The 53151-nt window shown below is 54.7% G+C and carries 72 protein-coding genes (2 of these 72 running past the window's edge); 13 read left to right on the top strand and 59 right to left on the bottom strand.

All coding sequences use genetic code 11. The features are described 5' to 3' along the window. The 30 genes from zntR to rpsJ form a co-directional block, all read right to left on the bottom strand. Positions 1 to 156 carry the 5' end (the start) of a Zn(2+)-responsive transcriptional regulator gene (gene zntR / locus K7B04_RS07520; RefSeq protein WP_163446629.1) on the bottom strand. The gene continues 258 nt to the left of window position 1, outside the view, so 156 of the gene's 414 nt are visible here — the first part of the coding sequence; the start codon lies at positions 154 to 156; its stop codon lies off the left edge, out of view. Positions 157 to 158: 2 nt separating this feature from the next. Continuing rightward, complete coding sequence (locus tag K7B04_RS07515) at positions 159 to 527, bottom strand: DUF1992 domain-containing protein (protein WP_163446631.1); 369 nt, start codon at positions 525 to 527, stop codon at positions 159 to 161. Between the two features lie 110 nt (positions 528 to 637). Further along, positions 638 to 1024: a 50S ribosomal protein L17 gene (gene rplQ, locus K7B04_RS07510; RefSeq protein WP_064541646.1), complete on the bottom strand. Its 387-nt coding sequence runs from the start codon at positions 1022 to 1024 to the stop codon at positions 638 to 640. Between the two features lie 40 nt (positions 1025 to 1064). Beyond that, on the bottom strand, positions 1065 to 2054 hold the full coding sequence (rpoA, locus tag K7B04_RS07505; protein ID WP_002919219.1) for a DNA-directed RNA polymerase subunit alpha: 990 nt from the start codon (positions 2052 to 2054) through the stop codon (positions 1065 to 1067). A 25-nt stretch (positions 2055 to 2079) separates the two neighbouring features. Next, complete coding sequence (gene rpsD / locus K7B04_RS07500; protein ID WP_038158499.1) at positions 2080 to 2700, bottom strand: 30S ribosomal protein S4; 621 nt, start codon at positions 2698 to 2700, stop codon at positions 2080 to 2082. 33 nt (positions 2701 to 2733) lie between these two features. Further along, positions 2734 to 3123, bottom strand: a complete 390-nt coding sequence (rpsK, locus tag K7B04_RS07495; RefSeq protein ID WP_001029684.1) for a 30S ribosomal protein S11 — start codon at positions 3121 to 3123, stop codon at positions 2734 to 2736. Between the two features lie 16 nt (positions 3124 to 3139). After that, the gene (gene rpsM, locus K7B04_RS07490) at positions 3140 to 3496 is read right to left on the bottom strand and encodes a 30S ribosomal protein S13 (RefSeq protein WP_013364454.1); all 357 of its coding nucleotides are present in this window, start codon (positions 3494 to 3496) and stop codon (positions 3140 to 3142) included. 146 nt (positions 3497 to 3642) lie between these two features. Further along, positions 3643 to 3759 carry a 50S ribosomal protein L36 gene (gene rpmJ, locus K7B04_RS07485; RefSeq protein WP_000868187.1) on the bottom strand — a complete coding sequence of 39 codons (117 nt, stop codon included), beginning with the start codon at positions 3757 to 3759 and terminating at the stop codon, positions 3643 to 3645. Between the two features lie 31 nt (positions 3760 to 3790). Further along, positions 3791 to 5122, bottom strand: a complete 1332-nt coding sequence (gene secY, locus K7B04_RS07480; protein WP_015962746.1) for a preprotein translocase subunit SecY — start codon at positions 5120 to 5122, stop codon at positions 3791 to 3793. A gap of 7 nt (positions 5123 to 5129) precedes the next feature. After that, complete coding sequence (gene rplO / locus K7B04_RS07475) at positions 5130 to 5564, bottom strand: 50S ribosomal protein L15 (protein WP_065358279.1); 435 nt, start codon at positions 5562 to 5564, stop codon at positions 5130 to 5132. 3 nt (positions 5565 to 5567) lie between these two features. After that, on the bottom strand, positions 5568 to 5747 hold the full coding sequence (gene rpmD, locus K7B04_RS07470) for a 50S ribosomal protein L30 (protein WP_003863301.1): 180 nt from the start codon (positions 5745 to 5747) through the stop codon (positions 5568 to 5570). A 3-nt stretch (positions 5748 to 5750) separates the two neighbouring features. Further along, positions 5751 to 6254 (bottom strand): 30S ribosomal protein S5, encoded by a 504-nt coding sequence (rpsE, locus tag K7B04_RS07465; protein WP_015962744.1) that lies wholly within the window; start codon positions 6252 to 6254, stop codon positions 5751 to 5753. A gap of 14 nt (positions 6255 to 6268) precedes the next feature. Beyond that, complete coding sequence (gene rplR, locus K7B04_RS07460; RefSeq protein ID WP_000358960.1) at positions 6269 to 6622, bottom strand: 50S ribosomal protein L18; 354 nt, start codon at positions 6620 to 6622, stop codon at positions 6269 to 6271. 9 nt (positions 6623 to 6631) lie between these two features. Then, positions 6632 to 7165 carry a 50S ribosomal protein L6 gene (gene rplF / locus K7B04_RS07455; RefSeq protein WP_064541640.1) on the bottom strand — a complete coding sequence of 178 codons (534 nt, stop codon included), beginning with the start codon at positions 7163 to 7165 and terminating at the stop codon, positions 6632 to 6634. A 12-nt stretch (positions 7166 to 7177) separates the two neighbouring features. After that, a complete protein-coding gene (gene rpsH / locus K7B04_RS07450) occupies positions 7178 to 7570 on the bottom strand; it encodes a 30S ribosomal protein S8 (RefSeq protein ID WP_003031127.1) in 393 nt (130 codons plus the stop codon). 30 nt (positions 7571 to 7600) lie between these two features. Next, positions 7601 to 7906 carry a 30S ribosomal protein S14 gene (gene rpsN, locus K7B04_RS07445; RefSeq protein ID WP_064541637.1) on the bottom strand — a complete coding sequence of 102 codons (306 nt, stop codon included), beginning with the start codon at positions 7904 to 7906 and terminating at the stop codon, positions 7601 to 7603. 14 nt (positions 7907 to 7920) lie between these two features. Further along, positions 7921 to 8460 carry a 50S ribosomal protein L5 gene (rplE, locus tag K7B04_RS07440; RefSeq protein ID WP_064541635.1) on the bottom strand — a complete coding sequence of 180 codons (540 nt, stop codon included), beginning with the start codon at positions 8458 to 8460 and terminating at the stop codon, positions 7921 to 7923. 14 nt (positions 8461 to 8474) lie between these two features. Further along, positions 8475 to 8789, bottom strand: coding sequence for a 50S ribosomal protein L24 (gene rplX, locus K7B04_RS07435; protein WP_035894981.1), 315 nt, complete (start codon positions 8787 to 8789; stop codon positions 8475 to 8477). Between the two features lie 10 nt (positions 8790 to 8799). Beyond that, the gene (rplN, locus tag K7B04_RS07430) at positions 8800 to 9171 is read right to left on the bottom strand and encodes a 50S ribosomal protein L14 (protein WP_000613954.1); all 372 of its coding nucleotides are present in this window, start codon (positions 9169 to 9171) and stop codon (positions 8800 to 8802) included. 163 nt (positions 9172 to 9334) lie between these two features. After that, complete coding sequence (gene rpsQ / locus K7B04_RS07425) at positions 9335 to 9589, bottom strand: 30S ribosomal protein S17 (protein WP_035894980.1); 255 nt, start codon at positions 9587 to 9589, stop codon at positions 9335 to 9337. After that, positions 9589 to 9780, bottom strand: a complete 192-nt coding sequence (gene rpmC, locus K7B04_RS07420) for a 50S ribosomal protein L29 (RefSeq protein ID WP_002919754.1) — start codon at positions 9778 to 9780, stop codon at positions 9589 to 9591. Before rpmC ends, rpsQ begins: the two co-directional genes overlap by 1 nt. Beyond that, the gene (rplP, locus tag K7B04_RS07415; RefSeq protein WP_064541633.1) at positions 9780 to 10190 is read right to left on the bottom strand and encodes a 50S ribosomal protein L16; all 411 of its coding nucleotides are present in this window, start codon (positions 10188 to 10190) and stop codon (positions 9780 to 9782) included. Before rplP ends, rpmC begins: the two co-directional genes overlap by 1 nt. 12 nt (positions 10191 to 10202) lie before the next feature. Then, the gene (gene rpsC, locus K7B04_RS07410) at positions 10203 to 10901 is read right to left on the bottom strand and encodes a 30S ribosomal protein S3 (RefSeq protein WP_006817277.1); all 699 of its coding nucleotides are present in this window, start codon (positions 10899 to 10901) and stop codon (positions 10203 to 10205) included. Between the two features lie 17 nt (positions 10902 to 10918). Continuing rightward, entirely contained in the window at positions 10919 to 11251 is a 333-nt protein-coding gene (gene rplV / locus K7B04_RS07405; RefSeq protein ID WP_035894978.1) for a 50S ribosomal protein L22, read from the bottom strand. 14 nt (positions 11252 to 11265) lie between these two features. After that, the gene (rpsS, locus tag K7B04_RS07400) at positions 11266 to 11544 is read right to left on the bottom strand and encodes a 30S ribosomal protein S19 (RefSeq protein WP_001138117.1); all 279 of its coding nucleotides are present in this window, start codon (positions 11542 to 11544) and stop codon (positions 11266 to 11268) included. 16 nt (positions 11545 to 11560) lie between these two features. Beyond that, the gene (rplB, locus tag K7B04_RS07395; protein ID WP_000301859.1) at positions 11561 to 12382 is read right to left on the bottom strand and encodes a 50S ribosomal protein L2; all 822 of its coding nucleotides are present in this window, start codon (positions 12380 to 12382) and stop codon (positions 11561 to 11563) included. A 17-nt stretch (positions 12383 to 12399) separates the two neighbouring features. Then, the gene (rplW, locus tag K7B04_RS07390) at positions 12400 to 12702 is read right to left on the bottom strand and encodes a 50S ribosomal protein L23 (RefSeq protein ID WP_000617546.1); all 303 of its coding nucleotides are present in this window, start codon (positions 12700 to 12702) and stop codon (positions 12400 to 12402) included. After that, positions 12699 to 13304: a 50S ribosomal protein L4 gene (rplD, locus tag K7B04_RS07385; RefSeq protein ID WP_000424395.1), complete on the bottom strand. Its 606-nt coding sequence runs from the start codon at positions 13302 to 13304 to the stop codon at positions 12699 to 12701. The genes rplW and rplD overlap by 4 nt, the downstream gene beginning before the upstream one ends. 10 nt (positions 13305 to 13314) lie before the next feature. Continuing rightward, positions 13315 to 13944, bottom strand: a complete 630-nt coding sequence (gene rplC / locus K7B04_RS07380) for a 50S ribosomal protein L3 (RefSeq protein ID WP_064541630.1) — start codon at positions 13942 to 13944, stop codon at positions 13315 to 13317. A 32-nt stretch (positions 13945 to 13976) separates the two neighbouring features. Then, positions 13977 to 14288 (bottom strand): 30S ribosomal protein S10, encoded by a 312-nt coding sequence (gene rpsJ / locus K7B04_RS07375; protein WP_001181005.1) that lies wholly within the window; start codon positions 14286 to 14288, stop codon positions 13977 to 13979. A gap of 375 nt (positions 14289 to 14663) precedes the next feature. Here rpsJ and K7B04_RS07370 point away from each other — a divergent pair, with 375 nt between their 5' ends. After that, a complete protein-coding gene (locus K7B04_RS07370; RefSeq protein WP_167574925.1) occupies positions 14664 to 15143 on the top strand; it encodes an A24 family peptidase in 480 nt (159 codons plus the stop codon). Here the strand turns inward: K7B04_RS07370 and bfr are convergent. The 11 genes from bfr to fkpA all read right to left on the bottom strand — a co-directional run bounded on the left by bfr (position 15127) and on the right by fkpA (position 23331). Further along, positions 15127 to 15603 (bottom strand): bacterioferritin, encoded by a 477-nt coding sequence (gene bfr / locus K7B04_RS07365; protein WP_163446635.1) that lies wholly within the window; start codon positions 15601 to 15603, stop codon positions 15127 to 15129. The genes K7B04_RS07370 and bfr overlap by 17 nt on opposite strands. Positions 15604 to 15675: 72 nt before the next feature. Then, positions 15676 to 15870 (bottom strand): bacterioferritin-associated ferredoxin, encoded by a 195-nt coding sequence (gene bfd / locus K7B04_RS07360; RefSeq protein WP_035894970.1) that lies wholly within the window; start codon positions 15868 to 15870, stop codon positions 15676 to 15678. Positions 15871 to 16052: 182 nt separating this feature from the next. Further along, a complete protein-coding gene (gene tuf / locus K7B04_RS07355) occupies positions 16053 to 17237 on the bottom strand; it encodes an elongation factor Tu (RefSeq protein WP_003031109.1) in 1185 nt (394 codons plus the stop codon). 69 nt (positions 17238 to 17306) lie between these two features. Next, entirely contained in the window at positions 17307 to 19421 is a 2115-nt protein-coding gene (gene fusA, locus K7B04_RS07350) for an elongation factor G (protein ID WP_064541605.1), read from the bottom strand. Between the two features lie 96 nt (positions 19422 to 19517). Next, positions 19518 to 19988 carry a 30S ribosomal protein S7 gene (gene rpsG / locus K7B04_RS07345; RefSeq protein WP_035894363.1) on the bottom strand — a complete coding sequence of 157 codons (471 nt, stop codon included), beginning with the start codon at positions 19986 to 19988 and terminating at the stop codon, positions 19518 to 19520. Between the two features lie 95 nt (positions 19989 to 20083). Continuing rightward, on the bottom strand, positions 20084 to 20458 hold the full coding sequence (gene rpsL / locus K7B04_RS07340; protein ID WP_000246815.1) for a 30S ribosomal protein S12: 375 nt from the start codon (positions 20456 to 20458) through the stop codon (positions 20084 to 20086). 123 nt (positions 20459 to 20581) lie between these two features. Next, positions 20582 to 20869: a sulfurtransferase complex subunit TusB gene (tusB, locus tag K7B04_RS07335; RefSeq protein ID WP_065356483.1), complete on the bottom strand. Its 288-nt coding sequence runs from the start codon at positions 20867 to 20869 to the stop codon at positions 20582 to 20584. A 7-nt stretch (positions 20870 to 20876) separates the two neighbouring features. Continuing rightward, entirely contained in the window at positions 20877 to 21236 is a 360-nt protein-coding gene (gene tusC, locus K7B04_RS07330) for a sulfurtransferase complex subunit TusC (RefSeq protein ID WP_223803770.1), read from the bottom strand. Further along, positions 21236 to 21622: a sulfurtransferase complex subunit TusD gene (gene tusD / locus K7B04_RS07325; protein ID WP_163446640.1), complete on the bottom strand. Its 387-nt coding sequence runs from the start codon at positions 21620 to 21622 to the stop codon at positions 21236 to 21238. The genes tusC and tusD overlap by 1 nt, the downstream gene beginning before the upstream one ends. Further along, positions 21622 to 22344: a transcriptional regulator gene (locus K7B04_RS07320; RefSeq protein ID WP_163446642.1), complete on the bottom strand. Its 723-nt coding sequence runs from the start codon at positions 22342 to 22344 to the stop codon at positions 21622 to 21624. Before K7B04_RS07320 ends, tusD begins: the two co-directional genes overlap by 1 nt. A 165-nt stretch (positions 22345 to 22509) precedes the next feature. Further along, on the bottom strand, positions 22510 to 23331 hold the full coding sequence (gene fkpA / locus K7B04_RS07315) for an FKBP-type peptidyl-prolyl cis-trans isomerase (protein WP_223803769.1): 822 nt from the start codon (positions 23329 to 23331) through the stop codon (positions 22510 to 22512). Between the two features lie 235 nt (positions 23332 to 23566). On the opposite strand from fkpA, the gene K7B04_RS07310 reads away from it, so the two are divergent. After that, a complete protein-coding gene (locus tag K7B04_RS07310; RefSeq protein WP_163446646.1) occupies positions 23567 to 23785 on the top strand; it encodes a protein SlyX in 219 nt (72 codons plus the stop codon). Positions 23786 to 23847: 62 nt separating this feature from the next. Here K7B04_RS07310 and slyD read toward each other — a convergent pair whose 3' ends face one another. The 4 genes from slyD to kefG form a co-directional block, all read right to left on the bottom strand. Further along, complete coding sequence (slyD, locus tag K7B04_RS07305) at positions 23848 to 24444, bottom strand: peptidylprolyl isomerase (protein WP_064541588.1); 597 nt, start codon at positions 24442 to 24444, stop codon at positions 23848 to 23850. Between the two features lie 96 nt (positions 24445 to 24540). Beyond that, entirely contained in the window at positions 24541 to 24741 is a 201-nt protein-coding gene (locus tag K7B04_RS07300; protein ID WP_106925165.1) for a YheV family putative zinc ribbon protein, read from the bottom strand. 9 nt (positions 24742 to 24750) lie between these two features. Further along, positions 24751 to 26556, bottom strand: coding sequence for a glutathione-regulated potassium-efflux system protein KefB (gene kefB, locus K7B04_RS07295; protein WP_223804135.1), 1806 nt, complete (start codon positions 26554 to 26556; stop codon positions 24751 to 24753). Beyond that, complete coding sequence (kefG, locus tag K7B04_RS07290; RefSeq protein WP_223804134.1) at positions 26556 to 27110, bottom strand: glutathione-regulated potassium-efflux system ancillary protein KefG; 555 nt, start codon at positions 27108 to 27110, stop codon at positions 26556 to 26558. The genes kefB and kefG overlap by 1 nt, the downstream gene beginning before the upstream one ends. Positions 27111 to 27281: 171 nt before the next feature. On the opposite strand from kefG, the gene K7B04_RS07285 reads away from it, so the two are divergent. Next, positions 27282 to 29189 (top strand): ABC transporter ATP-binding protein, encoded by a 1908-nt coding sequence (locus K7B04_RS07285; protein WP_223803768.1) that lies wholly within the window; start codon positions 27282 to 27284, stop codon positions 29187 to 29189. 15 nt (positions 29190 to 29204) lie between these two features. Further along, positions 29205 to 30137, top strand: coding sequence for a LysR family transcriptional regulator (locus K7B04_RS07280; RefSeq protein ID WP_223803767.1), 933 nt, complete (start codon positions 29205 to 29207; stop codon positions 30135 to 30137). Positions 30138 to 30218: 81 nt separating this feature from the next. Here K7B04_RS07280 and mdcH read toward each other — a convergent pair whose 3' ends face one another. From mdcH to mdcA, 8 genes are all read right to left on the bottom strand, one after another. Continuing rightward, positions 30219 to 31115: a malonate decarboxylase subunit epsilon gene (gene mdcH / locus K7B04_RS07275; RefSeq protein WP_223803766.1), complete on the bottom strand. Its 897-nt coding sequence runs from the start codon at positions 31113 to 31115 to the stop codon at positions 30219 to 30221. Continuing rightward, on the bottom strand, positions 31112 to 31732 hold the full coding sequence (locus K7B04_RS07270) for a malonate decarboxylase holo-ACP synthase (protein ID WP_223803765.1): 621 nt from the start codon (positions 31730 to 31732) through the stop codon (positions 31112 to 31114). The genes mdcH and K7B04_RS07270 overlap by 4 nt, the downstream gene beginning before the upstream one ends. Positions 31733 to 31735: 3 nt before the next feature. Further along, the gene (locus K7B04_RS07265; protein ID WP_137397991.1) at positions 31736 to 32695 is read right to left on the bottom strand and encodes an AEC family transporter; all 960 of its coding nucleotides are present in this window, start codon (positions 32693 to 32695) and stop codon (positions 31736 to 31738) included. A gap of 123 nt (positions 32696 to 32818) precedes the next feature. Then, entirely contained in the window at positions 32819 to 33619 is an 801-nt protein-coding gene (gene mdcE, locus K7B04_RS07260) for a biotin-independent malonate decarboxylase subunit gamma (protein WP_167577236.1), read from the bottom strand. Beyond that, a complete protein-coding gene (locus K7B04_RS07255) occupies positions 33619 to 34452 on the bottom strand; it encodes a biotin-independent malonate decarboxylase subunit beta (protein ID WP_223803764.1) in 834 nt (277 codons plus the stop codon). Before K7B04_RS07255 ends, mdcE begins: the two co-directional genes overlap by 1 nt. Further along, positions 34445 to 34744, bottom strand: coding sequence for a malonate decarboxylase acyl carrier protein (mdcC, locus tag K7B04_RS07250; protein ID WP_065356471.1), 300 nt, complete (start codon positions 34742 to 34744; stop codon positions 34445 to 34447). Before mdcC ends, K7B04_RS07255 begins: the two co-directional genes overlap by 8 nt. A gap of 9 nt (positions 34745 to 34753) precedes the next feature. Continuing rightward, entirely contained in the window at positions 34754 to 35611 is an 858-nt protein-coding gene (locus tag K7B04_RS07245) for a triphosphoribosyl-dephospho-CoA synthase (RefSeq protein WP_223803763.1), read from the bottom strand. Beyond that, a complete protein-coding gene (gene mdcA, locus K7B04_RS07240) occupies positions 35611 to 37266 on the bottom strand; it encodes a malonate decarboxylase subunit alpha (protein WP_038634792.1) in 1656 nt (551 codons plus the stop codon). Before mdcA ends, K7B04_RS07245 begins: the two co-directional genes overlap by 1 nt. A gap of 250 nt (positions 37267 to 37516) precedes the next feature. On the opposite strand from mdcA, the gene K7B04_RS07235 reads away from it, so the two are divergent. From K7B04_RS07235 to K7B04_RS07225, 3 genes are all read left to right on the top strand, one after another. After that, positions 37517 to 38539 (top strand): hydrolase, encoded by a 1023-nt coding sequence (locus K7B04_RS07235; RefSeq protein ID WP_163446666.1) that lies wholly within the window; start codon positions 37517 to 37519, stop codon positions 38537 to 38539. Further along, entirely contained in the window at positions 38536 to 38754 is a 219-nt protein-coding gene (locus K7B04_RS07230; protein ID WP_035894385.1) for a YheU family protein, read from the top strand. Before K7B04_RS07235 ends, K7B04_RS07230 begins: the two co-directional genes overlap by 4 nt. Positions 38755 to 38819: 65 nt before the next feature. Further along, positions 38820 to 39683, top strand: a complete 864-nt coding sequence (locus K7B04_RS07225; protein ID WP_163446668.1) for a phosphoribulokinase — start codon at positions 38820 to 38822, stop codon at positions 39681 to 39683. 50 nt (positions 39684 to 39733) lie between these two features. Here the strand turns inward: K7B04_RS07225 and K7B04_RS07220 are convergent, their stop codons facing one another. Next, positions 39734 to 40138, bottom strand: coding sequence for an OsmC family protein (locus K7B04_RS07220; RefSeq protein ID WP_064541617.1), 405 nt, complete (start codon positions 40136 to 40138; stop codon positions 39734 to 39736). A gap of 304 nt (positions 40139 to 40442) precedes the next feature. Between K7B04_RS07220 and crp the strand changes: the two genes are divergently transcribed. Next, a complete protein-coding gene (gene crp / locus K7B04_RS07215; protein ID WP_000242758.1) occupies positions 40443 to 41075 on the top strand; it encodes a cAMP-activated global transcriptional regulator CRP in 633 nt (210 codons plus the stop codon). Positions 41076 to 41129: 54 nt separating this feature from the next. Then, positions 41130 to 43205, top strand: coding sequence for a YccS/YhfK family putative transporter (locus K7B04_RS07210; protein ID WP_163446670.1), 2076 nt, complete (start codon positions 41130 to 41132; stop codon positions 43203 to 43205). On the opposite strand, the gene K7B04_RS07205 is transcribed toward K7B04_RS07210, so the two are convergent. The 3 genes from K7B04_RS07205 to ppiA form a co-directional block, all read right to left on the bottom strand. Further along, the gene (locus tag K7B04_RS07205; RefSeq protein WP_223803762.1) at positions 43198 to 44415 is read right to left on the bottom strand and encodes an aspartate aminotransferase family protein; all 1218 of its coding nucleotides are present in this window, start codon (positions 44413 to 44415) and stop codon (positions 43198 to 43200) included. The genes K7B04_RS07210 and K7B04_RS07205 overlap by 8 nt on opposite strands. Positions 44416 to 44499: 84 nt before the next feature. Then, positions 44500 to 45063, bottom strand: coding sequence for an aminodeoxychorismate synthase component 2 (gene pabA, locus K7B04_RS07200; protein ID WP_167577235.1), 564 nt, complete (start codon positions 45061 to 45063; stop codon positions 44500 to 44502). A 96-nt stretch (positions 45064 to 45159) separates the two neighbouring features. Next, complete coding sequence (ppiA, locus tag K7B04_RS07195) at positions 45160 to 45732, bottom strand: peptidylprolyl isomerase A (protein ID WP_163446674.1); 573 nt, start codon at positions 45730 to 45732, stop codon at positions 45160 to 45162. A 278-nt stretch (positions 45733 to 46010) separates the two neighbouring features. Between ppiA and tsgA the strand changes: the two genes are divergently transcribed. The 4 genes from tsgA (at position 46011) to cysG (ending at position 51841) form a co-directional block, all read left to right on the top strand. Further along, entirely contained in the window at positions 46011 to 47192 is a 1182-nt protein-coding gene (gene tsgA, locus K7B04_RS07190; protein ID WP_223803761.1) for an MFS transporter TsgA, read from the top strand. A gap of 260 nt (positions 47193 to 47452) precedes the next feature. Beyond that, positions 47453 to 49996 (top strand): nitrite reductase large subunit NirB, encoded by a 2544-nt coding sequence (gene nirB, locus K7B04_RS07185; protein ID WP_223803760.1) that lies wholly within the window; start codon positions 47453 to 47455, stop codon positions 49994 to 49996. Next, positions 49993 to 50319 carry a nitrite reductase small subunit NirD gene (gene nirD / locus K7B04_RS07180; protein ID WP_163446680.1) on the top strand — a complete coding sequence of 109 codons (327 nt, stop codon included), beginning with the start codon at positions 49993 to 49995 and terminating at the stop codon, positions 50317 to 50319. The genes nirB and nirD overlap by 4 nt, the downstream gene beginning before the upstream one ends. 148 nt (positions 50320 to 50467) lie before the next feature. After that, positions 50468 to 51841 (top strand): siroheme synthase CysG, encoded by a 1374-nt coding sequence (cysG, locus tag K7B04_RS07175; RefSeq protein WP_163446682.1) that lies wholly within the window; start codon positions 50468 to 50470, stop codon positions 51839 to 51841. Between the two features lie 78 nt (positions 51842 to 51919). On the opposite strand, the gene trpS is transcribed toward cysG, so the two are convergent. Together trpS and gph are read right to left on the bottom strand one after the other, a co-directional pair. Then, positions 51920 to 52924 carry a tryptophan--tRNA ligase gene (gene trpS, locus K7B04_RS07170; protein WP_163446684.1) on the bottom strand — a complete coding sequence of 335 codons (1005 nt, stop codon included), beginning with the start codon at positions 52922 to 52924 and terminating at the stop codon, positions 51920 to 51922. Then, a protein-coding gene (gene gph, locus K7B04_RS07165; protein WP_223803759.1) for a phosphoglycolate phosphatase crosses the window boundary here: on the bottom strand, positions 52917 to 53151 show its final stretch. 527 nt of this gene lie beyond the right edge of the window; the window shows 235 of its 762 coding nt (coding positions 528–762); its start codon lies off the right edge, out of view; the stop codon is at positions 52917 to 52919. The genes trpS and gph overlap by 8 nt, the downstream gene beginning before the upstream one ends.

Here is a 53151-nt window from a genome sequence, read left to right as displayed (position 1 = left end):
GCGAATAAACTTCAGGCGCTGAAGATCGTCCACCGTGTACAGACGAAAGCCGCCTTCGGTACGCACGTCGTGACTCATCATCTGCTGCTTTTCATAATAACGGACGGTGTCAGGGGTGACGCCAGCCAGTTTAGACAGTTCACCAATCCGGTACATCGCTACTCCTCATTGATTTTTTGCATCAGCTTTTCAGCATAATCGCCGCGCAGAAAGTCCGTATTGATACCGGCCTGTTGGAGTTTGAGCTCTAACAGCGTTAATCGACGACTTAGTTCCTGGTAGCGAACATCCTCACGGCGAATACCTTTCAGGATATCCGCCAGCGCTATCGCCTCTTTACGTTGTTCAAGCTCTGGCGGCAGGCATCCAGCGTTCTTTAAGAGCCGGTAACCAGAGCGTAACTCTTCAGGAACAGCAGAGTCATCATCAAGCACCAGTGCCTCACCCTGTCCCGGAAGATTGTCAAACTCACCTCGACGCTGTGCGTCTGTAATATGACGCTCAGCCCACTGGTCCAGTAACCACATGACAACACTCCGCTGAGTTGAACAGAAAGAATACGGCTATTGTAGATAGGATGGGGGGAGAGGGGATATAAAAAAACCCGCCGAGGCGGGTTTTTTTACTTTACTGCAAATTACTCTGCAGCTGCTTCTGCTTTCGGCTCAGCACGATCAACCAGCTCGATGTATGCCATCGGCGCGTTGTCGCCTGCACGGAAGCCACACTTCAGAATGCGAGTGTAACCACCGGTACGGCTCGCGAAACGCGGGCCCAGCTCGTTAAACAGTTTTGCCACGATCTCGTTATCACGAGTACGGGCGAATGCCAGACGACGATTAGCAACGCTATCAGTCTTGGCAAGAGTAATCAGCGGCTCAACTACGCGACGCAGTTCTTTCGCTTTAGGCAGGGTCGTCTTGATGATTTCATGACGAACCAGAGAACCTGCCATGTTGCGGAACATAGCCTGGCGATGGCTGCTGTTGCGGTTCAGTTGACGACCACTCTTACGATGGCGCATGACCTTATCCTTCTCAGTAAAACCTTAACCTGTGATCCGGTTACTCGTCAGCAATGCTTGCCGGCGGCCAGTTTTCCAGGCGCATGCCCAGAGACAGACCACGTGAGGCCAGCACGTCTTTAATCTCAGTAAGAGATTTTTTACCCAGGTTCGGCGTTTTCAGCAACTCAACCTCGGTACGCTGTACCAGATCACCGATATAGTGGATAGCTTCTGCCTTGAGGCAGTTAGCAGAGCGGACAGTCAATTCCAGATCGTCAACAGGGCGCAGCAGGATCGGATCGAATTCTGGTTTCTCTTCTTTCACTTCCGGCTGACGTACATCACGTAAGTCAACGAAAGCTTCCAGTTGTTCTGCCAGGATGGTTGCCGCACGACGAATCGCCTCTTCAGGATCGATTGTGCCATTGGTTTCCATTTCGATGACCAGCTTGTCCAGGTCGGTACGCTGTTCTACACGCGCTGCTTCAACATTGTAGGCAATACGCTCTACAGGGCTGTAGCAGGCGTCGACCAACAGACGGCCGATCGGGCGCTCATCTTCTTCCGAATGAATTCGGGCAGAAGCCGGCACATAACCGCGACCGCGCTGAACTTTGATACGCATGCTGATAGCTGCGTTCTCATCGGTCAGGTGGCAGATCACGTGCTGCGGCTTGACGATTTCGACATCCCCGTCATGGGTGATATCGGCTGCGGTCACAGGGCCAATGCCAGATTTATTCAAGGTAAGAATAACTTCATCTTTACCCTGAACTCTCACCGCCAGCCCTTTCAGGTTGAGCAGGATTTCAAGGATATCTTCCTGAACGCCTTCTTTGGTGCTGTACTCATGAAGTACACCATCAATCTCAACCTCGGTCACCGCGCAACCCGGCATCGATGAGAGCAGAATACGGCGCAGTGCGTTACCCAGAGTATGGCCAAAGCCACGCTCTAAAGGCTCAAGGGTCACCTTGGCGTGCGTCGAACTCACTTGCTCGATATCTACCAGGCGCGGTTTTAGAAACTCTGTCACAGAACCCTGCATTGTGTCCTCTCTTTGGTACTAAGCTTTACTTGGAGTAAAGCTCGACGATCAGGTGTTCGTTAATGTCCGCAGACAGATCAGAACGCTCAGGCTGACGCTTGAACGTGCCTTCCATCTTGCCAGCATCAACTTCCAGCCAGGTTGGCTTTTCACGCTGTTCAGCCAGCTCCAGAGCGGCTTTAACGCGAGATTGCTTTTTCGCTTTCTCACGGATGCTAACAACGTCATTCGCTTTAACCTGATAAGAAGCGATGTTAACAACACGACCGTTTACCATGATTGCTTTATGGCTAACCAGCTGGCGTGCTTCAGCACGAGTGGCGCCAAAGCCCATACGGTATACTACGTTGTCCAGACGACCTTCCAGCAGAGCCAACAGGTTTTCACCGGTGTTGCCTTTCAGACGTGCTGCTTCTTTGTAATAGTTACGGAACTGACGCTCCAGCACGCCGTAGATACGACGAACTTTCTGCTTTTCACGCAACTGCACACCATAGTCAGACAGACGCGGTTTACGCGCACCGTGCTGGCCAGGAGCTTGTTCAATTTTACACTTGGTATCGATCGCGCGAACGCCAGACTTAAGGAATAAGTCGGTGCCCTCACGACGGCTCAGCTTGAGCTTAGGACCCAAATATCTTGCCATTTTCTTTCTCCAACAAACCTGGAAAACGAAGCGTTATACGCGACGTTTCTTCGGCGGACGACAACCGTTATGAGGGATCGGAGTCACATCAGTAATGTTAGTGATGCGGAAACCAGCGGCGTTCAGAGCACGAATAGTAGATTCGCGGCCTGGACCCGGACCTTTAACCATAACTTCCAGATTCTTGATGCCGTATTCTTTAACGGCGTCAGCGCAACGCTCTGCTGCAACCTGAGCTGCAAACGGAGTGGATTTACGCGAACCACGGAAACCGGAACCACCGGCTGTTGCCCAACCCAGCGCGTTACCCTGACGATCAGTAATGGTAACGATGGTGTTGTTGAAAGAAGCATGGATATGAGCCACGCCGTCAGAGACTTGCTTTCTTACACGTTTACGTGCACGAATTGGTGCCTTTGCCATTATTCAATCACCCCGATTATTTCTTGATCGGTTTGCGCGGACCCTTACGGGTACGTGCGTTGGTCTTAGTACGCTGACCGCGCACTGGCAGACCACGACGATGACGCAAACCGCGATAGCAACCAAGATCCATCAGGCGCTTGATGCTCATGCTAATTTCACGGCGCAGATCACCTTCAACGACAAATTTGGCAACTTCGTCACGCAGCGTGTCGATTTGTCCTTCAGACAGCTCACTGATCTTAACATTTTCAGCGATACCCGCAGCAGCCAGGATGGCTTTAGAACGGGTCTTGCCGACGCCGTAGATCGAGGTTAACGCGATCACAGCATGTTTCTGATCAGGAATGTTAATGCCTGCTATACGGGCCACTATGCACTCCTACTATTTAATATGTACGCACCATGCTGAAAAGCCCGTTTTCAGGATACTCAAATGGAAACGTACAGACATACAAAAGATTGGCTGGCTAATCTAGCCAGCTCAACCCAACTTTGCAAGAAAAATATGCGAAAAAATCAGCCTTGGCGCTGTTTATGCTTCGGCTCGGCACTGCAAATCACACGGATGACACCATCACGCTTAACGATTTTGCAGTTACGGCATAATTTCTTGACGGAAGCACGAACTTTCATTTTTACTCTCCGTAACTTCTCAGACGACCATTTAGCGGCCGTAGCCTTTCAGGTTCGCCTTCTTCAATGCAGACTCGTACTGACTTGACATCATCAGAGTTTGCACTTGAGCCATAAAGTCCATAATCACGACAACAACGATCAGTAGCGATGTCCCACCGAAGTAGAACGGCACTTTCATTGCATCACGCATGAACTCCGGGATCAGGCAGATAAAAGTAATATACAGTGCACCAACGAGTGTCAGGCGAGTCATTACTTTATCGATATACTTCGCCGTTTGCTCTCCCGGACGAATTCCTGGTACAAATGCACCGGACTTCTTCAGGTTATCTGCTGTTTCACGCGGGTTGAAGACCAACGCCGTGTAGAAGAAACAGAAGAAGATGATTGCAGACGCATAGAGTAACACATAAAGCGGTTGCCCAGGCTGCAAATACAGCGAAATTGTTGTCAGCCAGTTCCAACCGGTACCGCCCCCGAACCATGACGCGATGGTCGCAGGGAACAGAATAATACTGGAAGCGAAGATTGCCGGGATTACCCCCGCCATATTCACTTTCAGCGGTAAATGTGTGCTCTGTGCAGCATAGACACGACGACCTTGCTGACGTTTCGCGTAGTTTACCACAATGCGGCGTTGACCACGTTCAACAAATACAACAAAGAACGTCACTGCAAACACTAATACTGCAACCAACAGCAACAGGAGGAAGTGCAGGTCGCCTTGACGCGCTTGCTCGATAGTATGGGCAATGGCTGGCGGGAGTCCCGCAACGATACCAGCGAAGATGATGATCGAAATACCGTTACCGATACCACGTTCAGTGATCTGTTCGCCGAGCCACATCAGGAACATTGTTCCTGTAACCAGACTTACAACAGCGGTGAAATAGAATGCAAAGCCTGGATTGATTACCAGGCCCTGCATACCAGGCATATTCGGCAGACCGGTAGCAATACCGATCGACTGGAATATCGCCAGCACCAGAGTACCGTAGCGGGTGTACTGGCTGATCTTACGACGACCAGACTCCCCTTCTTTCTTAATTTCTGCCAGCGTTGGATGAACCACCGTCAGCAGCTGGATAATGATCGACGCCGAAATATACGGCATGATCCCCAGAGCAAAGATAGAAGCACGGCTGAGAGCACCACCAGAGAACATGTTGAACATTTCAATGATGGTGCCTCGCTGTTGCTCAAGCAGTTTGGCAAGTACAGCGGCATCAATACCAGGGATCGGAATAAAAGAGCCAATACGGAACACAATAAGCGCACCGATTACAAACAGCAGTCTGCGTTTCAGCTCGCCTAAGCCACCTTTGGCACTTTGAAAATCTAATCCCGGTTGTTTAGCCATCTGCTACTTATTCCTCGATTTTACCGCCAGCAGCTTCGATAGCAGCACGAGCGCCTTTAGTAACACGCAGGCCACGAACAGTTACCGGAGTAGAAACTTCGCCAGCCAGGATCACTTTCGCGAACTCGATCTGGACACCGATAATGTTAGCTGCTTTCAGCGTGCTCAGGTCAACAATACCGCCTTCCACTTTCGCCAGGTCAGACAGACGGATTTCCGCTGTGATCGCTGCTTTGCGAGAAGTGAAGCCGAATTTCGGCAGACGACGGTACAGAGGCATCTGACCACCCTCGAAACCACGACGTACGCCACCGCCAGAACGAGACTTCTGACCTTTGTGACCACGACCGCCGGTTTTACCGAGGCCAGAACCGATACCACGACCCAGACGGCGACCCGCCTTTTTAGAGCCTTCGGCCGGAGACAGAGTATTTAAACGCATCTCTTACTCCTCAACTTTAACCATGAAGTAAACCGCGTTGACCATACCACGAACAGCAGGAGTATCCTCGCGCTCTACGGTGTGACCAATACGACGCAGACCCAGGCCAAGCAGCGTTGCCTTGTGTTTCGGCAGACGACCGATTGCACTGCGGGTTTGAGTAATTTTAATAGTCTTTGCCATGGTTTATTTCCCCAGAATTTCTTCAACGGATTTACCACGCTTGGCAGCGACCATTTCCGGAGATTTCATATTTTCCAGACCATCGATAGTTGCACGAACCACGTTAATCGGGTTGGTGGAACCATACGCTTTAGCCAGAACGTTACGAACCCCAGCGACTTCCAGAACGGCGCGCATTGCACCACCGGCGATGATACCGGTACCTTCGGAAGCCGGCTGCATGAATACACGAGAACCCGTGTGAGTACCCTTAACCGGGTGCTGCAGGGTGCCAGTATTCAGCGCGACGTTAATCATATTGCGACGGGCTTTTTCCATCGCTTTCTGGATCGCTGCTGGAACTTCACGCGCTTTACCGTAACCAAAACCAACGCGACCGTTACCATCGCCTACTACAGTCAGAGCTGTGAAGGAGAAAATACGACCACCTTTAACGGTTTTAGATACGCGGTTTACCGCGATCAGCTTTTCCTGCAGTTCGCCAGCTTGTTTTTCGATGTGAGCCATCTTACACCTCTACCTTAGAACTGAAGGCCAGCTTCACGGGCAGCATCTGCCAGTGCCTGGACACGACCATGATATTGGAACCCGGAACGGTCAAAGGACACATCTTTGATGCCTTTTTCCAGAGCGCGTTCAGCGACAGCTTTACCCACAGCTGCTGCAGCGTCTTTGTTACCGGTGTACTTCAGTTGTTCAGCGATAGCTTTTTCTACAGTAGAAGCAGCTACCAGAACTTCGGAACCGTTCGGTGCAATGACCTGTGCGTAAATGTGACGCGGGGTACGATGTACCACCAGGCGAGTTGCACCCAGCTCCTGGAGCTTGCGGCGTGCGCGGGTCGCACGACGGATACGAGCAGATTTCTTATCCATAGTGTTACCTTACTTCTTCTTAGCCTCTTTGGTACGCACGACTTCGTCGGCGTAACGAACACCCTTGCCTTTGTAAGGCTCAGGACGACGGTAGGCGCGCAGATCCGCTGCTACCTGGCCGATCACCTGCTTATCAGCGCCTTTCAGCACGATTTCAGTTTGAGTCGGACATTCAGCAGTAATACCTGCCGGCAGCTGATGCTCAACCGGGTGAGAGAAACCTAAAGACAGGTTTACCACGTTCCCTTTGACCGCTGCACGATAACCTACACCAACCAGCTGTAACTTCTTAGTGAAGCCTTCGGTAACACCGATAACCATTGCGTTCAGCAGGGCACGCGCGGTACCAGCCTGAGCCCAACCGTCTACGTAACCATCACGCGGACCGAAAGTCAGAGCATTATCTGCATGTTTAACGTCAACAGCATCGTTGAGAGTACGAGTCAGCTCGCCGTTTTTACCTTTGATCGTAATAACCTGACCGTTGATTTTTACATCAACGCCGGCAGGAACAACGACCGGTGCTTTAGCAACACGAGACATTTTTTCCTCCGATTAGGCTACGTAGCAGATAATTTCGCCACCAAGACCAGCCTGGCGCGCTGCACGATCAGTCATAACACCTTTAGAGGTAGAAACAACCGCGATACCCATGCCAGCCATAACCTTCGGCAGCTCGTCTTTACGCTTATAAATGCGCAGACCTGGGCGACTAACACGCTGAATGCTTTCTACAACAGCTTTACCCTGGAAATACTTAAGAGTCAGTTCCAGTTCCGGCTTGGTGTCGCCTTCAACTTTAAAATCTTCAATAAAACCTTCTTCCTTCAGCACGTTGGCAATTGCCACTTTCAGCTTGGAGGAAGGCATGGTGACCGCAGCTTTATTCGCGGCCTGACCGTTACGGATACGGGTCAGCATATCCGCGATCGGATCTTGCATGCTCATCTGTCTTTACTCCCGTGATTCAATTGGTAATTACCAGCTAGCCTTTTTCAAGCCCGGTACTTCACCGCGCATAGCGGCTTCACGAAGCTTAATACGGCTCAACCCGAACTTGCCCACATAGCCATGCGGACGACCTGTTTGACGGCAGCGTTTACGCTGACGAGACGGGCTGGAATCACGCGGCAGAGACTGCAGCTTGAGAACTGCGTTCCAACGATCTTCGTCGGTCGCGTTCACATCAGAGATAATAGCTTTCAGTTCAGCGCGTTTTGCGAAGTACTTATCAGCTAAAGCTACGCGCTTTACTTCGCGTGCTTTCATTGATTGCTTAGCCATTCAGTAACCCTACCTTACTTGCGGAACGGGAAGTCAAAGGCAGCCAGCAGAGCACGGCCTTCTTCATCAGATTTCGCAGTAGTGGTAATGGTAATATCCAAACCACGCACGCGGTCGACTTTATCGTAGTCGATCTCTGGGAAGATGATCTGCTCACGGACACCCATGCTGTAGTTACCACGACCGTCGAAAGACTTAGCGGACAAGCCACGGAAGTCACGGATACGTGGAACAGCAATAGTGATCAGGCGCTCAAAGAACTCCCACATGCGTTCGCCACGCAGAGTTACTTTACAGCCGATCGGATAGCCCTGACGGATTTTGAAGCCTGCAACTGATTTGCGTGCTTTGGTGATCAGCGGTTTTTGACCGGAGATTGCTGTCAGGTCAGCTGCTGCGTTATCCAGCAGTTTCTTGTCAGCGATCGCTTCACCAACACCCATGTTCAGGGTGATCTTCTCGACCCGAGGGACTTGCATGACAGAATTGTAGTTAAACTCAGACATGAGTTTAGCGACTACTTCGTCTTTGTAGTAATCATGCAGTTTCGCCATCGTACTACTCCAAATTACTTGATAGTTTCGCTGTTAGACTTGAAGAAACGGACTTTTTTGCCGTCTTCGAATCTAAAGCCTACACGGTCAGCCTTGCCGGTAGCCGCGTTGAAAAGTGCAATGTTAGAGATCTGAATAGCTGCTTCTTTCTCTACAATGCCGCCTGGTTGGTTCAGAGCCGGAACCGGCTTCTGGTGTTTCTTAACCAGGTTGATACCTTCAACGATGACCTTGCCGGAAGACAGGACATTCTTAACTTTACCGCGCTTACCTTTATCTTTACCGGTTAACACGATAACTTCGTCATCACGACGGATTTTAGCTGCCATGATTCGCTCCTTAGAGTACTTCTGGTGCCAGAGAGATAATTTTCATGAACTTCTCGTTACGAAGTTCACGAGTTACCGGCCCAAAAATACGCGTACCGATAGGCTGCTCGCTGTTATTGTTTAAAATAACGCATGCATTACCATCGAAGCGAATGACAGAACCGTCCGGGCGACGAACACCCTTCTTGGTGCGCACCACTACCGCCTTCAGCACATCACCTTTTTTGACCTTACCACGCGGAATTGCTTCCTTGATGGTGATCTTGATGATGTCGCCTACGCCTGCGTAGCGACGGTGCGAGCCACCCAGAACCTTGATACACATTACGCGACGTGCACCGGAGTTGTCGGCGACGTTCAGCATAGTCTGTTCTTGGATCATTTTAGTGCTCCGCTAATGTCAACTACTACTGAGACCCGAATTCAGGTCGTTAAAAAGCCCCATATCGAGGGCGCGGCATTATAACACCGCTTCAACGATATGGGTAGAAAAAATAAACGGCTCATCGCTGAGCCGTTTATTCGTATCGAGAACGAGTACTGTATTACAGAACCGCTTTCTCTACAACGCGAACCAGCGTCCAGGATTTAGTCTTGGACAGCGGACGGCATTCGCGGATTTCAACCACGTCGCCCATGCCGCATTCGTTGTTCTCGTCATGTACGTGCAGTTTGGTCGTACGTTTGATGAATTTGCCGTATACCGGGTGTTTCACCATACGTTCGATAGCAACAACAATGGATTTCTCCATTTTTGCGCTAACTACGCGACCTTGCAGAGTACGGATTTTATCGGTCATTACGCACCCGCCTTCTGAGTCAGTAAAGTCTTAACGCGTGCAACATCACGACGAACCTGCTTCAGCAGGTGAGTCTGTTGCAGCTGGCCACTTGCAGCCTGCATGCGCAGGTTGAACTGCTCACGCAGCAGGTTCAGCAGCTCAGCGTTCAGCTCTTCAACGCTTTTTTCACGCAGCTCTTTTGCTTTCATTACATCACCGTCTTAGTTACAAAGGTGGTTTTGATCGGCAGTTTCGCTGCAGCGAGGCCGAATGCTTCACGGGCCAGCTCTTCCGGGACACCGTCCATTTCATACAGGACTTTACCCGGCTGAATCAAGGCAACCCAATACTCCACGTTACCTTTACCTTTACCCATACGCACTGCCAGCGGTTTTTCGGTGATCGGTTTGTCCGGGAATACACGGATCCAGATCTTACCTTGACGCTTAACTGCACGGGTCATTGCACGACGTGCTGCTTCGATCTGACGGGCAGTCAGACGACCACGGCCAACAGCTTTCAGGCCGAAGCTGCCGAAGCTAACATCCGCGCCAGCAGCCAGACCGCGGTTACGGCCTTTGTGCACTTTACGGAATTTTGTACGCTTTGGTTGTAACATCAGCGACGCTCCTTATTTACGGCCTTTACGCTGCTGCTTTTTAGGTTGAGCAGCCGGTTCCGGTTGTTCAACAGCAGCCATACCACCCAGGATCTCACCTTTGAAGATCCATACCTTAACGCCGATTACACCATAAGTGGTGTGCGCTTCAGAGGTGTTGTAGTCGATGTCAGCACGCAGAGTGTGCAGCGGTACGCGACCTTCACGGTACCATTCGGTACGTGCGATTTCCGCGCCGCCCAGACGGCCGCTAACTTCAACTTTGATACCTTTAGCGCCCAGACGCATTGCGTTCTGTACAGCACGCTTCATAGCACGACGGAACATAACGCGACGTTCCAGCTGAGAAGTGATGCTGTCAGCAACCAATTTTGCGTCCAGTTCAGGCTTACGCACTTCGGCGATATTGATCTGGGCAGGTACGCCAGCAATATCAGCTACGACTTTGCGCAGTTTTTCTACGTCTTCACCTTTCTTACCGATCACGATACCCGGGCGAGCGGTGTGAATGGTCACACGGATGCTCTTAGCCGGACGCTCGATAACGATACGAGATACGGACGCTTTAGCCAGTTCCTTAGTCAGGTACTGACGTACTTTAAAGTCGCTGTCCAGGTTGTCAGCGAATTCTTTGGTGTTCGCAAACCAGGTTGAGTTCCATGGTTTTACAATACCCAGGCGAATACCATTAGGATGTACTTTCTGACCCATTGCTAGTCTCCAGAGTCTCAGCGATCGGACACAACCACAGTGATGTGGCTGGTGCGCTTCAGGATGCGATCTGCACGACCTTTCGCACGCGGCATAATGCGCTTCATGCTCGGGCCTTCGTCTACGAAAATTTTCGTAACTTTCAGATCGTCGATGTCAGCGCCATCGTTGTGTTCAGCGTTAGCAATGGCAGATTCCAGAACTTTCTTAACCAGTACAGCCGCTTTCTTATTGGTGTAGGTCAGAATTTCCAGTGCCTGCGACACTTTCTTACCGCGAATCAGGTCAGCAACAAGGCGAACCTTCTGAGCAGAAGAACGAGCATGGCGATGTTGAGCTAAAGTTTCCATCTCTTCCTCCTACCTTATTTCTTCTTCGCTTTTTTATCAGCAGCGTGGCCGCGATAAGTACGAGTCGGTGCGAATTCACCCAGTTTGTGACCAACCATTTCGTCGGTAACAAAAACTGGAACGTGCTGACGACCATTATGGACAGCGATGGTCAAACCGATCATGTTAGGAAAGATCGTTGAACGACGGGACCAAGTGCGCAGGGGCTTCTTGTCTCCGCTTTCCACCGCTTTCTCTACCTTCTTCAGCAAGTGCAGGTCAATAAAAGGACCTTTCTTGAGAGAACGTGGCATGGCTTATCCTCTAAAATTATTTGCTACGGCGACGTACGATGAATTTATCAGTACGCTTGTTGCTGCGGGTCTTCTTACCTTTGGTCTGAACGCCCCACGGAGTTACCGGGTGCTTACCAAAGTTACGACCTTCACCACCACCATGTGGGTGGTCGACTGGGTTCATCGCAGTACCGCGAACGGTAGGACGAACACCACGCCAGCGTGCAGCACCTGCTTTACCCAGAACGCGCAGCATATGCTCAGCATTGCCAACTTCGCCCAGAGTAGCGCGGCAGTCTGCTTCGACTTTACGCATTTCACCAGAACGCAGACGCAGGGTGACATAAGCACCATCACGAGCAACGATCTGAACGTAAGTACCAGCGGAACGTGCCAGCTGACCGCCTTTACCTGGTTTCATTTCTACGTTATGAACGGTAGAACCAACCGGGATATTGCGCATCGGCAGGGTGTTACCTGCTTTGATTGCAGCATCAACGCCAGACTGAATCTGGTCGCCAGCTTTCAGGCCTTTCGGGGCCAGGATGTAACGGCGCTCGCCGTCTTTGTACAGAACCAGCGCGATGTTCGCGGAACGGTTCGGATCGTACTCAAGACGCTCAACAACTGCCGGGATACCATCTTTGTTGCGTTTGAAGTCAACAATACGGTAAGCCTGCTTGTGACCACCACCAATGTGACGAGTGGTGATACGGCCATTGTTGTTACGACCACCGGATTTGCTGTTTTTTTCCAGCAGCGGAGCAAAAGGTTTGCCCTTGTGCAGCTCAGGGTTAACCACTTTAACTACGTGGCGACGACCCGGAGATGTCGGTTTACATTTAACAACTGCCATTGTATTACTCCTCCGACTTACTCAGCGCCGCCGACGAAGTCCAGATTCTGGCCTTCCTTCAGGGTGACGTAAGCTTTTTTCCAGTCGCTACGACGACCGATACGCTGTCCGTGACGTTTAACTTTCCCTTTAACTACCAGGGTGTTAACGACTTCGACTTCGACTTCAAACAGTTTCTGCACAGCAGCTTTGATTTCTGCTTTGGTCGCGTCTTTAGCAACTTTGAGAACGATGGTATTGGTTTTTTCCATCGCGGTAGACGCTTTTTCAGAAACGTGCGGTGCGCGCAGCACCTTCAGCAGACGTTCTTCACGAATCATGCCAGCATCTCCTCAACTTGCTTAACAGCATCAGCAGTCATTACGACTTTGTCGAAGGCGATCAGGCTAACCGGGTCGATACCAGTTGCATCGCGTACGTCAACCTTGTGCAGGTTGCGCGCAGCCAGGAACAGGTTTTCGTCCAGCTCACCGGTGATGATCAGCACATCTTCCAGAGCCATGTCTTTCAGTTTCTGTGCCAGCAGCTTAGTTTTAGGCGCTTCTACAGAGAACTTCTCGACAACGATCAGACGATCCTGACGTACCAGTTCGGACAGGATGCTTTTCAGCGCGCCGCGGTACATCTTCTTGTTAACTTTTTGACTGTGGTCCTGCGGGCGAGCAGCGAAGGTCACGCCACCGGAACGCCAGATCGGGCTCTTGATAGAACCTGAACGCGCACGGCCGGTACCTTTCTGGCGCCACGGCTTTTTGCCTGAACCAGTTACTTCAGCACGAGTCTTCTGAGCACGAGTACCCTGACGAGCACCAGCTGCATAAGCAACAACAACCTGGTGAACCAGCGCTTCGTTGAAATCACGACCGAAGGTAGTTTCGGAAACAGTCAGCGCGCTCTGCGCGTCTTTCAATACTAATTCCATTGCTATCCCCTTACGCCTTCACAGCTGGTTTAACGATCAGGTCGCAACCGGTCGCACCCGGAACACCACCTTTAACCAGCAGCAGGTTGCGCTCAGCGTCAACACGTACTACGTCCAGGCTCTGAACAGTAACGCGTTCGTTGCCCAGCTGACCTGCCATTTTCTTGCCTTTGAACACTTTGCCCGGAGTCTGGTTCTGACCGATAGAACCCGGAACGCGGTGAGACAAGGAGTTACCGTGAGTAGCGTCCTGGGTACGGAAGTTCCAGCGCTTAACGGTACCAGCGAAACCTTTACCTTTAGAGGTACCGGTTACGTCAACTTTTTTAACGTCAGCAAACAGTTCAACGCTGATGCTCTGACCTACGGTGTATTCTTCACCATCAGCCAGACGGAATTCCCACAGGCCGCGGCCAGCTTCTACGCCAGCTTTAGCAAAGTGGCCAGCTTCCGGCTTAGTTACACGGTTAGCTTTTTTAGCACCAGTGGTAACCTGAACAGCGCGATAGCCATCGTTAGCCAGATCTTTGATCTGAGTAACGCGGTTTGCTTCAACTTCGATAACGGTTACTGGGATAGATACGCCATCTTCAGTGAAGATGCGGGTCATACCCACTTTTTTACCGACTAAACCAATCATTGTATCAACCTCTCAATCGCTCGATGACCTGATTAACCCAGGCTGATCTGCACGTCTACACCGGCAGCCAGGTCCAGACGCATCAGAGCATCAACGGTTTTTTCAGTTGGCTCAACGATGTCAACCAGACGCTTGTGAGTACGGATCTCGTACTGATCACGCGCGTCTTTGTTAACGTGCGGAGAGATCAGAACGGTGAAACGCTCTTTGCGGGTCGGCAGCGGGATCGGACCACGGACTTGCGCACCAGTGCGCTTAGCAGTCTCGACGATTTCCGCGGTTGATTGATCGATCAGACGATGATCAAACGCTTTCAGGCGGATACGGATTCTTTGGTTCTGCATGAGACCAGAGCTCCAATTATTTTATAGACGAAATAGTTACTCCTCAAACCCATTACGATTGATGGGAGAGTGTAACCGTTCTTACAGAGTTCCCCAATTGGGAACATTGTCTGGTATCGCTTACGCAGTACCTGGTTCAGATTGAACCGCCTGTCAATATTAGACAAGCCCGCGCATTATACACAAATACCCATGTGAAGCAAGCCGTGTTTATAAATTAATCACCATATCCTGCAGCGCGCTACGCAAAACGATGTGCAAACCTACAAGCTCGCCTCTTTGTCCGGATGACGCCTCGCAGTCAAAGAGATTCCCTTTTGCCAACCTCCCCCCTCCCTTTGCACACTGCATCCACTTTTCCAAACCGGACTTATAATGATGACACTTTTCGATCTACCCTTCTTTATTCTTTATACGCTGCTCAGCGGCGCCCTGTGCTGGCATGACGCCCATACCGGTCTGCTGCCAAACCGCCTGACCTGCCCTTTACTGTGGACTGGGGTGCTATTCCAGCTCAGTCTGCATCCGGCGGCTCTCAGCGATGCGCTTTGGGGGGTGTTTGCCGGCTACGGCATTATGAGCATGTTTTACTGGGGATACAGAGCAATACGCAGGTGTGAGGGCTTAGGGTACGGGGATGTAAAATATCTTGCGGCCCTGGGGGCGTGGCACGGGTGGCAATCATTACCGGTACTGCTTGTTACAGCCTGCGCAATGGCCGGCACTTACATCCTGAGTCAGGCCATCTGGAGACGGTCAGCACAGACAATAAAAAACCCGCTGCCGTTCGGTCCATTTCTGGGGGCTGCGGGTTTTATTATCGCCGGCCTGGCGGCGATTAATCTTCAACTTTAATTTGCGACTGCAGATAATTCTGTAGGCCAATTTTGCCAATCAGATCCAGCTCCGTCTCCAGCCAGTCGATATGGTGCTCTTCTTCGGTGAGTATCTCGATCAACATATCGCGGCTCACGTAGTCATGGACGCTATCGGCGTAGGCAATGGCTTCACGCAAATCTTTTGCGCCGTCCAGTTCCAGTTTTAAGTCAGATTGCAGCATTTCTTCGACATCTTCGCCGATATGCAGCTTGCCAAGATCCTGAAGATTGGGGATCCCTTCAAGAAACAAAATACGCTCGATGTACTTATCAGCGTGTTTCATTTCATCGATGGATTCGTGATATTCAATATCGTTGAGGCGCATCAGGCCCCAGTTTTTGAACATTCTCGCATGGAGAAAGTATTGATTGATTGCGACAAGCTCATTTCCCAATAATTTATTGAGATAATTTATAATCTTAACATCACCTTTCATTATATAGACCCTCCGCTTCCACTTATTGAAGCGTAGAACGGCCTACGGGGATGTCAAAAAAGAAATCCGGCTTCAGGCAATCTCTTTGAACTCTGGCATTTGCATTAATTCGTCTTCCATCACCTCTCGGGCTGCACGAACACACTTACCACATTGATTTCCAATAGGAATACATTTTCTCAATTGCTGGAAAGACTGCGGATGAAACTGGCGTACTGCCTGGCGAATTTTTTTATCGCTGACGCCATTACACAAACAAACGTACATACCCACTCCCGTTCAATTTCTGAACAAAGTGTAAGTGAGAATAATTATGATTACAATACCGGAACGAAAAACAACGAGGAAATACACGAACAAATCGTGCGCAATACAGGCGGAATAAAACCATAAAAAGCAAAAAGGGCGCCGAAGCGCCCTTTTTAAGCTCAAAGCTAATTAATAAATAATTAGCTCATTACTTTAGCAACAACGCCCGCGCCAACGGTACGGCCGCCTTCACGGATTGCGAAACGCAGACCGTCGTCCATCGCGATCGGGTGGATCAGGGTAACAACCATTTTGATGTTGTCGCCCGGCATTACCATCTCTACGCCTTCCGGCAGTTCGATGGTACCAGTCACGTCAGTAGTACGGAAGTAGAACTGCGGACGGTAGCCTTTGAAGAACGGAGTATGACGGCCGCCTTCGTCTTTGGACAGGATGTACACTTCAGATTCGAACTTGGTGTGCGGCTTGATAGAACCCGGCTTAGCCAGTACCTGACCACGTTCGATTTCTTCACGTTTGATACCACGCAGCAGAACGCCAACGTTCTCACCAGCACGGCCTTCGTCCAGCAGTTTGCGGAACATTTCAACGCCAGTACAGGTAGACTTAGCAGTCTCTTTGATACCAACGATTTCAACTTCTTCGCCAACTTTGATGATACCGCGCTCTACACGACCGGTAACAACGGTACCACGACCGGAGATGGAGAATACGTCTTCGATCGGCAGCAGGAACGGCTTGTCAATCGCACGCTCTGGTTCTGGGATGTAAGAATCCAGGAAGCCAGCCAGTTCGATGATTTTCGCTTCCCACTCTGCTTCGCCTTCCAGCGCTTTCAGAGCAGAACCACGAACGATCGGAGTGTCGTCGCCCGGGAAATCGTACTGGGACAGAAGTTCACGAACTTCCATTTCAACCAGTTCCAGCAGCTCTTCGTCATCAACCATGTCGCATTTGTTCAGGAACACGATGATGTACGGAACGCCTACCTGACGACCCAGCAGGATGTGCTCACGAGTCTGCGGCATCGGGCCGTCAGTCGCAGCAACAACCAAGATCGCGCCGTCCATCTGAGCAGCACCGGTGATCATGTTTTTAACATAGTCGGCGTGCCCCGGGCAGTCTACGTGTGCGTAGTGGCGGGTCGGGGTGTCATATTCAACGTGGGAAGTGTTGATGGTGATACCACGAGCTTTTTCTTCCGGAGCGTTATCGATCTGGTCGAAAGCACGAGCAGCACCGCCGTAGGTTTTAGCCAGTACGGTGGTGATTGCAGCGGTCAGGGTAGTTTTACCGTGGTCAACGTGGCCGATGGTGCCGACGTTAACGTGCGGTTTTGTACGTTCAAATTTTTCTTTAGACACGGCTATATTCCTTACTATAGTGCTCTCCCCTTTGGAGAGAGCACGGGACTTAGGTTTTAATCCTGTGGATTATTTACCACGGGCTTCAATAACGGCCTGAGCAACGTTGTTCGGCGCATCGTCGTACTTCAGGAACTCCATGGAGTAAGAAGCACGGCCTTTGGTCAGTGAACGCAGCTGAGTCGCATAACCGAACATTTCGGACAGCGGAACTTCAGCGTGGATCACAACGCCAGTCACGTTGGATTCCTGACCTTTGAGCATACCACGACGGCGGCTCAAGTCACCGATAACGTCACCAGTGTTCTCTTCCGGAGTCTCTACTTCAACCTTCATGATCGGCTCAAGCAGAACTGGTTTCGCTTTCTTAAAGCCATCTTTGAAGGCGATAGAAGCGGCCAGTTTAAACGCCAGTTCAGAGGAGTCAACGTCATGGTAAGAACCGAAGTGCAGACGAACACCCATGTCAACAACCGGGTAACCAGCCAGCGGGCCAGATTTCAGCTGTTCCTGGATACCTTTATCAACGGCCGGGATGTATTCGCCAGGGATTACACCACCTTTAATGTCGTTGATGAACTCGTAGCCTTTCGGGTTGGAACCCGGCTCCAGCGGGTACATGTCGATAACAACATGACCGTACTGACCGCGACCACCAGACTGCTTAGCGTGTTTACCTTCGATATCGGTAACTTTCGCGCGAATCGCTTCACGGTAAGCAACCTGAGGTTTACCGACGTTCGCTTCAACGTTGAATTCACGTTTCATACGGTCAACGATGATGTCGAGGTGCAGCTCACCCATACCGGCGATAATGGTCTGGTTAGATTCTTCATCAGTCCATACGCGGAATGACGGGTCTTCTTTAGCCAGACGGCCCAGAGCCAGACCCATTTTTTCCTGGTCAGCTTTGGTTTTCGGTTCTACTGCGATGGAGATTACCGGCTCAGGGAATTCCATACGTTCCAGAATGATCGGCGCATCCGGGTCACACAGGGTGTCACCAGTGGTTACGTCTTTCAGACCGATTGCAGCAGCGATGTCGCCCGCGCGAACTTCTTTGATCTCTTCACGTTTGTTAGCGTGCATCTGAACGATACGACCGAAACGCTCACGTGCAGCTTTCACGGAGTTCAGTACGGTATCACCAGAGTTAACCACACCGGAGTACACACGGAAGAAGGTCAGGTTACCAACAAACGGGTCGGTAGCGATTTTGAACGCCAGTGCAGAGAACGGCTCGTCGTCGCTTGCGTGACGCTCAGCCGGAGTATCTTTACCGTCGTCCAGGATACCGTTGATCGCAGGTACGTCAACCGGGGATGGCAGGTAATCAATTACCGCATCCAGCATCGCCTGAACACCTTTGTTCTTGAACGCAGAACCACAGGTTACCAGGATGATTTCGTTGTTCAGAACGCGCTGACGCAGAGCTTTTTTGATCTCTTCTTCAGTCAGTTCTTCACCACCCAGGTATTTCTCCATCAGCTCTTCTGAAGCTTCAGCAGCGGACTCGATCAGGTTCTGGTGCCATTCGTCAGCCAGTTCCTGCATGTCTGCCGGGATATCTTCATAAGTGAAGGTTACACCTGCATCTTCTTCGTTCCAGTTGATGGCTTTCATTTTCACCAGGTCAACAACACCGGTGAACGCTTCTTCAGCGCCAATTGCCAGCTGCAGCGGAACAGGGTTCGCGCCCAGACGGGTTTTGATCTGACCAACAACTTTCAGGAAGTTAGCGCCCATACGGTCCATTTTGTTAACGAACGCGATGCGCGGTACTTTATACTTGTTAGCCTGACGCCATACGGTTTCAGACTGTGGCTGAACACCACCAACTGCGCAGTAAACCATTACCGCACCGTCAAGAACACGCATGGAACGTTCTACTTCGATGGTGAAGTCAACGTGCCCCGGGGTGTCGATGATGTTTACGCGATGCGGTTCATACTGCTTAGCCATACCAGACCAGAATGCAGTAGTCGCTGCGGAAGTGATGGTAATACCACGTTCCTGCTCCTGCTCCATCCAGTCCATGGTAGCGGCGCCGTCGTGAACTTCACCGATTTTATGGTTTACACCGGTGTAGAACAGAATACGTTCGGTAGTAGTGGTTTTACCGGCGTCGATGTGCGCACTGATACCGATGTTACGGTAGCGTGCGATGGGTGTTGTACGAGCCATTTGATTCCTCGTTTATCTTTTTAGGCGTTCAGTTAAGTAACCCAAAGCGGGCAGCTTCGCTGAAGCGCCCGCCTGGTGACTAATACTCCGAAGGGATTACCAACGGTAGTGTGCGAACGCCTTGTTGGCTTCTGCCATACGGTGAACGTCTTCACGTTTCTTAACTGCAGTACCTTTGTTGTCTGCAGCGTCAGAAAGTTCGTTCGCCAGGCGCAGAGCCATGGATTTATCACCGCGTTTACGAGCAGCTTCTACGATCCAACGCATTGCCAGAGCATTACGACGGACCGGACGAACTTCAACTGGTACCTGATAAGTAGAACCACCTACACGGCGGGATTTAACTTCTACAGTCGGGCGAACGTTTTCGAGAGCGACTTCGAAAGCTTCCAGTTCATTTTTACCAGAACGCTGAGCCAGGGTCTCCAGCGCGCTGTATACGATTGATTCTGCAGTAGATTTTTTACCATCTACCATCAGGATATTGACAAATTTAGCCAGCAGTTCTGATCCGAACTTAGGATCCGGCAGGATTTTACGCTGACCAATGACGCGACGACGTGGCATGGAAATACTCCGTTGTTAATTCAGGATTGTCCAAAACTCAAAGAGTTTAGTTTGACATTAATATAAAACGTTTGGCCTTACTTAACGGAGAACCATTAAGCCTTAGGACGCTTCACGCCATACTTGGAGCGAGCTTGCTTACGGTCTTTAACGCCGGAGCAGTCAAGCGCACCACGAACGGTGTGGTAACGAACACCCGGAAGGTCTTTTACACGACCGCCACGGATCAGGATCACGGAGTGCTCCTGCAGGTTATGACCTTCACCACCGATGTAGGAGGTTACTTCAAAACCGTTAGTCAGACGAACACGGCAAACTTTACGCAGTGCGGAGTTCGGTTTTTTAGGAGTGGTAGTATATACACGAGTACATACGCCACGTTTCTGCGGGCAGGCTTCCAGTGCAGGCACGTTGCTTTTTGCAACTTTGCGAGCACGTGGTTTGCGAACCAGCTGGTTAACTGTTGCCATTAAATAGCTCCTGGTTTTAGCTTTTGCTTCGTAAACACGTAATAAATCGCCTCATATAATATGAGGACGCGAAATTTTAGGGCCATGCCGAAAGGGTGTCAAGAAATATACAACGGTATGGCATTACCAGGTCATTTGAGCCGGGTGTTTTACCGTTAACCTGACGAAGTCAGTATAGCTGACCATGATGACATCGCTCGAAATTTGAGCACAAAGACCGCGCGCTTGCACATCTACATTCAACACATGGATGGATATGGGGGCAGCACGCAGGATTTCAAGAAAGTGGCTGTTTTCCACTGCCGCGAGCACGCCATCGGCGAGCAGCAGCAAATCATCACCTTCAGCCATCAGACGGATCATACCCGCGATATCGGAATGCCAGGGTGAAGTACTGAGTGTATGCAGCATAGGGGCCTCAGAAGCGCAGAATGACATCGTAGCCGTTAAGCCGTTCCCGCAGCGCATCCGGTTCTAACGGTTCCACATCGGCGACAAATCCCGTATCGGCCGCCAGACCGCGTTCACGCATTGAGGCGGCGCAGATCCAGCAGTTTTCAATATCGTAGAGCGCCAGCAGCTTGAAGGTGGCGATATAGTCACGCGCCAGAATCACCGCGGGCGTCTGCTGGCTGAGCAGTTGAAACACGCCATCGCCAATGAAAAAGACGCCAAGGTCTTCGCTTAATGCTGACGTCGCCAGCAGCGCATCCAGCCCTTCCCGGCCAGCAGCACTGCCGTGCGGCGCACTGGAGAAAACAAACGCGACGCGTTTCATCAGAACTGCACCATTCGATCGCAGGTCAGCGCGGCTTCGGCCAGCGAACCCAATCCGCTCAGCGAGAAACCCGGCTGTAAGTTAGAGGTCGGCAGCCCAAGCTGCCCGGCTTCCGTTTCATCCGTCACGCCTCTACGTAGCGCGGCGGCGACGCAAATATGCAGCGCCACGCCGTGCGTATCATGCAGCGATTGCCATGCGCGAACCAGATCAAACTCATCGCTGGCAGGGGAACTCAGCTGATTGGCGTTGTATACCCCTTCGCGATAGAAAAACACACAGGCTATCTCGTGGCCTTCTGCCAGCGCCGCCTGCGCAAACTGCAGTGCGCTGCTGGCCTGCTGCGTACCATAGGCTGGCCCGGTCACCATCAGGGCAAAACGCATTACTTATCTTGCCCCAGGAAATCGCCATTCTTGAACTGACGAATGTAGAGGTACACCGTGTGTTTGGAGATGTTCAGGCGGTCAGCCACCTGGTTGATCGCATCTTTGATGTCGAAGATGCCTTTCTCGTAAAGGTTAAGCACGATCTGGCGATTTTTGGCGTTATTGGAAACATTGCGATCGGCATTGACCTCTTCGATAGTGAACTCCAGCGTCTGGGTCACCAGATCCTCCACCGAGGAGGCGAAGTTAACCGCAGAGCCCACTTCCGGCGTCTCTGGCGGAATAAAGGTGTTCATAATCTGTGAGAACGGCACATCGAGGTTCATGTTGATGCACAGCAAACCAATGACGCGTTGCTCACGATTACGGATGGCAATGGTGACCGACTTCATCAGCACGCCGCTTTTGGCGCGAGTAAAATAGCATTTGGAAACGCTACTATCCGCCCCGGTCATATCATGCAGCATACGGAGTGCGAGGTCGGTAATCGGCGAGCCGATTTTGCGCCCGGTATGTTCACCGTTTGCGATGCGTATTGCCGAACATTTAAGATCCTGAAGTGAATGCAGCACGATTTCGCAGTGGGAACCAATGAGCATCGCCAACCCGTCCACCACCGCTTCGTAGGATTTAAGAATATCGAAGTCGGTCTGATCGAAAGGACGTTGATCCAGTAAATCAAGCTCACTGGTTTCGTTGGTTAAAAGCGACCTGGACATGAAAAAAAGCACTCCTTTTCAGGAGCCTGTCGTTATGTTGTCAGGGCAGGCTCATCACTATTAGGGGCATCTAAAGTAATACAGCGCATAAGGCGCTTTCCAGCATTAATTATATCCTGCCGATAATAAAAAGCCGCCGCCCTGTGGGCGGCGGCTATCTGACTCTTATTTTTTGCTCGCTTCAGCAGCTTTATCTGCCGGTGCGGCTTCAGGCTGCGCTTCGGCCTTCGGGGCCGGTTTAACGTCTAACAGTTCAACGTCGAAGACCAGCGTGGAGTTCGCCGGAATACCCGGAACGCCGGTTTTTCCGTATGCCAGATCCGGTGGGATAACCAGCTGGATTTTACCGCCTTTCTTGATATTTTTCAGGCCTTCAGTCCAACCTGGGATAACGCCATCCAGACGGAAGGAGAGCGGTTCACCGCGGGTGTAGGAGTTATCGAACTCTTTACCGTCGATCAGCGTACCCTTGTAGTTAACAACCACGGTGTCGCTGTCTTTCGGTGTTTCGCCGGTGCCTTCTTTCTCTACTTTAAACAGCAGGCCGGTTTTAGAGGTTTTCACGCCCTTCTCTTTGGCGAACTTGTCGCGGTAGGCTTTGCCTTTCGCTTCGTTATCAGCTGCGTCTTTTTCCATCTTCGCCTGAGCGGAGGTCTTCACGCGAGTTTCGAAAGCCTGCAGAGTTTGTTCAATTTCCTGATCGGACAGTTTGCTCTTATCAGCAAAGGCGTCCTGAACGCCGGCGATCAGCTGGTCTTTATCCAGTTTGATGCCCAGTTTTTCCTGTTCTTTCAGAGAATTTTCCATGTAACGACCCAGCGATGCGCCAAGCGCATAAGCAGATTTCTGGTCGTCATTTTTGAATGCAGCTTTGCTTTCTGCTGCCGGGGCCGCTTTCGCCGCAGCGTCAGCCGCGAAGGTCAGAGGCGCATTCAGTGCAACGGCCATTGTGGTTGCCAGAAGCGTTACTTTAAACAGTGATTTCATCCATCTCTCCAGGGCCGGGGCCTCTCGCCCCATGTTAACTAAATGAGAAGCGTACTATAAAACGTTGTAGAGGAAATCTACATACGAACGCTCCTGATATCGACCCTTTTCAGACTCTTTTTGTTTAAATTAGTTTCCGCTCACGAACGGCAGTGCTGCATGCCGGGATAAAGTTGCGTAGAATCCGCCGCGTCGGAAACGCTTTTGGCGATAACAGAGTAGAGAGAGAGACATCATGCAGGAAACGACTATCGAGGCGCGTCTGGAGGAGCTTGAAAGCCGACTGGCCTTCCAGGAAATCACCATTGAGGATCTCAACCAGACGGTGACCGCTCATGAAATGGAGATGGCCAAACTGCGCGAGCATCTGCGTCTGCTGACGGAAAAACTCAAAGCCAGCCAGCCGTCCAACATCGCGTCACAGTCTGAAGAGACGCCGCCGCCCCATTATTAAGACGTAAAAAAAGCGGGTTTCCCCGCTTTTTTTGTCTCTGTCGTTCAAGAGAACGAGAGGGATTAGTGGCAGCCGCAGCCGCCGTGGCCTTTACCGCCACCGCCGCAGCAGCCTTCGCCGCCGTGGTCATGACCGTGGTCGTGGCCGTGACCGCCGCAGCAACCGTCTTCACCGTGATCGTGATGATGGTCGTGCGCGCCGTGAACGTGGCCATGAGCCAGTTCTTCTTCCGTTGCTTCACGGATAGCCACAACTTCTACGCTGAACTTCAGGTTCTGGCCAGCCAGCATGTGGTTGCCGTCAACCACAACGTGGTCGTCTTCAACTTCGGTGATTTCAACCGGAACCGGACCCTGGTCGGTTTCCGCCAGGAAGCGCATACCAACCTGCAGTTCGTCAACGCCCATGAAGACGTCTTTAGGAACGCGCTGCACCAGGTTTTCGTCGTACTGACCGTAAGCGTCGTTAGCTTGCACAGCAACGTCGAATTTATCACCAACATCGTGACCGTCCAGCGCATTTTCCAGGCCGGAGATCAGGGAACCGTGACCATGCAGGTAGTCCAGCGGTGCACTTACCGGAGACTCATCAACCAACACACCGTCTTCTGTACGTACCTGATAAGCCAGGCTGACCACCAGGTCTTTTGCTACTTTCATGATATCTCCTGAGCATGGGAATATTTTAGTGGCGCAGATTGTAGCGGAATTCTACACCCGTGTACCCATAAGCTTAAAAAAAGACAGCACGGATCGCTACTCCGGATGAAAAATCCCGATCACTTGTTCCTCTTTGCGCACGTGATCGCGCGCTTCTTTATCGGCTTCACGCATCTGGTGCCCGCACTTAACGCATTCAACCACATCAATATTATTCTCGCGCCACATCGCCATAGAATCCTGCGCCTGACACGACGGGCATTTTGCGCCCGCGATAAAACGTTTACGTACCGCCATACTCACCTTCTATTCAAATTCGTCCCAGCCGTCCAACTGCCGTCGCTCTTGTTGCATCTCACGCTGGAAGATCTCCTCCAGCTCCCGCCGCGCTTCCCGCACGCGCGAAATTTGTTGGGTATCGCTGTGGACCGGCATAAGTTCACGCAGCATGCGCATGTCCAGGCGCTTAAAGTGCAGCTGGGCGCGCTGGGCCTGATGTGGGTGCATCCCGGTTGAGATAAGTGCCTTACGCCCCAGCTCCAGCGCGCTGGAAAAAGTCTCGCGAGAAAACTGTACCACGCCTGCCTGTAACAGTTCGTGCGCCTCCACACGTCCCCGTGCACGCGCCATAATGTTCAGATGCGGGAAGTGCTGCTGGCAGATTTCCACCAGCTTCATGGTATCTTCCGGTTCGTTGCAGGTAATGACGATCGACTGTGCTTGTTCAGCCCCCGCCGAGCGCAGCAGCTCCACCTGTGTAGCGTCGCCGTAATAAACCTTATAGCCGTATTTGCGCATCAGGTTAACCGCGCTGATATCACGCTCGAGGACGGTAATGCGCAGCTTATTGGCCATCAGCAGACGGCCAATCACCTGACCGAAACGGCCAAAGCCCACCACGATCACCTGCGGCTTATCATCCTCCACCCACGGCGCTTCATCTTCCTCTTCCGGGCCGTTGAAACGACGCGACAGGACCAGATCCACAACCTTCATCAGTAGCGGCGTGGTCATCATCGACAGCGTGACCGTCACCAGCAGCAGCGACATCTGGTCACCCTTGAAGACTTTGAACGACGAGGCGGCGGAAAAGAGTACGAAGGCAAACTCGCCGCCCTGACTCAGCACGCTGGCAAACTGCAGACGCTCTGAGCTGCGCATACCGTTCACATGCGCCAGCAGATACAGCACCAGCGTCTTCACCGCCACCAGCAGCGCCACGCAGCCCACAACCAACAACAGATGGGTGTAGAGCACGCCGAGATTCAGCGACATGCCCACCGAAATAAAGAACAGCCCCAACAACAGCCCTTTAAACGGCTCGATAGCGATTTCCAGTTCGTGGCGATATTCGCTTTCCGCCAACAGCACGCCCGCAATAAAGGTGCCCAGCGCCATCGACAGCCCCAGCGCATCCATAAACAGCGCGGAACCGAGGACCAACAGCAGCGTCGCCGCGGTAAACACTTCACGTACGCCTGAGCTGGCGATAAAACGGAATACCGGGCGCAGCAGATAGCGCCCGCCAATCAACATTCCGGCAAAAGCCAGCACCTTCAGGCCAACGGTCTGCCAGTGGACATGATCGTCACCGGCCCCTGCCAGCAGCGGCACCAGCGCCAGCGCCGGGATGACAGCTAAATCCTGAAACAACAGCACCGAGAAGCCAAGCTGCCCGGCTTCGCTGCGGTTCATCCCCTTTTCGCGCATCAGCTGCAAGGCCATCGCCGTCGATGACATCGCCAGGCCAATCCCGCCAATCACCGCCGCCTGCCACGAAAAGTTGGTCAGCATCAGCAGCCCGCCGAGGATCGCCGCGCTGAGCATGACCTGCGCGGCGCCAATACCAAAAATGGGGCGTCGCAGCTGCCATAGCTTGGTGGGGTTCAGTTCCAGCCCGATGATAAACATCAGGAACACCACGCCCAGCTCGGAGAAGTGAAGAATTTCGTCGACGTCGCTGATGAAACCCAGTCCCCACGGGCCGATGGCAATCCCCGCCAGCAGATAACCTAATACCGCGCCGATGCCCAGCCTCGCGGCTAACGGCACCGCCGCCACCGCCGCGAAGAGAAACAGCACCCCCGCTAATAACAAATCTGAACCTTCCATCATCGCCCCCCTACCACAATCGGCGCCGCCAGCCAGTCAGCGTAGGCTTTAGCATGGTTTGCCAGTTCATTGGGCGGCTGACGTCGCGCCCAGTAGACGATAATCGGGTTCATCCAGTGCATGTGGCACATGGCGGCGGTCAGCTCAAACGGGCGCAGGATATCGCTCATCGGATAGCGATTCAGGCCATCGTGACGGTAGGCGCTTTCCGGCTCGCCGGTGGTGATCACACTCCGCCAGTACTTTCCCGCCAGCTGGTTTCCCCCTATACCGCTGGCAAAGCCACGGCTTAGCACGCGGTCGAGCCACTCTTTAAGCAGCGCAGGACAGCTATAGGTATAAAGCGGATGCTGAAAGACGATAACGTCATGCTCGCGCAGCAGCGCCTGCTCGCGAGGAATATCAATAAAAAAGTCCGGATAGTGCGCGTAGAGATCGTGCACCGTGACGTTGCTTAACTGCGAAGCCGGCTTAAGCAAAACCCGGTTAGCAACCGAGTCCTGTGATTCCGGATGGGCATAGATCAGCAATACTTTCGCTGTCTGCGTCATTATTCCCCTCCCGGGCGTCAATCACATCCTCTTTCTGGCTGGTTGGCACGCAACCGGAATGATTTTGTGTATAGTCATCGTTTTGGGCTACCATTGCGGCCCGGTCTAGCGATTCGCTTACCACATTACATTACCACAATGACAATTTAACATATTCAGAACATACGGCGCCTTATGATTGTTTTCTCCTCGTTACAAATTCGTCGCGGCGTGCGTGTCCTGCTGGATAACGCATCTGCCACCATCAACCCCGGGCAAAAAGTCGGCCTGGTGGGGAAAAACGGCTGCGGCAAATCCACATTGCTCGCGCTGCTGAAAAACGAGATAAGCGCCGATGGCGGCAACTTTACCTACCCCAGCAGCTGGCAACTGGCGTGGGTAAACCAGGAAACCCCTGCGCTGCCTCAACCCGCTCTGGATTATGTCATTGACGGTGATCGCGAATTCCGCCAGCTGGAAGCTCAATTGAATGACGCCAACGAACGTAATGACGGCCACGCCATTGCTACCGTTCACGGCAAGCTGGACGCGATTGACGCGTGGACCATCCGCTCTCGCGCCTCCAGCCTGCTGCACGGCCTCGGCTTCAGTAACGAGCAGCTTACCCGCCCGGTCAGCGACTTCTCCGGCGGCTGGCGTATGCGCCTCAACCTGGCGCAGGCGCTGATCTGCCGCTCCGACCTGCTGCTGCTCGATGAACCGACTAACCACCTCGACCTTGATGCGGTGATCTGGCTGGAAAGATGGCTCAAAAGCTATCAGGGCACGCTGATTCTGATTTCCCACGACCGCGACTTCCTCGACCCGGTGGTGGACAAAATTATTCATATCGAACAGGAAACGATGTTCGAGTACACCGGCAACTACAGCTCGTTTGAAGTGCAGCGTGCCACTCGCCTGGCTCAGCAACAGGCAATGTACGAAAGCCAGCAGGAGCGCGTGGCGCATCTGCAAAGCTACATCGATCGTTTCCGCGCCAAGGCCACCAAGGCCAAGCAGGCGCAGAGCCGTATCAAGATGCTCGAGCGTATGGAGCTGATTGCCCCGGCTCATGTCGACAACCCGTTCCACTTCAGCTTCCGAGCGCCGGAAAGCCTGCCGAACCCGTTGCTGAAAATGGAAAAGGTCAGCGCGGGCTATGGCGATCGCACAATCCTTGAATCTATCAAGCTGAACCTGGTGCCGGGTTCGCGCATCGGCCTGCTGGGCCGTAACGGTGCGGGTAAGTCAACGCTGATTAAGCTGCTGGCGGGCGAACTGGAGCCGCTACACGGTGAGATTGGCCTCGCCAAAGGCATCAAGCTCGGCTACTTCGCCCAGCACCAGCTGGAGTTCCTGCGCGCGGATGAATCCCCGCTGCAGCATCTGGCGCGCATGGCGCCACAGGAGCTGGAGCAGAAGCTGCGCGACTATCTCGGCGGCTTCGGCTTCCAGGGCGATAAAGTCACCGAACAGACCGCCCGCTTCTCCGGCGGCGAGAAAGCTCGCCTGGTGCTGGCACTGATCGTCTGGCAGCGTCCAAACCTGCTGCTGCTCGATGAACCGACCAACCACCTGGATCTCGACATGCGCCAGGCGCTCACCGAAGCGCTGATTGATTTCGAAGGCGCGCTGGTTGTCGTCTCGCACGATCGTCACCTGATTCGTTCCACCACTGACGACCTCTATCTGGTTCACGACAAAAAGGTCGAACCGTTCGACGGCGACCTGGAAGATTATCAGCAGTGGCTGAGCGACGTGCAGAAGCAGGAAAACCAGGCCGACGACGCGCCGAAGGAAAACAACGCCAACAGCGCCCAGTCACGCAAAGATCAGAAGCGCCGCGAAGCCGAGCTACGCACTCTGACGCAGCCGCTGCGTAAAGAGATTACCCGTCTGGAAAAAGAGATGGAAAAGCTCAACGCCCAACTGGCGCAGGCGGAAGAGAAGCTCGGCGACAGCAGCCTGTATGACCCAAGCCGTAAAGCGGAGATGACCGAGTGTCTGCAACTGCAGGCCAGCGCCAAATCCGGGCTGGAAGAGTGTGAAATGGCATGGCTTGAGGCGCAGGAGCAGCTTGAGCAAATGATGCAGAACGACTAACGCACGGGGCGGACAATGAACCTGTCAATCACCGATGACATTACCTTCCGCAAGCTCACCATCTTCATGACCTTTATGGAGAAGGGCAACATCGCCCGTACCGCCGAGGCGCTGAATATCAGCGGCGTCAGCGTGCACCGGGCGTTGCATACGCTGGAAGAGAACGTTCGTTGTCCGCTGTTCGTCCATAAAGGCCGCAACCTGATTGCCCAACCGGCGGCGTGGACGCTGCTGGAATACTGTCAGGAAGTCACGCAGTTGATGGAGCGCGGGCTGGAAGAGACGCGCAAAACGGCAGGCGTGGGCCAGGGCCGTTTACGTGTGGGCACGCTCTACTCGCTGACGCTGGAGACGGTGCCGCACTTGATTATGGGGATGAAGCTGCGCCGTCCGGACCTGGAGCTGGACCTCACCATGGGATCTAACGAGGCGCTGCTGAAAATGCTGGAAGACGGCGTTCTGGATGCCATCCTCATCTCCATTTCCGAAAGCGAAATCGACCGCAACAGCCTCGAAGTGCTGCCCCTGTTCCACGATGATATCTACCTCGCCGCGCCGATGTCCGCCGCGCTGGATACCACCGCCAGGGCCGACCTGCGCCACTATCGCCATGAAAAGTTTGTCTCGCTGGCGGAAGGGTTTGCGACCTACGCCGGTTTCCAGGAAGCGTTTCATATCGCCGGGTTCGAGCCGGAGATTGTCACCCGCGTGAACGATATCTTCTCAATGCTCAGTCTGGTACAGGCAGGGGTGGGTTTCTGTTTGATGCCGGGGCGAATGAAGAAGATGTATGAAAATACCGTGAAGCTGCAAAAGCTCGCCGAGCCGTATCAGATGCAGCAGCTTATCGCCATCGTCTTTGCCCGCAACCGCGAGCGCGACCCAAGCCTATTGGCGCTGGCCGCTGAAGGGCGTATGTACGCAAGAGCGCTGAACCAGAACGCCTGATTGCCGGATGGCGACGCTACGCGTCTTATCCGGCCTACGCGTGTCGAGCCGGTTTTGTAGGCCCGCCATCGGGCAATCACATCACGCACGAAGCCGTTTCGCCAGGTGCACGGCCACATCCATGCCGCTGCGTTCCAGAGAAATAGACTCCCCTTCCCACGCGGCCTGACGCGTCAGGCAGGTCAGCACGCCACCGGGTGGCATTTCAATCGCCAGCCGCGCTTCACGTTCGTTAGCGGAGATAACCGCCTCCTGCCAACGCACCGTGCGCGCCATATTCATCGCCAGATCGTCGGCAATGCGTTCCGGCTGCCACAGCACGCGCCCGGTACTGCCGCTCAGGTAGGCGTAGCGTGGACGGGAAAGCGTCACATGGCTGAACGCCTCAACCAGCTTTTGTGCGGGCTCGGCCAGCAGTTCACAATGCGACGGCACGCTAACCGCCAGGCGATGCGCTTTAGTTGCCCCTTTTGCCATCGCGCGTTTCGCCACTTCCGCCATCGCTTCATCGGTACCGGCAATCACAATCTGTGTTTCCGCATTCAGGTTGGCGATGTAAGTACCGCTATCAGCCACCAGCGCTTCCACCTGATTGAGCGTCAGCCCCATAATGGCCGTCAGACCGTAACCATTTGGGTATGCTTGCTCCATTAAGTCACCGCGCAGCGCCACCAGCCGCAGCGCATCGCTGAATTCCAGCGCACCCGCGATAACCGCTGCCGGATAAGCACCGATCGACAGCCCGCTCACGATATCGGGCGCGACGCCACGACGTTCCAGCTCGCGCGCCCAGGCAACGCCAGCAATCAGTAGAGACAGCTGAACGGCTCGGGTATGTTTCAACGCTTCAGGGCTATCCAGCATATCCACCTCGGCCCCCAACACGTCACGCGCCTGGGTCAGCTCCGTCCCCGGAAGGTTTTGCAGCATCCCTGGGTGCTGCGTCCCCTGCCCCGGAAAGGTAAACAGAATTTTCATGACTCCTCCCTGCCCCACGGGTCGCGGACCAACTGCGGCCCCTGTGAGGTTTTTAACAGCGCTTTTCCATCGCGCAGCCACTCATTAAGGGCAAAGCCGCCGCGCGGGGTATCCACCTGGGTATCTGCCCGGCACAGCCCGCCTGCCAGCTGCTGCTGCCACTTCTCCAGCGCTTGTCGGGAGAGCGGCTGCGGCGCGCGGATCAACAGATCCAGATCGCTTGCCGCGTGGATAACCGGGATCCCGGTCGCCAGCGCATAGCCAGTACTCCCGGTAATACCCCACGTCCACGGCCACGCCTGCTGCGCCAATAACAAAGCCACCTGAACCGGTGGCTGAGAGATAAAGGGCGAACGCAGCAGCGACAGCGGATCCACCAGCGATTCCGGCGAGCAGACGCGAACGACCGCCTGCGCTTTTACCCAACCGGCGGCGCGCTGCTCGCGTTTCATCCCGCGGACACCCACGGGAATGCGCCCCTGCGCATCAACATCACGCCGCACCACTACCGGCAGGCCGCTATGCCAGACGGTATCCACCCAGGATTCCGTGACATCTTCAAGCGCGTCACGCGCGTTCAGCCAGATTAAGTCGTGTGGGCGTAATGTTGTGCTCATGATTTAGATTCCTGAAGTCAGCGAGATAAACAGCGGCAGCGACAGGATACACAGTACCGAACTCAACAGCAGCACGGCTTCTGCATCCGGCGACTGCACGCCAAAGCGGTTACCGAACACCACGCCGAAGAAACCGGCAGACAGCGCAATCATCAGGATAGCGGTAATCGCTACGGAGCCATGCAGGCCGAAGATGAGCACGATACCCCAGGCAATTGCTGGCTGAATCAGCAGCTTGGCGATGGTCGAGGTGATCACCACGGTGTTGATCTGCAGTTTACGCGCAGAGAGGATCACACCGGTCAGGAACAACGCGGCCGCAGTAGCGGACAGACCCAGCGGTTTAATAGCCGCCAGTACCAGCTCCGGCATTTTAATACCAATGGCAGAGAGGATAACCCCCAACAGCGGCCCCATCACGATCGGTTTTTTAATCGAGCGCCACATCAGTACCGGCAGCATGGAGAGCGTAGAACCGGAGTTACCGCCTTCCGCACGCGCTTTCTCACGTTCGAGGATCAGCAGGCAGAACGGCGTCATCAGCACAGAGCCGCAGGCGATGGAAACGGCAACGGACAGCGAGGTGGAAGAGGTTTCACCCAACACGCTCCCCAGAATCGGCAGACCCAGCGCGGCGTAGTTTGGCAGCGCAACGGTCAGGGTCAGCACGGCGGCATCCTGTGGCGATTTATTGAAGAGTTTGGTCGCCATAAAGTAGATGGCGGCATAGGTAATCCACATTGCCAGCGTCAGCACCACAATCAGCGGCGACTGCGCAACAATGCCGGCCCACGGTGTTTGTACCGTGGCGCTAAACAGCGCGGCGGGCAGCGCGAAGTCCATCACGAAGATATTGAGCAGGGAGACATTCTTGTTATCCACCATTTTGGCCTTCCCGGCCCAGAATCCCAGCAACATAATGACGAAAATCGGAGCAAGAGCATGAACAATTACGTAAGTCATATTTCACCTGTAATGAAAAAAAGTTAGCACTGGCGCGATGATTATTATTTTTTCAGATGCAGCTGCCCGCATGGGCGCGGAAAGCGCCCATGGAGCCGTACATCCGGCAGGTCTCTTTTTTACTTACCAGCTTGCTCGCATGCGTTCGCGTACGAGGGCAGAGCTGCGGCGATTGTCGGCACCCAGACGGCTTTTCAGCGTCGGGTCCTGACGAGCGTCGTTGATGGCCTGTTGCAGGGTGTTTAACACCAGCGTCAGATCGTTAGCAGACGGGGCATCCGGATTGCTGATATCCAGCAGATTCTCCAGCAGCCCCAGGGTGGCGTAATTGCTGATGTCATACGCCATCGGCGGAATGGTTGCCGCCAGTTTTTCCAGCGCCTCAACGGTACGCAGGGTGATGCGCGCCGCGGACTCTTTACCCATCGCGTGGATCAGCACGCCTTTGTCGTTAAAGGCGATCAGGCGGTTTGCCTGGTAGCCGTGCGCCAGAAACGCGCCGGACATCGCTTTACCGACAATCAGGCCAATCACCGGGTGGCCTGCCAGACGCGCGTTGGCATACGCCGCTGCGGCACCGGCCAGCGCCTGGTGAATGCCAAAGCCTTCTTCACGACGACCATAGGCCTGGCTCGGCACGTCAATCACCGCCACAATCGGGCGCTTCACGGCTTTATCGGCATCGGCGGCGATGGTTTCGCTTACCACTTTCGCCAGGGTCCAGCCTTCCAGCAGGCCCACTTCGCCTTTCGCAGCACGCGGGTAGTGGTTGTTCGCGTCCGGCACCACGGCAATAAAACGCACCGTTTCACCGTTCAGCTCGCCGTCGGCAGCCTGGACGGACGGACACAGACCCTCGATACGTTTAGCGTTCGGCGCCAGGGTTTCCAGCCATAATTGGCCACGGCTCATTGCGTTACTCATCATTTCACCTCCCGGGCAAAGAGCGCATGAATCTGTTCGGTATCGGCCTGTTTACGCGTGTCGAAGTGGGTCAGGCGTTCGAGATACCAGTCGTAGTTATCGGTGCGATGTTTTGCCGGAACGCCTTTAGCCAGCGCCTCGTTCATGGCGGCCTTAACCGCGTTGACGCCGTCGCCGACCAGCGCTTCCACCAGCCCGCTTTGGTAGCGAATTTCGCCACCGGTCATGCTCCAGATAAACGGACGGTCACGGGAGTCGTACTCTTCAATCCCGGCTTCCTGTTCGATAACCTGCGGGCCGTTCAGGCCGAGACGCGCTTCACGGGTGACAATCAGATAGCTACACAGTGCGGCGGCGATAGACATCCCGCCGAAGCAGCCGACGGTCCCGGCGACAATGCCGACCACCGGGGTATAACGGCGCAGATCAACAATCGCCGCGTGAATATCGGCAATCGCCGCCAGGCCCAGGTTGGCTTCCTGCAAACGCACGCCGCCGGTTTCCAGGCTCAGTACGGCCTGAGTCGGAATACCGTTGCGGTTATCTTCCGCCGCCAGCTCAAGCGCCGCCGCCATTTTGGCGCCGGACACCTCGCCCATGCTGCCGCCCTGGAACGCGCCTTCAATCGCTACAACAACAGCTGGTTTGCCGTTAATGGTGCCTTTCGCCACCACCATGCCGTCATCGGCCTGCGGGACGATGCCCTGCGCGCCGAGCCACGGCGACATCACGCCTTCAAACGGGTCGAGCAGTTCACGGTAGCTGCCTTCGTCCAGCAGCGCCTGTGCGCGCTGACGCGCTTTTAATTCGATAAAACTGCGGTCATCACGCATAGCTCACCTCTTCAAAAACCTGTTCGATACGGATGCGCGCCACGCCCGGCGTCGCGCCGAAGTCGTGGATGATCAGTTGGCCTGCCGGCAGGCTGCTGACCGTCTGCAGACGGTTAATCAGTGCTTCCCAGCGGCTGCGGCTGTTATCGACGGAAGTGGTGATATCAATGGTTAACGTCTGGCCCTGGTCGGCGGTGAATAACACCTCCATATCCCCGGAGCCCACAACGCCTGCCAGCGCTTTGCCGCTTAAGGTGCGGCTGGCCGGTACGGTTAACGTAATGTGTTCCATAACATCCTCTTAATGCTTGAAATAGGGCGATTCGATGCGATCGAGAAACAGCGTGGCGGCAAGCAAATCGGCTGCGCCGCCCGGCGAGGCGTTCAGCGCCAACATGTGGCTATCGAGCGCCGCTAAGGCCGCCTGACCTGCTGGATGGGCGCTACCACCTGCACTCAGCACGGCGCGGGCGCCGTCTTGCATGGCATCAAGCCCTTCCAGCCCCGAGCGGGACAGCACGCAGGTATCGGTCAGCGAGGTCATGATGGCCATCAGCGCATCAAGCCTGGCGTGCGTTTCGCTGCTGCCGTTAAGGCGGCTTAAGCGAAGCTGCGGTAGCGCACGCTGCATCACGTGCGGAAACGCCTGCTGCGCTTCTTCCCGGGCACCCGGCACCTGATAGCGGTGAGTGGCGCGTAGCCCTTTACTGAAGACCTTCGGTGCAGCGGCATCCGGCAGCTTTGCCAGCTCGGCGGCGGTCATCGCTACCTGCTGCGCGCTGCCCACGCCGCCGTGCATCGCCACCGCGCTGACCAGCAGCCCCAGCGCCCAAATCGCGCCGCGGTGGGTATTCACGCCATCGGTAGCGGCCATCATCTGCTTCTCACCTTCACGGCCGAGTCGCCCTACGGTTTGTCTCAGCGCAATGTCGGCTGGCCGCTGCCAGCTCTGTTGCGCAAGCGCCTGAAACGTGGGGGTCAGGCTGTGCGCGGAGCGCTCCATTAGCGCAAGCGATAAATCGTTGTGCGCGCCGTTACCCCGACTGTCCACCAGACCGGGTTTCGGGCTTAATCGTGCTTCGTCAATCAGACACTGCGTGGCGGTTCGCGCCAGCCATTCGGCACCGCCTTCAACCTGAATCTGGGGCAGAAGTTTCATTACCAGCTCCGGAATTTCGCAGGTGGGTTGTAAAGACCGCCGGACCATTCCACCAGGTCGGCGACGCTACCGGCTGCCAGCAGCGAACGGGTGGCGTCGGTACGACGAATGCCCATATCTTCCGGGTAGACCACTTTGCCGCTCTGGCGCAGTTCGGCGACGCGTTTCGCGTCAACGCCCAGACCGATATCGGTGATACCGGCAACCGCAGCGACCATCGCGCGGCGTTCTTCCAGATCTTTGGCGCGGTAGAGGTAGGCGATACCTTCTTCAGTCAACACGTGGGTCACGTCGTCGCCGTAAATCATCACCGGCGCCAGCGGCATACCGGAGGCTTTCGCCACGTCTACCGCATCCAGTTTCTCAACGAAGGTTGGTTTCACACCGGCCTGGAAGGTTTCGACCATCTGCACGACCAGTTTTTTACCGCGCTGCATCGGATCCGGTTCGGTGATCATGTTCAGCCAGGCTGGGGTAGCGTGGCGACGACCGTGCGGATCGTGACCCATATTCGGCGCGCCGCCGAAGCCGGAGAGACGACCGCGGGTCACCGTGGAGGAGTTGGCGTAGCCGTCAACCTGCAAGGTGGAACCGATAAACATATCCACCGCGTACTGACCTGCCAGCTGGCAGAAAGCACGGTTGGAACGCATGGAGCCGTCGGAACCGGTGAAGAAGATATCCGGACGGGCGCGGATGTACTCTTCCATCCCCAGCTCACCGCCGAAGCAGTGCACGCTTTCTACCCAGCCGCTTTCAATCGCCGGGATCAGCGTCGGATGCGGGTTCAGGGTCCAGTGTTTACAGATTTTGCCCTTCAGACCCAGCTGTTCGCCGTAGGTTGGCAGCAGCAGTTCAATCGCCGCGGTGTTGAAGCCGATACCGTGGTTCAGCGACTGCACCTGGTGTTCCGCGTAGATGCCTTTAATCGCCATCATCGCCATCAGGATGTGTTCCTGTTTAATCAGGCGCGGGTCACGGGTAAACAGCGGTTCGATAAAGAACGGCTTGTCGGCGACAACCACGTAGTCAATCCAGGAACCCGGAATATCCACGCGCGGCAGGTCGCATTCGTCATCCACCAGTTCGTTCACCTGCGCGATGACAATGCCATCGTGGAACGCGGCGGCTTCCACCAGCGCCGGGGTATCTTCGGTACTCGGCCCGGTGTAGAGGTTGCCTTTACGGTCAGCCTTATAACCGGCAATCAGCGCCACGTTCGGGGCCAGGTCGACGTAAAGACGGGAGTAAAGTTCGATGTAAGTATGGATGGCGCCGATTTCCAGCTGACCATCTTCCAGCAGCTGCGAGATGCGCAGGCTCTGGGTGCCGGAGAAGGAGAAGTCCAGCTTGCGGGCGATGCCTTTTTCAAAGATATCCAGATGCTCGCTGCGCCCGACGCTTGGCATAATCATGTGCAGGTCGTGCACAATCTGCGGGTTCACCTCAGCCAGCATACGGGACAAGAAATCTGCCTGCTTTTGGTTATTCCCTTCTAATACCACGCGGTCACCCGGCGCGATCAGTTTTTCCAGCATCGCGGTCAGGTCTGCGGTCGGCAGCACCTTACCCTGCACCGGAACGGAAGCCAGACGGCGCTGTTTTTCCGTGCGGCGGGTGTTCCAGACTCGTGCTGGCGTTTGCCCAGATAACATTATTAACCTCCTGATTCAGCTAATCATTTTGATTGCTTAACACAGCTAAGAGTGTGAACCCTGGTGAGAAAGTCATCAATTAAGCGTAGGAGAGAATCATTAGCTTGAGAGTAATAATTGAAGTAACAATTTGTGATAAGGATCAGAACCCAAAGGGATAAAAACGACTACCTGTGCCTCATTTTCATAAACACAATGGCAAAGTGACGGTATAGTAGGCGGCAGATTAACGAGTAAACATCGCGTAGACATGACTGAAACCACCCACCACGATCTCAACATCGACACCCAAAGCAGCGCCGACTTCGTGCCGATGCGCGGCGTCAGCAATCGTCATTTGCAGACCATGCTGCCGCGTCTTATCCGCCGTAAGGTGCAGTTCACGCCGCACTGGCAGCGCCTTGAACTGCCGGACGGCGACTTTGTCGATCTGGCGTGGAGCGAAGATCCGCAGGCCGCGCGCCATAAGCCGCGTCTGGTGGTGTTTCACGGTCTGGAAGGCAGCCTGTATAGCCCGTACGCGCATGGCCTTATCAATGCAGCGAAAGCGCAGGGCTGGCTGGGCGTGGTGATGCATTTCCGTGGCTGTAGCGGCGAGCCTAACCGTCTGAACCGCATCTACCACTCCGGCGAAACGGAAGACGGCACCTGGTTCCTGCACTGGCTGGCGCGCGAATATGGTCACGCCCCGACTGCGGCAGTGGGCTACTCGCTCGGCGGCAACATGCTGGCCTGCCTGCTCGCCAAAGAAGGCGACGAAGTGCCCATCGATGCCGCCGTGATTGTCTCGGCGCCGTTTATGCTGGAAGCCTGTAGCTACCACATGGATAAAGGCTTTTCACGCGTTTATCAGCGCTATCTGCTCAACCTGCTAAAAGGCAACGCAGCCCGCAAGCTGAAGGCCTATCCCGGCTCTTTGCCGGTCGATTTGCGTCAGTTGAAAAGCATGCGCCGCATCCGCGAGTTCGACGATTCGATTACCTCGAAGATCCACGGTTTTGCCGATGCCATTGACTATTACCGCCAGTGCAGCGCGATGCCGATCTTAAGCAAGATCACCAAGCCGACGCTGATCATCCACTCAAAGGACGATCCGTTTATGGATCACCACTCCATCCCCGCACAGGAAGAGCTGCCGGAGAACGTGGAGTACCAGTTGACGGAATACGGTGGTCACGTAGGTTTTATCGGCGGCACTTTGCGCCACCCGGAAATGTGGCTGGAAAAACGCATTCCCGCCTGGTTGATGCGCTGGTTGGGAGCAAAAGCATGATTATTCCCTGGCAGGATATCGACCCGGAGACGCTGGACAACCTGATTGAAAGCTTTGTCTTGCGCGAAGGCACTGATTATGGTGAATATGAACGTTCACTTGCGCAAAAGGTCGCCGACGTAAAACACCAGCTACAAACAGGCGAAGCGGTGCTGGTCTGGTCTGAGCTTCATGAGACCGTCAACATCATGCCCCGTAACCAATTTCGCGGTTAACTATACTCTAACGGCAGGAGGCGTTTACCACGCTTCCCTTGTCGTCTTTTCAGGGAGTTATTCGCATGTCTGCCAAACATCCGGTTATTGCCGTTACCGGCTCCAGCGGCGCGGGGACCACCACCACCAGCCTCGCCTTCCGTAAAATCTTTGCTCAACTCAACCTGCGCGCGGCAGAAGTGGAAGGCGACAGCTTCCACCGCTATACCCGTCCGGAAATGGATATGGCCATTCGTAAAGCCCGTGATTTGGGCCGCCATATTAGCTACTTTGGTCCGGATGCCAACGACTTCGGCCTGCTGGAACAAACCTTTCGCGACTATGGCGTGAGCGGTAAAGGGCAGTCGCGTAAATATCTGCATACCTACGACGAAGCGGTACCGTGGAATCAGGTACCCGGCACGTTTACCCCCTGGCAGCCGCTGCCAGAACCGACCGACGTGCTGTTCTACGAAGGGCTACACGGCGGCGTAGTGACGCCACAGCATGATGTCGCCCGCCACGTCGATCTACTGGTCGGCGTGGTGCCAATCGTTAACCTTGAGTGGATCCAGAAGATGATCCGCGACACCAGCGAACGCGGACATTCCCGCGAAGCGGTGATGGATTCCGTGGTGCGTTCGATGGAAGACTATATCAACTACATCACGCCGCAGTTCTCCCGCACCCATATCAACTTCCAGCGCGTGCCGACGGTCGATACCTCTAACCCGTTTGCCGCCAAGGGCATTCCGTCGCTGGACGAAAGCTTTGTGGTGATTCACTTCCGCAATCTCGACAACATCGACTATCCGTGGCTACTGGCCATGCTGCAAGGCTCATTCATCTCGCATATGAATACGCTGGTGGTTCCCGGCGGGAAGATGGGGCTGGCGATGGAATTGATCATGACACCGCTGGTGCAGCGTATGATGGAAGGGCGAAACTAATGCACGAACCCTCACCCCACAGGGGCGAGGGATTCGCTGCGTGCGAGGAATTACCCTTCGATCACTTCGTAGGAGTGGGTGATATTCACCGCTTTTTCAAGCATCAGCGCAACAGAACAGTACTTCTCGGCAGACAGATCCACCGCACGGGAAACCGCCGCATCCTTCAGCCCTTTACCGGTGACGATAAAATGCAGATTGATGTGGGTGAACAGGCGCGGCGCTTCTTCACGACGCTCGGAGGTCAGCTTCACTTCGCAGTCGGTCACGTCGTTGCGGCCCTTCTGCAGGATAGACACCACGTCGATGGCGCTACAGCCGCCCGCGGCCATCAGCACCACTTCCATTGGGCTTGGCGCTTTATCGCCAGAGTTGCCGTCCATCAGGATCTGGTGTCCAGAAGCGGACTCACCGAGGAAGGTCAGCCCTTCAACCCATTTCACACGCGCTTGCATAATTTTTAACTCCAAGGTTGCAATTTTCTTCTCAGATTACGCGCACATAACAATTCTCGCAATGGAAGGCGATCGACGTCATGCTGAAGCGAGACACCAGGAGACACACGGCTAAAGCTATGCTAAAACAGTCAGGATGCTACGGTAATACATAAACGTACTGCATGTATGCAGAGGACATCACATTACAGGCTGCGACAGTATTCGACAGCCGACTTCCCAGGTAACGGGAAGGATACTATTGCAACCGGTGGCCGCAATGCTTTTGCCGCCGGGAAGAGCTTATAACAGAGGATAACCGCGCATGGTGCTTGGCAAACCGCAAACAGACCCGACTCTCGAATGGTTCTTGTCTCATTGCCATATTCATAAGTACCCATCGAAGAGCACGCTGATTCACCAGGGTGAAAAAGCAGAGACGCTGTATTACATCGTAAAAGGCTCAGTGGCAGTACTCATCAAGGACGAAGAAGGGAAAGAGATGATCCTCTCTTACCTCAACCAGGGCGATTTCATCGGTGAGTTAGGCCTGTTTGAAGAAGGCCAGGAACGCAGCGCGTGGGTACGGGCAAAAACCGCTTGTGAAGTTGCTGAAATCTCTTATAAAAAATTCCGTCAGCTGATCCAGGTTAACCCGGACATCCTGATGCGTCTCTCTTCGCAAATGGCGCGTCGTCTGCAGGTTACCTCTGAGAAAGTCGGCAACCTGGCGTTCCTCGACGTCACCGGTCGTATCGCTCAGACCCTGCTGAACCTGGCAAAACAACCTGACGCAATGACCCACCCGGACGGGATGCAGATCAAAATCACCCGTCAGGAAATCGGCCAGATCGTCGGCTGCTCTCGTGAAACCGTGGGCCGTATCCTGAAGATGCTGGAAGATCAGAACCTGATCTCCGCACACGGCAAAACCATTGTCGTTTACGGTACCCGCTAATCCAGCCCAAACGGCGTATTGCGTCATGCAGTACGCCGTTTTTGTTTTCCCCCTATGTGGCGCAGGCTGATTTACCACCCGGAAGTCAACTATGCACTGCGGCAAACGCTGGTGCTGTGTCTGCCCGTTGCCATTGGTCTACTGCTCGGCCACCTCCAGCAGGGGTTGCTGTTCTCGCTGGTGCCCGCCTGCTGCAACATTGCCGGGCTTGATACCCCGCATAAGCGTTTCTTCAAGCGTCTGATCATCGGCGGCTGCCTGTTCGCCGGATGTAGTCTCGCCGTTCAGCTGCTGCTGGCGCGCGATGTGCCTTTGCCACTGATTCTGACCGGGCTAGCGCTGCTGCTTGGCGTCACGGCAGAGATCAGCGCGCTACACGGACGACTGCTGCCCGCCTCGCTAATTGCCTCCATTTTTACCCTCAGCCTGGCAGGGAATATGCCCATCTGGCAGCCATTATTGATCTATGCGCTGGGGACATTATGGTACGGGCTATTCAACTGGTGGTGGTTCTGGATGTGGCGCGAGCAGCCGCTACGCGAGTCGCTCAGCCTGCTTTACCGTCAGCTTGCCGACTACTGCGAAGCCAAATACAGCTTGCTCACCCAGCATACCGATCCCACCACCGCGCTGCCGCCGCTGCTGACTCGCCAGCAAAAGGTGGTGGACCTGATTTCCCAGTGCTACCAGCAACTGCACATGCTGGCGGCGAACCAGCACAATGACTACAAGCGGCTGCTGCGCGCTTTCCAGGTTGGGCTGGATTTGCAGGAGCATATCTCCGTCAGCCTGCATCAGCCGGAAGAGGTGCAGAAGCTGGTTGAACGCAGCCATGCGGAAGCGGTAATCCGCTGGAATGCCCAGACGGTAGCCGCACGCCTGCGCGTGCTGGCGGACGATATTCTCTATCACCGCTACCCTACCCGCTTCAACATGGATAAACAGATTGGCGCGCTGGAGAAAATTGCCGACCAGCACCCGGATAACCCGGTGGGTCAGTTCTGTGCCTGGCACTTCAGCCGCATTGCCCGCGTGCTACGCTCCCAGCGCCCGCTGTACCCGCGTAACCTGATGGCCGACAAAGAACGCCGTCTGCCGCTGTTCCCGGCGTTAAAAAGCTACCTCTCTTTGCGCTCTCCCGCCCTGCGTAACGCCGCGCGTCTCAGCGTGATGCTGAGCATCGCCAGCCTGATGGGCGCGGCGCTGCACCTGCCGAAACCGTACTGGATCCTGATGACGGTGCTGCTGGTCACACAAAACGGTTACGGCGCGACCCGGGTGCGAATTTTCCACCGAGCAGCGGGTACCCTTGCCGGTCTGGTGATTGCCGCCGTGGCCCTGCACTTCCACACGCCGCAGGGCTGGGCGCTAACGGGCATGCTGATAGTGACGTTAGTGAGCTACCTGATTATTCGTCGCAGCTACGGTTGGGCGACCGTCGGCTTTACCATCACCGCGGTGTACACCCTGCAAATCCTGACGCTTAATGGCGAAGAGTTTATTGTCGCCCGCTTTATCGACACCATCATTGGTTGCCTGATCGCCTTTGGCGGCATGATTTGGCTATGGCCGCAGTGGCAGAGCGGCCAGCTGCGCCAGAACGCCCAGGCGGCGCTGGAGGCCGATCAGGACGCTATCCGCCTGATCCTCAGCCCCGACCCACAGGCACCGAAGCTGGCCTACCAGCGCATGCGCGTCAACCAGGCACACAACACGCTGTACAACACGCTGAACCAGGCGATGCAGGAGCCGGGCTTTAATTCACGTTATCTTGAAGATATGAAACTGTGGGTGACCCACAGCCAGTTTATCGTCGAGCACATCAATGCCATGACGACGCTGGCGCGCGAGCACAATATGTTGACGCCTGATTTGGCGCAGCAGTACCTGGAGTCGTGTGAGATTGCTCTACAACGCTGTCAGCAGCGTCTGGAATACGATGAAGCGGGGAGCAGTGGCGAGGTCAACATTATGGAAGCGCCGGATTCACTGTCCCACGGGCCGTTAAGCACCATGGAACAGCATCTCCAGCGAATTCTGGGGCACCTGAACACCATGCACACTATTTCGTCGGTGGCCTGGCGCCAGCGCCCACGGCACGGCGGCTGGTTAAAGCGGCAAACTAGCTAACAATTTTCGCGACGGCCTGGGCAAAGCGCTGCATACCTTCGTCGATATCCACCTCTTCCACCACCAGCGAGGGGGCAAAGCGCATCACGTCCGGGCCGGCATTCAATACCATCACACCGACATCCGCTGCCGCATACAAGAAGTCGCGCGCGCGGCCTTTGTACTTCGCGTTCAACTCGGCGCCAATCAGCAGCCCCATCCCGCGCACATCGCTGAAGACATCGTATTTCGCGTTAATCTGTTGCAGATGCTGAACAAACCGCTCGCGCTTAGCATTGACGCCGTTCAGCACTTCCGGCGTGTTGATAATATCGAAGGCCGCACCGGCGACCGCGCAGGCCAGCGGGTTACCACCGTAGGTAGAGCCGTGCGAACCGACGTGGAAAGCGCTGGCAATATCGTTGGTTGTCAGCATGGCGCTGACCGGGAAGCCGCCGCCCAGCGCTTTAGCGCTGGTCAGAATGTCCGGCGTCACGCCGTAGTGCATGTAAGCAAACAGTGAACCGATACGCCCCATGCCGCTCTGCACTTCATCAAAGACCAGCAGCGCCTGATGCTTGTCACACAGGTCGCGCAACCCTTTGAGGAATTCAGGTGTCGCCGCCTGCACGCCGCCTTCGCCCTGAATCGGCTCCACCACCACCGCGCAGGTGTGGTCATCCATCACCGCTTCCACCGCGTGCAGATCGTTAAACGGCACGTGAACAATATCGGCAGGTTTAGGGCCGAAACCGTCGGAGTACTTTGGCTGACCGCCGACGGAGACGGTAAACAGCGAGCGCCCGTGGAAGGCGTTATGGAAGGCGATAATTTTGGTTTTATACGGACTATGGCGGGTTGAAGCGTAGTAACGCGCCAGTTTAAAGGCGGTCTCGTTGGCTTCAGTGCCGGAGTTCATGAACACCACGCGCTCGGCGAATGTGGCGTCAACCAGCTTCTGGCCCAGACGCAGCGCCGGTTCGTTGGTAAACACGTTGCTGGTGTGCCACAGGGTTTCACCCTGGGTTTTCAGCGCCTCAACCAGCGCCGGATGACAGTGGCCCAGCGCCGTCACCGCGATACCGCCAGCAAAATCAACGTACTCTTTGCCTTGCTGATCCCAGACGCGACTGCCTTTTCCCTTCACCGGAATAAACTCCGCCGGTGCATAGATTGGCAAAATGACCTGATCGAAGGTCGCGCGGGTGATCGCAGGTTGTTTGTTTACCATGTCATGCCCTTCTTCAAACGATGCAGCAATGAGTGTGAAAATCTATCCACAAAATATGCATAAAAAATCACATCATAGCAACTACTATCGCTGGAGAAAGTTGGCCAGTAGCTGGTGCCCTTGTTCGCTAAGAATGCTTTCCGGATGGAACTGAACGCCCTCCAGATCCCACTCGCGATGACGAATGCCCATGATTTCCCCGCTTTCACTGCGAGCGGTAACCTCAAAGCAGTCGGCCAGCGTATCGGGATCAATCAGCAAAGAGTGATAGCGGGTCACGGTCAACGGGTTATTCAAACCACGAAAAACGCCCTGCTGCTGATGGGTAATTGGCGACGTTTTGCCGTGCATGACCTGCTGTGCGCGAACGATACGCGCGCCAAACGCCTGCGCGATGGCCTGATGGCCTAAGCAAACACCGAGGATAGGAAGGATGCCCGCGTAGTGGCGGATGACATCAAGAGAGATACCGGCATCGTCCGGCGTGCAGGGGCCGGGTGAGATCACGATTTTTTCAGGCGCCAGCTGCTCGATGTCATCAAGGGTGATGTCATCGTTACGTCTGACCACCACGCTGGCCCCCAGTTCGCAAAAATACTGGTAGAGGTTCCAGGTAAAGGAATCGTAATTATCAATCAGCAGGATCATGGCGGCTCCGGTCATTTATCTGCCGCCATTCTACCGAGTGTGGAGTGCTTTAGCGATACGGGCGGCAGCCTCATGCCTGACGCCGCCCGGCCTGACTTACGGCAGCACCTTCGCCGACAGGATCACAATCGGTTTGGTCGGCACATTCTGGTACGGCCCAACGTTGTGGCTCGGCACCTGGGAGATTTTATCTGCCACGTCCATGCCCTTCACCACTTTACCGAATACCGCGTAGCCAAAATCACGCTGGCCGTGGTCAAGGAAGGCATTGTCGGCCACGTTAATGAAGAACTGGCTGGTTGCGCTATCTTTATCCGCAGTACGCGCCATCGCGATGGTGCCACGGGTGTTACGCAGGCCGTTGTCGGCTTCGTTTTTGATCGGCGCGTTAGGCTGCTTCTGCTGCATCTGCTCGTTAAAGCCGCCGCCCTGCACCATAAAGCCCGGGATCACGCGGTGGAAGGTGGTGTTGTTGTAGAAACCGCTATTAACGTAGTTCAGGAAGTTTTCAACGGAAACCGGCGCTTTCTGGCTATCCAGCTGCAGCTCGATATTGCCTGCAGAGGTGGTCAGCAGCACGTGCGGATTCGTAGTGGCTGCAAAAGCCGCAGGAGCCATCGCCGAGAGAGCAAAAACAGCCGCCACGGCCGCCAGAGTTGATTTGAGCATGAGAATTCCTTTAACAGGTGCAGTAGAGAAAGCGAGTGGCTTGATTCTAAAGAGGGATAGCCCCTCAGGCCAGTGCTTTACCAAAGTTTACGCGGATGTAACGCTCATAATGAGCAGGGTAAGAATTCACGAGCTTGATTTTGTGATCCAGATCACAATTAAAAGTGTAATACGCCAACGTTTGCGTAATAAAACTATGAATACATCACCTCAGTGACTAAAATCTGCCCGCTCAGCGCAGTGTCAACGCGCTTTACACAACTATTCACAGGCCAGTCATGACTAACAGCAATCGTATCAAGCTCACATGGATCAGCTTCTTCTCCTACGCCCTTACCGGTGCGTTGGTGATCGTCACCGGGATGGTGATGGGAAACATCGCCGATTACTTCAATCTGCCCGTTTCCAGCATGAGTAACACCTTTACCTTCCTGAACGCTGGGATCCTGATCTCGATTTTCCTCAACGCCTGGTTGATGGAAATCGTTCCGCTGAAAACGCAGCTGCGTTTTGGCTTTATCCTGATGGTGCTGGCGGTCATTGGTCTGATGACCAGCCATAGCCTGGCGCTGTTCTCCGCCGCCATGTTCGTACTGGGGCTGGTCAGCGGGATCACCATGTCGATTGGTACCTTCCTCATCACCCACATGTATGAAGGGCGTCAGCGCGGCGCGCGTCTGCTGTTTACCGACTCCTTCTTCAGCATGGCGGGGATGATCTTCCCAATGCTCGCCGCCTGGCTGCTGGCCCGTACCATTGAGTGGTACTGGGTATACGCCTGCATTGGCCTGATCTACGTGGCCATCTTCGTGCTGACCCTCGGCTGCGACTTCCCGGTTCTGGGTAAAAAAGCGCAGAACAACGACCAGCCGATCGTGAAAGAGAAGTGGGGCATTGGCGTGCTGTTCCTGTCCATCGCCGCGCTGTGCTACATCCTCGGCCAGCTGGGCTTTATCTCCTGGGTACCTGAATACGCCAAAGGTTTGGGCATGAGCCTGAACGATGCCGGCAAACTGGTCAGCGACTTCTGGATGTCTTACATGTTTGGTATGTGGGCCTTCAGCTTTATCCTGCGTTTCTTCGATCTGCAACGCATCCTGACCGTGCTGGCCGGTATTGCCACCGTGATGATGTACCTGTTCAACCACGGCGAACCGCAGCACCTGGCATGGTTTATCCTGACTCTGGGCTTCTTCTCCAGCGCTATCTACACCTCAATTATTACGCTGGGCTCCCTGCAGACCAAAATCGCCTCACCAAAACTGGTTAACTTTGTGCTGACCTGCGGCACCATCGGTACCATGCTGACCTTCGTGGTTACCGGGCCTATCGTTGCCCATAGCGGCCCGCTGGCGGCGTTGACGACCGCAAACGGTCTGTACGCCGTGGTGTTCGTCATGTGTCTGATCCTCGGCTTTGTGAGCCGTCATCGCCAGCACGCGGCGTCAGCCTCTCACTAATCCGCTTCGCCCCTTTTCACCATGAAAAGGGGCGCTTCTTGTCCTCGTTTTCCGCGCCTGCCAAATCGCCGTTTATTTACCCTTTCCGCGCAAAAAACAAACAGCAAATAAAGTTGAGTATTTTCCGCAACTTACAAAAACACTTAAAAATCATCACCCTACTCATTAAGGGGTAGGCAAAGGCTAAATTGATTTGAATCAATAATCCCACTAGCTGAATCGTTAAGGTAGGCAGTATTAGAATAGAAATCGAGGCAAAAATGAGCAAAGTCAGACTCGCAATTATCGGTAATGGCATGGTCGGCCACCGCTTTATCGAGGATCTTCTCGATAAATCCGACGCCAGCCAGTTTGATATTACCGTCTTCTGTGAAGAACCCCGCATCGCCTACGACCGCGTACACCTCTCTTCCTACTTCTCACACCACACGGCGGAAGAGCTGTCGCTGGTGCGCGAAGGCTTCTATGAGAAGCACGGCGTGAAGGTGCTGGTCGGCGAGCGCGCCATCACCATCAACCGTAAAGAGAAGGTGATCCATTCCAGCGCGGGTCGTACCGTTTTTTACGACAAACTGATTATGGCAACCGGCTCCTACCCGTGGATCCCGCCTATCAAAGGGTCTGAAACTCAGGATTGCTTCGTTTACCGTACGATTGAAGATCTGAACGCCATTGAATCCTGCGCGCGCCGTAGCAAACGCGGCGCGGTAGTGGGCGGCGGCCTGCTTGGCCTCGAAGCGGCTGGCGCGCTGAAAAATCTCGGCGTCGAAACCCACGTGATCGAATTCGCACCCATGCTGATGGCCGAACAGCTCGACCAGATGGGCGGCGAGCAGCTGAAGCGCAAAATTGAAAGCATGGGCGTGAAGGTTCACACCAGCAAAAACACCAAAGAGATCGTTCAGGAAGGCGAAAACGCGCGTAAAACCATGCGCTTCGCCGACGGCAGCCAGCTGGAAGTCGACTTTATCGTCTTCTCCACCGGTATTCGCCCGCGTGACAAACTGGCTACCCAGTGCGGTCTGGAAGTCGCCCAGCGCGGCGGGATCATGATTAACGACCGCTGCCAGACCTCCGACCCGGATATCTACGCTATCGGCGAATGCGCCAGCTGGAAAAACCGCGTCTACGGTCTGGTTGCACCGGGCTACAAAATGGCTCAGGTTGCCGTTGACCACATCCTCGGCAGCGAAAACAGCTTCCAGGGCGCAGATATGAGCGCCAAGCTGAAGCTGCTGGGCGTTGACGTGGGCGGCATTGGCGATGCGCATGGCCGTACGCCGGGCGCACGCAGCTACGTCTACCTCGATGAAAGCAAAGAGGTCTACAAACGCCTGATCGTCAGCAAGGATAACAAAACGCTGCTCGGCGCGGTTCTGGTGGGCGACACCAGCGACTTTGGCAACCTGCTGCAACTGGCGCTGAACGCGATTGAGCTGCCGGAAAACCCGGACGCGCTGATTCTGCCCGCGCATGCCAGCGGCGGTAAGCCGTCTATCGGCGTGGATAAACTGCCGGACAGCGCGCAAATCTGCTCCTGCTTTGACGTCACCAAAGGCGACCTGGTCGCCGCCATCAACAAAGGCTGCCATACCGTCGCGGCGCTGAAAGCCGAAACCAAAGCCGGTACCGGCTGCGGCGGCTGTATCCCGCTGGTCACCCAGGTGCTCAACGCCGAACTGGCGAAACAGGGCATCGAAGTGAACAACAACCTCTGTGAACACTTCGCGTTTACCCGTCAGGAGCTGTATCACCTGATTCGTGTAGAAGGTATCAAAACCTTCGACGAACTGCTGGCGAAATACGGCAAAGGCTACGGTTGTGAAGTGTGTAAACCAACCGTCGGTTCCCTGCTGGCCTCCTGCTGGAATGAATACATCCTGAAGCCGCAGCATACGCCGCTGCAGGACACCAACGACAACTTCCTGGCCAATATCCAGAAAGACGGCACCTATTCCGTTATTCCGCGCTCTGCGGGCGGTGAAATCACCCCGGAAGGTCTGGTAGCTGTGGGCCGTATCGCGCGTGAATTCAACCTGTACACCAAAATCACCGGTTCCCAGCGTATCGGCCTGTTCGGCGCGCAGAAAGACGACCTGCCGGAAATCTGGCGTCAGCTCATTGAAGCCGGCTTCGAAACCGGTCACGCCTATGCCAAAGCGCTGCGTATGGCGAAAACCTGCGTAGGCAGCACCTGGTGCCGTTACGGCGTCGGCGACAGCGTCGGCTTCGGCGTTGAGCTGGAAAACCGCTACAAGGGCATCCGTACGCCGCACAAGATGAAGTTTGGCGTCTCCGGCTGTACCCGCGAGTGTGCGGAAGCGCAGGGCAAAGACGTTGGCATTATCGCGACAGAAAAAGGCTGGAACCTGTACGTCTGCGGCAACGGCGGCATGAAACCGCGCCACGCGGATCTGCTGGCGGCGGACCTCGATCGCGACACGCTGATCAAGTACCTCGACCGCTTTATGATGTTCTACATCCGCACCGCCGATAAGCTGACGCGTACCGCGCCGTGGCTGGATAACATGGAAGGCGGTATCGACTACCTGCGTTCCGTGATCATCGACGACAAGCTGGGCCTGAACGAGCATCTGGAAGAAGAGATCGCTCGCCTGCGCGACGCGTTTGCCTGTGAATGGACCGAAACGGTCAACGACCCGGCCGCTCAGGTTCGTTTCAAACACTTTATCAACAGCGAGCAGCGTGACCCGAACGTGCAGGTGGTTCCTGAACGTGCCCAGCACCGCCCGGCCACGCCGTACGAACGCATTCCGGTAACTCTGGTGGAGGAAAACGCATGAGCCAGTGGGTAAATATCTGCAAGATTGACGCGATTGTGCCAGCCACCGGCGTCTGCGCCCTGCTGGGCGACCAGCAGGTGGCGGTGTTCCGCCCCTACGCCGATAATCAGGTGTTCGCCATCAGCAACATCGACCCTTTCTTCGAGTCGAGCGTGCTGTCCCGCGGCCTGATTGCCGAACACCAGGGCGAACTGTGGGTCGCCAGCCCGCTGAAAAAGCAGCGCTTCCGCCTGCGTGACGGCCTGTGCATGGAAGACGAAAGCCATTCCGTCGCCCATTACGACGTGCGCGTCAAAGACGGTCTGGTACAGCTAAAGGCCTGATCGTTTTCGGCATAAGTAATAGCAAAAACTTATGACCTTAACGGGGTAACAGCAGGAAAAATCGTGTATTCCATACGATGTCTGCTGTTATCCTTACCCGCATTATTCATTCCCCGCATTTCTATTGTTAATTCCGTGAGGTTGCCCCGTGGATCACTTACCCATCTTTTGCCAACTGCGCGATCGCGACTGTTTGCTGGTCGGCGGCGGCGATGTTGCCGAGCGCAAGGCGCGTCTGCTGCTGGACGCGGGCGCGCGCCTGACGGTAAACGCGCGGGATTACGTTCCGCAGTTCCACGTCTGGGCAGATGCGGGGATGCTGACGCTCGTCGAGGGCGACTTCCAGCCAGCGCTACTTGATCCTTGCTGGCTCGCGATCGCCGCCACTGACGACGACGCGGTAAACCAGCAGGTGAGCGACGAAGCGGAAGTACGCCGTATTTTCTGTAACGTGGTCGATGCCCCGAAAGCCGCAAGTTTTATCATGCCATCGATTATTGACCGCTCGCCGCTGATGGTCGCCGTCTCCTCCGGCGGCACTTCCCCGGTGCTGGCGCGTCTGCTGCGCGAAAAGCTCGAGGCGATGCTACCTCAACATCTGGGCCAGGTGGCGCACTATGCCGGCCAGCTGCGCGCGCGGGTGAAAAAGCAGTTCGCCACGATGGGTGAACGCCGCCGTTTCTGGGAAAAGCTTTTTGTGAACGATCGTCTGGCGCAGTCGCTGGCGAACCAGGATCAGAAGGCAGTAGAAGACGAAACCGAACAGTTACTGAATACCCCGCTGGACCATCGCGGTGAAGTAGTGCTCGTCGGTGCCGGGCCGGGCGACGCCGGATTGCTGACGCTTAAGGGGCTACAGCAGATCCAACAGGCGGACGTGGTCGTGTATGACCGTCTGGTTTCCGACGATATTATGAATCTGGTGCGCCGCGATGCCGATCGCGTATTTGTCGGCAAACGCGCAGGCTATCACTGCGTGCCGCAGGACGAAATCAACCAGATCCTGCTGCGTGAAGCGCAACAAGGCAAACGCGTGGTACGTCTGAAAGGCGGCGATCCGTTTATCTTTGGTCGTGGCGGTGAGGAGCTGGAAACCCTGTGCCAGGCGGGTATTCCGTTCTCAGTCGTACCGGGAATTACCGCGGCGTCTGGCTGCTCGGCCTACTCCGGTATTCCTCTCACCCACCGCGACTACGCCCAGAGCGTACGTCTGGTCACCGGCCACCTGAAAACCGGTGGTGAGCTGGACTGGGAAAATCTGGCGGCAGAGAAACAAACGCTGGTGTTTTATATGGGGCTGAATCAGGCCACTACCATCCAGCAGAAGCTCATTGAACACGGCATGCAGGCCGATATGCCGGTCGCTATCGTGGAGAACGGTACGGCAGTTAACCAGCGTGTCGTCGACGGTCAGCTGACACAGCTCGGCGAGCTGGCGCAGCAGATGGCCAGCCCGGCGCTGATTATCGTTGGCCGAGTGGTGGCCTTACGCGAACAGCTAAACTGGTTCTCAAATCACTAACACAAAAAAACCGGGATAATCCCGGTTTTTTTATTCTCTCGCCCGGCCAAACAACACAACGCCGGGTATGCCCTATGCTTACGGCTTGCTCACGAAACCAATCGCTTCGTACACCGCCTTCAGCGTCTCGGAAGCACGCGCGCTGGCCTTTTCTGCACCCTCTTTCATGATCTTCTGCAAGAAGGCCTCATCATTGCGGTAGCGGTTATAGCGCTCCTGCAGCTCGCTCAGCATCCCGGAAACCGCTTCGGCAACTTCCCCTTTCAGGTGGCCATACATCTTGCCTTCGAAGTGTTTCTCCAGCTCTGGGATGCTCTGACCGGTGACGCCAGACAGAATATCCAGCAGGTTAGACACGCCCGCTTTCTCTTTCAGGTCATAGCGAATTACCGGCGGCTCTTCGGAATCGGTCATCGCACGTTTGATCTTCTTGACCACCGACTTCGGATCTTCCAGCAGGCCAATCACGTTGTTGCGGTTGTCATCGGACTTGGACATTTTCTTGGTCGGTTCAAGCAGTGACATCACGCGTGCGCCGGACTTCGGAATAAACGGCTCTGGGACTTTAAACACGTCGCCGTAGATAGCGTTGAAACGCTGGGCGATATCACGGCTCAGCTCAAGGTGCTGCTTCTGGTCTTCACCCACCGGCACCTGGTTGGTTTGATACAGCAGGATATCCGCCGCCATCAGCACCGGATAATCGAACAGACCGGCGTTGATATTTTCCGCATAGCGCGCGGATTTATCTTTGAACTGAGTCATACGGCTCAACTCACCGAAATAAGTGTAGCAGTTCAGCGCCCAGCCCAGCTGCGCGTGCTCCGGCACGTGAGACTGTACGAAGATGGTGCTTTTCTCCGGGTCGATACCACAGGCCAGATACAGCGCTAAGGTGTCGAGCGTGGCTTTACGCAACGCCTGCGGATCCTGACGAACGGTAATCGCGTGCTGGTCAACGATGCAGTAGATGCAGTGATAGTCATCTTGCATATTGACCCACTGACGCAGCGCACCCATGTAGTTACCGATGGTCAGTTCACCTGACGGCTGTGCGCCGCTAAATACGATGGGCTTAGTCATGTTCTGATTCCTGATTTTCACTGTTCGGAAGCCCAAGAGCGGGCAAAAGTTGGTTAAAGTGGTCGAAGACAACGTCCGGCTCGCTGCGCGCGATGGCTTCGCCATAGTTATAGCCGTAGGTCAGGCCGACGGAGGCGCAGCCCGCCGCTTTTGCGGCCTGAATATCGTTGCGTGAATCGCCAACAAACAGCAGCGCTTGCGGCGTAATGGAGAGCTTCTCAGCGACC

Origin of the sequence: Kluyvera sp. CRP (assembly GCF_019930565.1) — a bacterium.
Classification (GTDB): Bacteria; Pseudomonadota; Gammaproteobacteria; order Enterobacterales; family Enterobacteriaceae; genus Kluyvera; species Kluyvera georgiana_A.
The sequence above is the reverse complement of the archived record's forward strand: the minus strand, read 5'-3'. Positions and strand labels throughout refer to the sequence as shown.

What these genes read in the sequence shown, in the direction of transcription:
- K7B04_RS07515 (WP_163446631.1), bottom strand. Translation starts at nt 527, where the DNA reads ATGTGGTTACTGGACCAGTGGGCTGAGCGTCATATTACAGACGCACAG.
- rplQ (WP_064541646.1), bottom strand. Translation starts at nt 1,024, where the DNA reads ATGCGCCATCGTAAGAGTGGTCGTCAACTGAACCGCAACAGCAGCCAT.
- rpoA (WP_002919219.1), bottom strand. Translation starts at nt 2,054, where the DNA reads ATGCAGGGTTCTGTGACAGAGTTTCTAAAACCGCGCCTGGTAGATATC.
- rpsD (WP_038158499.1), bottom strand. Translation starts at nt 2,700, where the DNA reads ATGGCAAGATATTTGGGTCCTAAGCTCAAGCTGAGCCGTCGTGAGGGC.
- rpsK (WP_001029684.1), bottom strand. Translation starts at nt 3,123, where the DNA reads ATGGCAAAGGCACCAATTCGTGCACGTAAACGTGTAAGAAAGCAAGTC.
- rpmJ (WP_000868187.1), bottom strand. Translation starts at nt 3,759, where the DNA reads ATGAAAGTTCGTGCTTCCGTCAAGAAATTATGCCGTAACTGCAAAATC.
- secY (WP_015962746.1), bottom strand. Translation starts at nt 5,122, where the DNA reads ATGGCTAAACAACCGGGATTAGATTTTCAAAGTGCCAAAGGTGGCTTA.
- rplO (WP_065358279.1), bottom strand. Translation starts at nt 5,564, where the DNA reads ATGCGTTTAAATACTCTGTCTCCGGCCGAAGGCTCTAAAAAGGCGGGT.
- rpmD (WP_003863301.1), bottom strand. Translation starts at nt 5,747, where the DNA reads ATGGCAAAGACTATTAAAATTACTCAAACCCGCAGTGCAATCGGTCGT.
- rpsE (WP_015962744.1), bottom strand. Translation starts at nt 6,254, where the DNA reads ATGGCTCACATCGAAAAACAAGCTGGCGAACTGCAGGAAAAGCTGATC.
- rplR (WP_000358960.1), bottom strand. Translation starts at nt 6,622, where the DNA reads ATGGATAAGAAATCTGCTCGTATCCGTCGTGCGACCCGCGCACGCCGC.
- rplF (WP_064541640.1), bottom strand. Translation starts at nt 7,165, where the DNA reads ATGTCTCGTGTTGCTAAAGCACCGGTCGTTGTTCCTGCCGGCGTTGAT.
- rpsH (WP_003031127.1), bottom strand. Translation starts at nt 7,570, where the DNA reads ATGAGCATGCAAGATCCGATCGCGGATATGCTGACCCGTATCCGTAAC.
- rpsN (WP_064541637.1), bottom strand. Translation starts at nt 7,906, where the DNA reads ATGGCTAAGCAATCAATGAAAGCACGCGAAGTAAAGCGCGTAGCTTTA.
- rplE (WP_064541635.1), bottom strand. Translation starts at nt 8,460, where the DNA reads ATGGCGAAACTGCATGATTACTACAAAGACGAAGTAGTCGCTAAACTC.
- rplX (WP_035894981.1), bottom strand. Translation starts at nt 8,789, where the DNA reads ATGGCAGCTAAAATCCGTCGTGATGACGAAGTTATCGTGTTAACCGGT.
- rplN (WP_000613954.1), bottom strand. Translation starts at nt 9,171, where the DNA reads ATGATCCAAGAACAGACTATGCTGAACGTCGCCGACAACTCCGGTGCA.
- rpsQ (WP_035894980.1), bottom strand. Translation starts at nt 9,589, where the DNA reads ATGACCGATAAAATCCGTACTCTGCAAGGTCGCGTAGTTAGCGCAAAA.
- rpmC (WP_002919754.1), bottom strand. Translation starts at nt 9,780, where the DNA reads ATGAAAGCAAAAGAGCTGCGTGAAAAAAGCGTTGAAGAGCTGAACGCT.
- rplP (WP_064541633.1), bottom strand. Translation starts at nt 10,190, where the DNA reads ATGTTACAACCAAAGCGTACAAAATTCCGTAAAGTGCACAAAGGCCGT.
- rpsC (WP_006817277.1), bottom strand. Translation starts at nt 10,901, where the DNA reads ATGGGTCAGAAAGTACATCCTAATGGTATTCGCCTGGGTATTGTAAAA.
- rplV (WP_035894978.1), bottom strand. Translation starts at nt 11,251, where the DNA reads ATGGAAACTTTAGCTCAACATCGCCATGCTCGTTCTTCTGCTCAGAAG.
- rpsS (WP_001138117.1), bottom strand. Translation starts at nt 11,544, where the DNA reads ATGCCACGTTCTCTCAAGAAAGGTCCTTTTATTGACCTGCACTTGCTG.
- rplB (WP_000301859.1), bottom strand. Translation starts at nt 12,382, where the DNA reads ATGGCAGTTGTTAAATGTAAACCGACATCTCCGGGTCGTCGCCACGTA.
- rplW (WP_000617546.1), bottom strand. Translation starts at nt 12,702, where the DNA reads ATGATTCGTGAAGAACGTCTGCTGAAGGTGCTGCGCGCACCGCACGTT.
- rplD (WP_000424395.1), bottom strand. Translation starts at nt 13,304, where the DNA reads ATGGAATTAGTATTGAAAGACGCGCAGAGCGCGCTGACTGTTTCCGAA.
- rplC (WP_064541630.1), bottom strand. Translation starts at nt 13,944, where the DNA reads ATGATTGGTTTAGTCGGTAAAAAAGTGGGTATGACCCGCATCTTCACT.
- rpsJ (WP_001181005.1), bottom strand. Translation starts at nt 14,288, where the DNA reads ATGCAGAACCAAAGAATCCGTATCCGCCTGAAAGCGTTTGATCATCGT.
- K7B04_RS07370 (WP_167574925.1), top strand. Translation starts at nt 14,664, where the DNA reads ATGATGACACTTTTCGATCTACCCTTCTTTATTCTTTATACGCTGCTC.
- bfr (WP_163446635.1), bottom strand. Translation starts at nt 15,603, where the DNA reads ATGAAAGGTGATGTTAAGATTATAAATTATCTCAATAAATTATTGGGA.
- bfd (WP_035894970.1), bottom strand. Translation starts at nt 15,870, where the DNA reads ATGTACGTTTGTTTGTGTAATGGCGTCAGCGATAAAAAAATTCGCCAG.
- fusA (WP_064541605.1), bottom strand. Translation starts at nt 19,421, where the DNA reads ATGGCTCGTACAACACCCATCGCACGCTACCGTAACATCGGTATCAGT.
- rpsG (WP_035894363.1), bottom strand. Translation starts at nt 19,988, where the DNA reads ATGCCACGTCGTCGCGTCATTGGTCAGCGTAAAATCCTGCCGGATCCT.
- rpsL (WP_000246815.1), bottom strand. Translation starts at nt 20,458, where the DNA reads ATGGCAACAGTTAACCAGCTGGTTCGCAAACCACGTGCTCGCAAAGTT.
- tusB (WP_065356483.1), bottom strand. Translation starts at nt 20,869, where the DNA reads ATGCTGCATACACTCAGTACTTCACCCTGGCATTCCGATATCGCGGGT.
- tusC (WP_223803770.1), bottom strand. Translation starts at nt 21,236, where the DNA reads ATGAAACGCGTCGCGTTTGTTTTCTCCAGTGCGCCGCACGGCAGTGCT.
- tusD (WP_163446640.1), bottom strand. Translation starts at nt 21,622, where the DNA reads ATGCGTTTTGCCCTGATGGTGACCGGGCCAGCCTATGGTACGCAGCAG.
- K7B04_RS07320 (WP_163446642.1), bottom strand. Translation starts at nt 22,344, where the DNA reads ATGTCCAGGTCGCTTTTAACCAACGAAACCAGTGAGCTTGATTTACTG.
- fkpA (WP_223803769.1), bottom strand. Translation starts at nt 23,331, where the DNA reads ATGAAATCACTGTTTAAAGTAACGCTTCTGGCAACCACAATGGCCGTT.
- K7B04_RS07310 (WP_163446646.1), top strand. Translation starts at nt 23,567, where the DNA reads ATGCAGGAAACGACTATCGAGGCGCGTCTGGAGGAGCTTGAAAGCCGA.
- slyD (WP_064541588.1), bottom strand. Translation starts at nt 24,444, where the DNA reads ATGAAAGTAGCAAAAGACCTGGTGGTCAGCCTGGCTTATCAGGTACGT.
- K7B04_RS07300 (WP_106925165.1), bottom strand. Translation starts at nt 24,741, where the DNA reads ATGGCGGTACGTAAACGTTTTATCGCGGGCGCAAAATGCCCGTCGTGT.
- kefB (WP_223804135.1), bottom strand. Translation starts at nt 26,556, where the DNA reads ATGGAAGGTTCAGATTTGTTATTAGCGGGGGTGCTGTTTCTCTTCGCG.
- K7B04_RS07285 (WP_223803768.1), top strand. Translation starts at nt 27,282, where the DNA reads ATGATTGTTTTCTCCTCGTTACAAATTCGTCGCGGCGTGCGTGTCCTG.
- K7B04_RS07280 (WP_223803767.1), top strand. Translation starts at nt 29,205, where the DNA reads ATGAACCTGTCAATCACCGATGACATTACCTTCCGCAAGCTCACCATC.
- mdcH (WP_223803766.1), bottom strand. Translation starts at nt 31,115, where the DNA reads ATGAAAATTCTGTTTACCTTTCCGGGGCAGGGGACGCAGCACCCAGGG.
- K7B04_RS07270 (WP_223803765.1), bottom strand. Translation starts at nt 31,732, where the DNA reads ATGAGCACAACATTACGCCCACACGACTTAATCTGGCTGAACGCGCGT.
- K7B04_RS07265 (WP_137397991.1), bottom strand. Translation starts at nt 32,695, where the DNA reads ATGACTTACGTAATTGTTCATGCTCTTGCTCCGATTTTCGTCATTATG.
- mdcE (WP_167577236.1), bottom strand. Translation starts at nt 33,619, where the DNA reads ATGAGTAACGCAATGAGCCGTGGCCAATTATGGCTGGAAACCCTGGCG.
- K7B04_RS07255 (WP_223803764.1), bottom strand. Translation starts at nt 34,452, where the DNA reads ATGCGTGATGACCGCAGTTTTATCGAATTAAAAGCGCGTCAGCGCGCA.
- mdcC (WP_065356471.1), bottom strand. Translation starts at nt 34,744, where the DNA reads ATGGAACACATTACGTTAACCGTACCGGCCAGCCGCACCTTAAGCGGC.
- K7B04_RS07245 (WP_223803763.1), bottom strand. Translation starts at nt 35,611, where the DNA reads ATGAAACTTCTGCCCCAGATTCAGGTTGAAGGCGGTGCCGAATGGCTG.
- mdcA (WP_038634792.1), bottom strand. Translation starts at nt 37,266, where the DNA reads ATGTTATCTGGGCAAACGCCAGCACGAGTCTGGAACACCCGCCGCACG.
- K7B04_RS07235 (WP_163446666.1), top strand. Translation starts at nt 37,517, where the DNA reads ATGACTGAAACCACCCACCACGATCTCAACATCGACACCCAAAGCAGC.
- K7B04_RS07230 (WP_035894385.1), top strand. Translation starts at nt 38,536, where the DNA reads ATGATTATTCCCTGGCAGGATATCGACCCGGAGACGCTGGACAACCTG.
- K7B04_RS07225 (WP_163446668.1), top strand. Translation starts at nt 38,820, where the DNA reads ATGTCTGCCAAACATCCGGTTATTGCCGTTACCGGCTCCAGCGGCGCG.
- K7B04_RS07220 (WP_064541617.1), bottom strand. Translation starts at nt 40,138, where the DNA reads ATGCAAGCGCGTGTGAAATGGGTTGAAGGGCTGACCTTCCTCGGTGAG.
- crp (WP_000242758.1), top strand. Translation starts at nt 40,443, where the DNA reads ATGGTGCTTGGCAAACCGCAAACAGACCCGACTCTCGAATGGTTCTTG.
- K7B04_RS07210 (WP_163446670.1), top strand. Translation starts at nt 41,130, where the DNA reads ATGTGGCGCAGGCTGATTTACCACCCGGAAGTCAACTATGCACTGCGG.
- K7B04_RS07205 (WP_223803762.1), bottom strand. Translation starts at nt 44,415, where the DNA reads ATGGTAAACAAACAACCTGCGATCACCCGCGCGACCTTCGATCAGGTC.
- pabA (WP_167577235.1), bottom strand. Translation starts at nt 45,063, where the DNA reads ATGATCCTGCTGATTGATAATTACGATTCCTTTACCTGGAACCTCTAC.
- ppiA (WP_163446674.1), bottom strand. Translation starts at nt 45,732, where the DNA reads ATGCTCAAATCAACTCTGGCGGCCGTGGCGGCTGTTTTTGCTCTCTCG.
- tsgA (WP_223803761.1), top strand. Translation starts at nt 46,011, where the DNA reads ATGACTAACAGCAATCGTATCAAGCTCACATGGATCAGCTTCTTCTCC.
- nirB (WP_223803760.1), top strand. Translation starts at nt 47,453, where the DNA reads ATGAGCAAAGTCAGACTCGCAATTATCGGTAATGGCATGGTCGGCCAC.
- nirD (WP_163446680.1), top strand. Translation starts at nt 49,993, where the DNA reads ATGAGCCAGTGGGTAAATATCTGCAAGATTGACGCGATTGTGCCAGCC.
- trpS (WP_163446684.1), bottom strand. Translation starts at nt 52,924, where the DNA reads ATGACTAAGCCCATCGTATTTAGCGGCGCACAGCCGTCAGGTGAACTG.